This window comes from Clostridium sp. UBA6640 (genome assembly GCF_002455975.1).
Classification (GTDB): domain Bacteria; phylum Bacillota; class Clostridia; order Clostridiales; family Clostridiaceae; genus Clostridium_J.
This window is the reverse complement of sequence record NZ_DKLM01000028.1, coordinates 1-40,950: the sequence shown is the minus strand read 5'-3', so window position 1 is coordinate 40,950 and position 40,950 is coordinate 1. Positions and strand designations below refer to the sequence as shown.

The 40,950-nt window shown below is 27.8% G+C and carries 35 protein-coding genes, 1 tRNA gene and 2 pseudogenes; 29 read left to right on the top strand and 9 right to left on the bottom strand.

All coding sequences use genetic code 11. The features are described from left to right. Positions 1-436 (top strand): annotated as a pseudogene (locus B2W91_RS03250) (hypothetical protein); the annotation flags it as partial. A gap of 122 nt (positions 437-558) precedes the next feature. Here B2W91_RS03250 and B2W91_RS03245 read toward each other — a convergent pair. The 3 genes from B2W91_RS03245 to B2W91_RS03235 form a co-directional block, all read right to left on the bottom strand. Continuing rightward, positions 559-1,014 (bottom strand): hypothetical protein, encoded by a 456-nt coding sequence (locus tag B2W91_RS03245; protein ID WP_291578845.1) that lies wholly within the window; start codon positions 1,012-1,014, stop codon positions 559-561. Between the two features lie 222 nt (positions 1,015-1,236). Then, positions 1,237-1,893 (bottom strand): HAD family hydrolase, encoded by a 657-nt coding sequence (locus B2W91_RS03240; RefSeq protein WP_291578844.1) that lies wholly within the window; start codon positions 1,891-1,893, stop codon positions 1,237-1,239. A gap of 95 nt (positions 1,894-1,988) precedes the next feature. Further along, positions 1,989-3,335 (bottom strand): [Fe-Fe] hydrogenase large subunit C-terminal domain-containing protein, encoded by a 1,347-nt coding sequence (locus tag B2W91_RS03235; protein WP_291578843.1) that lies wholly within the window; start codon positions 3,333-3,335, stop codon positions 1,989-1,991. A gap of 290 nt (positions 3,336-3,625) precedes the next feature. On the opposite strand from B2W91_RS03235, the gene B2W91_RS03230 reads away from it, so the two are divergent. Together B2W91_RS03230 and B2W91_RS03225 are read left to right on the top strand one after the other, a co-directional pair. Then, positions 3,626-5,986: a YceG family protein gene (locus tag B2W91_RS03230; RefSeq protein WP_291578842.1), complete on the top strand. Its 2,361-nt coding sequence runs from the start codon at positions 3,626-3,628 to the stop codon at positions 5,984-5,986. A gap of 33 nt (positions 5,987-6,019) precedes the next feature. Then, positions 6,020-7,126 carry a toxic anion resistance protein gene (locus B2W91_RS03225; RefSeq protein ID WP_291578841.1) on the top strand — a complete coding sequence of 369 codons (1,107 nt, stop codon included), beginning with the start codon at positions 6,020-6,022 and terminating at the stop codon, positions 7,124-7,126. A 128-nt stretch (positions 7,127-7,254) separates the two neighbouring features. On the opposite strand, the gene B2W91_RS03220 is transcribed toward B2W91_RS03225, so the two are convergent. Next, a tRNA-Pro gene (locus B2W91_RS03220) sits at positions 7,255-7,330 on the bottom strand. A gap of 207 nt (positions 7,331-7,537) precedes the next feature. On the opposite strand from B2W91_RS03220, the gene B2W91_RS03215 reads away from it, so the two are divergent. Together B2W91_RS03215 and B2W91_RS03210 are read left to right on the top strand one after the other, a co-directional pair. Next, positions 7,538-8,908 carry an aldehyde dehydrogenase gene (locus B2W91_RS03215; RefSeq protein WP_291578840.1) on the top strand — a complete coding sequence of 457 codons (1,371 nt, stop codon included), beginning with the start codon at positions 7,538-7,540 and terminating at the stop codon, positions 8,906-8,908. A 294-nt stretch (positions 8,909-9,202) separates the two neighbouring features. Continuing rightward, the gene (locus B2W91_RS03210) at positions 9,203-9,550 is read left to right on the top strand and encodes a hypothetical protein (RefSeq protein WP_291578839.1); all 348 of its coding nucleotides are present in this window, start codon (positions 9,203-9,205) and stop codon (positions 9,548-9,550) included. 98 nt (positions 9,551-9,648) lie between these two features. Here the strand turns inward: B2W91_RS03210 and B2W91_RS03205 are convergent, their stop codons facing one another. Both B2W91_RS03205 and murC read right to left on the bottom strand, forming a co-directional pair. Further along, the gene (locus B2W91_RS03205) at positions 9,649-10,611 is read right to left on the bottom strand and encodes a PhzF family phenazine biosynthesis protein (protein ID WP_291578838.1); all 963 of its coding nucleotides are present in this window, start codon (positions 10,609-10,611) and stop codon (positions 9,649-9,651) included. Between the two features lie 49 nt (positions 10,612-10,660). Further along, positions 10,661-12,049 (bottom strand): UDP-N-acetylmuramate--L-alanine ligase, encoded by a 1,389-nt coding sequence (gene murC / locus B2W91_RS03200; RefSeq protein ID WP_291578837.1) that lies wholly within the window; start codon positions 12,047-12,049, stop codon positions 10,661-10,663. 558 nt (positions 12,050-12,607) lie between these two features. Here murC and B2W91_RS03195 point away from each other — a divergent pair. Both B2W91_RS03195 and B2W91_RS03190 read left to right on the top strand, forming a co-directional pair. Continuing rightward, entirely contained in the window at positions 12,608-13,192 is a 585-nt protein-coding gene (locus B2W91_RS03195) for a sigma-70 family RNA polymerase sigma factor (protein WP_291578836.1), read from the top strand. 749 nt (positions 13,193-13,941) lie between these two features. Continuing rightward, the gene (locus B2W91_RS03190; protein WP_291578835.1) at positions 13,942-14,085 is read left to right on the top strand and encodes a hypothetical protein; all 144 of its coding nucleotides are present in this window, start codon (positions 13,942-13,944) and stop codon (positions 14,083-14,085) included. A 193-nt stretch (positions 14,086-14,278) separates the two neighbouring features. On the opposite strand, the gene B2W91_RS03185 is transcribed toward B2W91_RS03190, so the two are convergent. After that, a complete protein-coding gene (locus B2W91_RS03185; RefSeq protein WP_291578834.1) occupies positions 14,279-15,244 on the bottom strand; it encodes a DMT family transporter in 966 nt (321 codons plus the stop codon). Positions 15,245-15,440: 196 nt separating this feature from the next. Next, positions 15,441-16,355, bottom strand: a complete 915-nt coding sequence (locus tag B2W91_RS03180) for a DMT family transporter (RefSeq protein ID WP_291578833.1) — start codon at positions 16,353-16,355, stop codon at positions 15,441-15,443. Between the two features lie 224 nt (positions 16,356-16,579). On the opposite strand from B2W91_RS03180, the gene B2W91_RS03175 reads away from it, so the two are divergent. Together B2W91_RS03175 and B2W91_RS03170 are read left to right on the top strand one after the other, a co-directional pair. Next, positions 16,580-17,002, top strand: a complete 423-nt coding sequence (locus B2W91_RS03175; RefSeq protein ID WP_291578832.1) for a hypothetical protein — start codon at positions 16,580-16,582, stop codon at positions 17,000-17,002. Positions 17,003-17,405: 403 nt separating this feature from the next. Further along, a complete protein-coding gene (locus tag B2W91_RS03170; protein ID WP_291578831.1) occupies positions 17,406-17,624 on the top strand; it encodes a hypothetical protein in 219 nt (72 codons plus the stop codon). 208 nt (positions 17,625-17,832) lie between these two features. Here B2W91_RS03170 and B2W91_RS03165 read toward each other — a convergent pair whose 3' ends face one another. Next, positions 17,833-18,324 carry a 4Fe-4S binding protein gene (locus B2W91_RS03165; protein WP_291578830.1) on the bottom strand — a complete coding sequence of 164 codons (492 nt, stop codon included), beginning with the start codon at positions 18,322-18,324 and terminating at the stop codon, positions 17,833-17,835. Positions 18,325-18,980: 656 nt separating this feature from the next. On the opposite strand from B2W91_RS03165, the gene B2W91_RS03160 reads away from it, so the two are divergent. The 20 genes and pseudogenes from B2W91_RS03160 (at position 18,981) to B2W91_RS03065 (ending at position 40,719) form a co-directional block, all read left to right on the top strand. Beyond that, positions 18,981-19,262, top strand: coding sequence for an ArsR/SmtB family transcription factor (locus B2W91_RS03160; RefSeq protein WP_291578829.1), 282 nt, complete (start codon positions 18,981-18,983; stop codon positions 19,260-19,262). A gap of 432 nt (positions 19,263-19,694) precedes the next feature. Further along, on the top strand, positions 19,695-20,534 hold the full coding sequence (gene purR, locus B2W91_RS03155) for a pur operon repressor (protein WP_291578828.1): 840 nt from the start codon (positions 19,695-19,697) through the stop codon (positions 20,532-20,534). Positions 20,535-20,673: 139 nt separating this feature from the next. Beyond that, a complete protein-coding gene (spoVG, locus tag B2W91_RS03150; protein ID WP_039634355.1) occupies positions 20,674-20,961 on the top strand; it encodes a septation regulator SpoVG in 288 nt (95 codons plus the stop codon). A 187-nt stretch (positions 20,962-21,148) separates the two neighbouring features. Continuing rightward, complete coding sequence (gene glmU, locus B2W91_RS03145) at positions 21,149-22,519, top strand: bifunctional UDP-N-acetylglucosamine diphosphorylase/glucosamine-1-phosphate N-acetyltransferase GlmU (protein ID WP_291578827.1); 1,371 nt, start codon at positions 21,149-21,151, stop codon at positions 22,517-22,519. A 23-nt stretch (positions 22,520-22,542) separates the two neighbouring features. Beyond that, a complete protein-coding gene (locus tag B2W91_RS03140; RefSeq protein ID WP_291578826.1) occupies positions 22,543-23,499 on the top strand; it encodes a ribose-phosphate diphosphokinase in 957 nt (318 codons plus the stop codon). Positions 23,500-23,843: 344 nt separating this feature from the next. Next, positions 23,844-24,530, top strand: a complete 687-nt coding sequence (locus B2W91_RS03135) for a response regulator transcription factor (protein ID WP_291578825.1) — start codon at positions 23,844-23,846, stop codon at positions 24,528-24,530. Beyond that, positions 24,530-25,951 (top strand): sensor histidine kinase, encoded by a 1,422-nt coding sequence (locus tag B2W91_RS03130; protein WP_291578824.1) that lies wholly within the window; start codon positions 24,530-24,532, stop codon positions 25,949-25,951. The genes B2W91_RS03135 and B2W91_RS03130 overlap by 1 nt, the downstream gene beginning before the upstream one ends. 470 nt (positions 25,952-26,421) lie before the next feature. After that, a complete protein-coding gene (locus tag B2W91_RS03125) occupies positions 26,422-27,336 on the top strand; it encodes a S1C family serine protease (RefSeq protein ID WP_422653266.1) in 915 nt (304 codons plus the stop codon). A 498-nt stretch (positions 27,337-27,834) separates the two neighbouring features. Further along, on the top strand, positions 27,835-28,398 hold the full coding sequence (gene pth, locus B2W91_RS03120; RefSeq protein WP_291578822.1) for an aminoacyl-tRNA hydrolase: 564 nt from the start codon (positions 27,835-27,837) through the stop codon (positions 28,396-28,398). A gap of 73 nt (positions 28,399-28,471) precedes the next feature. After that, positions 28,472-32,002 (top strand): transcription-repair coupling factor, encoded by a 3,531-nt coding sequence (mfd, locus tag B2W91_RS03115; RefSeq protein ID WP_291578821.1) that lies wholly within the window; start codon positions 28,472-28,474, stop codon positions 32,000-32,002. Positions 32,003-32,282: 280 nt separating this feature from the next. Next, positions 32,283-33,284 carry a peptidylprolyl isomerase gene (locus tag B2W91_RS03110; protein WP_291578820.1) on the top strand — a complete coding sequence of 334 codons (1,002 nt, stop codon included), beginning with the start codon at positions 32,283-32,285 and terminating at the stop codon, positions 33,282-33,284. 542 nt (positions 33,285-33,826) lie between these two features. Next, positions 33,827-34,378, top strand: a complete 552-nt coding sequence (gene spoVT / locus B2W91_RS03105) for a stage V sporulation protein T (RefSeq protein ID WP_291578819.1) — start codon at positions 33,827-33,829, stop codon at positions 34,376-34,378. A 584-nt stretch (positions 34,379-34,962) separates the two neighbouring features. After that, a complete protein-coding gene (locus B2W91_RS03100) occupies positions 34,963-36,498 on the top strand; it encodes a putative polysaccharide biosynthesis protein (protein WP_291578818.1) in 1,536 nt (511 codons plus the stop codon). Positions 36,499-36,536: 38 nt separating this feature from the next. Next, a pseudogene (gene mazG, locus B2W91_RS03095) lies at positions 36,537-38,005 on the top strand (nucleoside triphosphate pyrophosphohydrolase). Positions 38,006-38,143: 138 nt separating this feature from the next. Beyond that, positions 38,144-38,419 (top strand): HU family DNA-binding protein, encoded by a 276-nt coding sequence (locus B2W91_RS03090; RefSeq protein ID WP_039634379.1) that lies wholly within the window; start codon positions 38,144-38,146, stop codon positions 38,417-38,419. 344 nt (positions 38,420-38,763) lie between these two features. Continuing rightward, positions 38,764-39,024, top strand: coding sequence for an RNA-binding S4 domain-containing protein (locus B2W91_RS03085; protein WP_291578817.1), 261 nt, complete (start codon positions 38,764-38,766; stop codon positions 39,022-39,024). A gap of 93 nt (positions 39,025-39,117) precedes the next feature. Continuing rightward, the gene (gene yabP, locus B2W91_RS03080) at positions 39,118-39,411 is read left to right on the top strand and encodes a sporulation protein YabP (RefSeq protein ID WP_291578816.1); all 294 of its coding nucleotides are present in this window, start codon (positions 39,118-39,120) and stop codon (positions 39,409-39,411) included. 17 nt (positions 39,412-39,428) lie between these two features. Further along, positions 39,429-39,809, top strand: a complete 381-nt coding sequence (yabQ, locus tag B2W91_RS03075) for a spore cortex biosynthesis protein YabQ (protein ID WP_291578815.1) — start codon at positions 39,429-39,431, stop codon at positions 39,807-39,809. A gap of 143 nt (positions 39,810-39,952) precedes the next feature. Beyond that, entirely contained in the window at positions 39,953-40,231 is a 279-nt protein-coding gene (locus B2W91_RS03070) for an FtsB family cell division protein (RefSeq protein ID WP_291578814.1), read from the top strand. Positions 40,232-40,305: 74 nt separating this feature from the next. Next, on the top strand, positions 40,306-40,719 hold the full coding sequence (locus B2W91_RS03065) for a S1 domain-containing RNA-binding protein (RefSeq protein ID WP_291578813.1): 414 nt from the start codon (positions 40,306-40,308) through the stop codon (positions 40,717-40,719). The last annotated feature ends 231 nt before the right edge of the window (positions 40,720-40,950 follow it).

Below are 40,950 nucleotides of genomic sequence, written 5' to 3'. Positions count from 1 at the left end.
AGGAGCAACAGGAGCAACAGGAGCAACCGGAGTACCAGGTCCAACAGCAATAGCAATTTTATCAAGCAATATGGCTCAAACAGTTGCGAATAATGCACCAGTTAACTTTAATCTACGCAGTAGTACAGGAATAATTACTGACGCAACTTCTGTTACTATTGTAACTCCAGGTATTTATTATATAACTTGGCATGTAGCTTTAGGAAATGATAACACAGGAAGTGCTCAATTTGCTATTACACGTAATAATGCTAATGCGCAAGCTATGGCAACTAATCAGTTTAATGATCAATTGAGTGGTAGTGTAGTATTAAGCCTTAACCAATTTGATGTAATAAGATTAATAAACACATCTGGAGTTAGCAAATTCCTTTCAGTAATAGTTGGGGGCGCTAATGGAATAAGTGCTAGATTGACTATAGCAAGAATCTTATAAGAAAATTAAATATATTAAAATTTTAATATAAGACCATAATAAATCTCCCATCTGTAAAAGATGGGAGATATTTTTAACCTTATAAAGATAATTAGCTAAAATCTTATATAAATTAATAGTAATTATTCAATATTTTTATATGTGTATAAACTAGTTTCCACAATTTCCAATTCTTTAACATCACTTTTCCTAACAAAGCCTTTTATGTTTTTATTTTGTGATTGAATAATTACTTTAACTTCATACCAGATTATATTGTAAACTTCACAACAATCTATAATTTGAACTTTAACTCCTTGAGAAAGATCTCTCACTATAGCTGAATTAAGAAGTGGAGCAATATATAATAAAGTGCTATTTTTTATTTCTCCATGGTAAGAATATACTGGTAAATAGGATATAATTAAATTTTCTAACGGAGTATTAAGTGTTTTAAGTTTAGATAACAGTTCACTATTTCGTCTTGACAATACTCTAAGTTGAGTATATTGTTTATTATATTTTAAAGAAAGAAAAAAAGCATATCCACAAGCTATACAAGCTATTAAAAAAAAAGTGTACATAAAAAAAGTCTTCATATATCCCCCTAAGTAAAATAAATACTATTGTTATAAGTTTATTCAGAAGATATAAAAACTTGACTAATAATTTAATTTTATAAATTATACCTTATTAAAATTTATTTCAATAAGACTTAAAATTCATAGATAAATATAAAAATATTTAGAGGATAAACCTTTTTCACAGTTTGAAGAAACCTTATAGTAAATTAAAAAGCCGTAACTTTTTATTACGGCTTTTTAATTTATTTCTTTAAGTAATTCATCATATTCTTTTATAAATTTATCTGCAATTTTTATCATTTCTTCATGTTGATGAATTGCATGGTCATCATAGACACCAACTACTTTCATGTTGGCTAATTTAGCACCTTTTACTGCAGGAAGTATATCTTCAAAGACTATACAATTTTTAGGGTCGATTCCAAGTCTTTCTGCTGTTAATAGATAAACATCAGGACAATCTTTTCCTCGTGTTACTTCATCAGTAGTAGTAATAACATCAAAATAGTTATAAATGCCATTTGATTTTAAGCAAGCTTCTAATAATAATCTATTATTACTTGTTGCTAATGCTATTTTTATATTCATAGATTTTAGTAGTTCTAAAAATCTTTTAACACCGGGCTTTAATTTAACATTCGTGCAATATTCTTTATAAGCTAGCTCATTCCAATGATCTTTTATTTCTTCTATGGTATATGGAAGATTAAAGGCTTTTTTAAAGTAAGCAGCTACTTCATCATAGCTAAGATGGGCTATATCTGACTTTAAAGTTGGTGGTAAGGACAAATTATTACTATTTAAGTAGTCAATGTCAATATTTTCCCAAACCCACATAGAATCAACTATTGTTCCATCCATGTCAAATATTGCAGCTTTTATATCCTTAAGCATATCATCACCTCTTAGGGTAGTATATCAAAGTTTGATCATAACTAAAAGGTAATTTTATAAATATAAAATTTAATTTAAACTACTAAATATATAATTTAATAAAAATCCCTATGAAATATATTGGTTTTGTCATGGTTTAGGAAATCATTTAAATTATTTATATTAATTTTTTCTAAGATCATATTCATTGTTTCACTATCTACAGGTAATTTAATTTCTGAGCTATTTGCAAATTCATTAACTTTAATTTTACCGAGCTCTCTATCAAGTATGACTTTAGGCCCTCCAACACATCCACCTATACATCCCATACCTTCTATAAAATTTCCTGCAATTTCTCCATTCATAGCACTATTTAATAATTCTTTACATTCTTTAACTCCATTAGCTTGAACTGCTATTAAATTTTTAAATTTTTTAGGGAATAACCTTTCTATACATTCGGTTATAGCTATAGATACTCCACCAGTTCTAGCATATAATCTTCCGACGCGAGAAGTATATTCAATTGAAGGCGTTTCAGGTAGCTCTTCAGGTTTAATATTAAAGACATCAAATATTTCTTGCATTTCAGAGAAGGTTAATACGAAGTCTATGTCGCCTAATAAGTCTTTTTCCTTAGCTTCTGCCTTTTTGGCAACACAAGGGCCTATAAAAACTACTTTCGCATTAGGATTTAAAACTTTTATAATCCTGCCAGCAGCAATCATAGGTGATATAGAAGGAGAAACATGTTTTACTAGATCTTCATATACTCTTTTAAGCATAGCAACCCACATAGGACAACAGCAGGAAGTTATCATAAAATCATCTTTAGTCTTAACCTTTGCATCAAATTCTACCGCTTCTTTCAGTGTCAACATATCAGCAAAAAATGCTACTTCTACCATATCTGTAAAGCCCATTTTCATAAAAGAAGTTCTAAGTTGATTTATATTAGCATTGTTAAATTGGTTGGTAATGGCAGGTGCAACTGCCGCAATTACTATGCTATTATTGTTTAAAAGATTTGCTAAAGGTAAAAATTCAACTCTATCTAATATACTTCCTGTAGGACAACCTTCAACACAGAATCCACAATCAGTACATTTTTTATTATCTATATAAGTAGTCTTGGATTTTTTGTCTACTAAAATAGCATCAAAAGGGCATGATCTTTGGCAGTAAGTTTTTCCATCTTTATCTGCACAATCCATTCTGCATTTTTTTACTTTATCTACAACTTTATGATCAGGGGTGTATTTAAGTATTGCGTTTTTAATATTACCTATATAATTATCACTAAAAGGAATTTCTACGCCACAGAGACTAGAAATTATTGCTGCAATATGTTCTTTTTCAGTATCGCTATTATTTAATAACTCAGTAACTTTTTCTTCAAAGCTGCCTTCTGAATATGATTCTATAAGTTCTTTAAATAAATCACTATATTTCGCTTTCAAATAATTCACTTCCTAAAATAAATAATATTTAGTAAATATTTTCCCACATAAGGAAGATATTTATACGATTATATAAGGGAACATACAAATGAGAAAAACAGTAAAATGTAAAAATATTTAGGTTTAATTTCGAATTATATTTAAAATTGAACCTAAATATTTATAAACTTAATCATTAAAGTGTTTTATATATTACTTATTCTTTTCTTTAATTGAACTAAAGATTTTTTTAACCTATAATAAAGTTACATAAATTATCTAAGGATGTTAAACTAAGAGAGGTAATGTATATGGGAGATAAAGGCTTTTTACTAAAAAAATCAAACGATATTTTTAGAGATGTGCTATTAACAAGAAAAGAAAGAAAAATTTCTGATAATGATAATAATGAATATATATATGGATATAGATATATTGGTTTAAATAATGAGAGTGAATATTATAGTGAAATTATTAAGTTAAACAATAATCTTTCAAAATTAGGAAATATATATATACATTTTGTGGATAAAATCAATATCCCATATGATTTAGACAGAATAAATAAGATAAAAGATTGCATAAATAATGCTTACTTAAATGGCTTTTCTGTAGATAATATTGTAGAAGCTCTGTACCAAGAAGGTATGCTTAAAATCAATAATTTCATAAATAAAGATCTAAAAGAGGCTTTAATAAAGTTAATTAACTTATATGTGAAAAATGAAGGCAAGGCTAATTCAAGCTTGATAGTTAGTTTTATAAGCAAAATTATTTTTTGGCTTTATGAGTATATACCAAAGAGTTTCAGTTATGATATAAAAGGCCATAATCCTAAAGCTGTATATTATGGAAGCATAAAGAAACATGAAGCATATTTTTTAATATTACTCTCTTTAATTGGATATGATGTTTTATATATTAATAGTGATAATGATGATGTATTTTCTTCAATAGATTATCATAATGAATTTATATTAGCTATCAATAATAAAAACAGAGTTGAATTAAAGGAAATTATATTAGAATATGGAACTGATGTAAGTAGCGATTTATGTGATGAAGGGAAATCGCAAAAGATATTACTAGCGAAAAGTAAAGATATATTTAAAGATATTTTTACTACTTTAAAAGTAAGAGAGGGTTACGTGCAGAATCAAGTTTATCCAATATATTTTGAAAGATATATTGGTATAGAAAATGAAAATAGTAACATGTATTACAATAATCTATACAAATTAGATAAAAAATTAAACGAGGGAAAATACAATTATTTAAAATTTGAAAATAAAATTACAGTACCCTCTAATGAAGAAGCAGCTAAATATATTGGAAAGATTAAGGAAAAGATAAGTTTACTAGACATAAAAGATAAGAATAAAGTTATTACAGAAATAATATCTCTTAATATTTTACCTAGGAGCAATAAAGAAGAAGTTAATTTAATGATAAAAACTGGTTTTATAGAGATATTATATCTATATCTTAATGTGGAAGAAAGCTTAAATATATCTAAACTTCAAAACTTTGTAATGAAGCTTATATGTTGGATTAATAGATATTCTGTTATTTTACATAACAGTTTTAATGAAGAGCATAATGGAAAAATTATATATTATGGAGAAATAAAAGCTCATGAAATATATTTCTTAATATATGCATCTTTTGTAGGCTGTGATATTGTTTATATCAGTCCTAGAGAGGAAGATGATTTACTTTATGATGTTTTGGACAAGCAGGGAAAATATACTTTTTTAACTAAGCTAGGTAGCTTTGCTCCAATCGAAAGTTTTCCAGTAATAGAAAGAGCCATAGTAAAGGAAACAGTAGCATATAAGGCTTCTAAGGAACTTGAGGAGCTATTAGGAACGGATGTTGGTTACTATAAGCCAAGACAATTAAACGAAAGTTCGACAAAATCAGTTTTATTGAAGACTACTTATGATGAAATGAAAATATTGTGGAAAGAAACTGGTAAGATAAGACCTCATTTTAAAGTGGAAAATAATATAGTTTATATACCTAATATATTTGCTAAAATAAATGGGACGCATGAAGATTTAGATGAATATTGGAGAGATTTTAAAGAATTGTCTTCCAATAGTAATACTTTAACAATAAATACTGTGCCTTTTACAGAAATGAAATATTCAAGGCAAGATAAATACTCAATTGCTTATTTTTTAGATAGAGATGGATTATTAGATTTTAATAAAGTACAAAATAGTGATTTATATAGATTTAAATATTTAAGCGATAAACTACAAAATTTAATTTTGTCTAAAATAAATGAATTAATATTGTTGAATCCTTTTAATAAAGAGATGGAGAAGGAATTCAAATTAAATATAATAATGACTGTTCTCAATATTAGCGACGATATTCTAAAATTAATAGAAACCTTTGACTATACATCATATATTCCTAAGGTGGTAATATATGATAATACTAAGGATTTTTTAAGTGAAGAAGATATTATAACTTTAGCATATTTAAACATTGTAGGGATGGATATAGCAGTATTCACACCTACTAATTATAAAAATATAGAAATATTATTAAAAGAAAATATTTTTAAAAGTCATAACTTACCTTCTGTTAGACTTAATTTAACTATGCCTAATTTGGAGAAAAAGAGGGATTCCTTTATTAGTAAGTTATTTCGATTTTAAAGGATGAAAAGCATATAGGGAGGGAATATAAATATGAAACTAAATGGAAATGCAGCTTCAGAAAACACTGATATAATTGAAGTTAAAGAGTTTAATTTACAAAAGCAGAAAGAAGAAATAGCAAAAAAAGTTGAAAATTCACCAGAGATAAACAATATACTTGCTCAAATAGATACAGATAATATGCAAACAGTAGTGAGATTTGGAAATGAAACAGTGGAAAGTATATCTAAATTTTCAGATAGGATACTTAACAATATGGAAATGGCTAAGATAGAAGACACTGGAACATTATTAAATAATTTGAATAAAATAATGGAGAAGTTTGATATAAAAGATTTTGACGAAAAGAAAGTTGGATTTTTTGAAAAAGTATTTAATAAAACTAAGAACTCTATAGAGCAATTATTTAAAAAATATCATACTATGGGTGATGAAGTAGAGAAGGTATACATATCCTTAAAAGAATATGAAAATGAAATAAATGGCTTAAACATAAACCTTAATGAGATGTTTGAAGAAAATCTTAAGCATTATGAAAAATTAGAACAGTATATACATGCTGGAGAATTTGCAGTTGAAGAGCTTAGTACTAACATAATACCAGAGTTAGAGAGAAAAGCTGAACTAGGTGGAAATGTAGAGAAGATGGAACTAAGTAACATAATGCAAGTTAGAGAGATGATGGAACAAAGAGTTCATGATTTAAAACTTGCAGAGAATATTGCATTGCAAACAATGCCTTCTATAAAAATGTTACAGTACAACAACTATAACCTTATTAGAAAAATAAACTCAGCCTTCATCATAACATTACCAATATTTAAGCAATGTCTTATTCAATCAATAATGTTAAAAAGGCAAGATGTACAAGCTAAAGCATTAACAGCATTAGATGAAAAGACAAATGAACTACTTATGAGAAATGCAGAAAATTTAGCAAATCAATCTAAGGTGACTGCTAGATTAGCAAGTGGTAGCTTTGTTGATGTACAAACTCTTGAAAAAACATGGCATACTATTGTAAATGGAATAACTGAAACTAAACAAATACAAGATGAAATAAGAGAAAAAAGAGCTATAGATAACAAAAAATTAGATGAACTAAAAAAAGAATTTAACGCAAAACAATTAACTTAAAAAAATAAAAAGGTTGTGAAAAGTAGAAGGAATGTCTACTTTTCACAACCTTTTGTTTTAAATATGATCTAGTAAAATATACATACTAAATTTAGAATAAAAAAAGAGAGTTGCCTATGCAACTCTCTTGGTCGGGGTGACAGGGATTGAACCTGCGACCTCATGGTCCCAAACCACGCGCGCTCCCATCTGCGCCACACCCCGCCGACAAAAATTATTATATTACATACTTGAATGGTTGTCAACAACTTTTAAATAAAAATTTCATAAAGAGTATAAATCTTATATTTTTATAATTTTATATGATAAATATCAATTTAAACTTTTAATAGATACTATAGAAAACGTGTAATAAGTGGTATTATTTAGTTAACAATATGAATAGATATAAAAGATTTCGAGGTGAAACTTATGAGAGATATAAAAGACCTTGTAGATATTCAAAGGAAATATTTCTATACCGGAGAAACTTTAAGTATAGATTTTAGATTTAAACAATTGGCTCTCTTAAAAGATATAATAACTAAAAATGAAGAAAAGATATTAGAAGCACTAAATAAGGATTTAAATAAGGCAAATTTTGAAGGATACGCAACAGAACTAGGCATAGTATTAGAAGAAATCAATTATACAATAAAAAATTTAAAAAAATGGTCACAACCTACAAAAGTTAGATCACAAATAGCCCACTTTCCTGCAAGTTGTTTTTTGTGTCCTGAGCCATATGGAGTAACACTTGTTATTTCTCCATGGAATTATCCTTTTCAATTATCCATAGCACCTATGATAGGGGCTATAGCAGGAGGAAATACAGTAATATTAAAACCATCTAATAAAAGTGTTCATGTATCTAAAATATTAACAGAACTAATAGAGCAGAACTTTAAAGAAGAATATATAGCAGTAGTAAATGGTGGTAGAGATGAAAATACAGAACTTCTAAATCAAAAATTTGATTATATTTTTTTTACAGGAAGTGTACCTGTAGGACGTATAGTAATGGAGGCAGCAGCAAAGAACCTAACCCCTACAACTTTGGAGCTAGGTGGGAAAAGTCCTTGTATAGTAGATTATGATGTGGACATAAAAGTAACAGCTAGAAGAATAGTTTGGGGAAAATTTTTAAATGCAGGCCAAACCTGTGTAGCACCAGACTATATATATGTTCATAAAGATGTAAAGGATGCATTAATTGATTCTATGATCTACTATATTAAAAAATTTTATGGAGAAAATCCTAAAGAGTCAAATGATTATCCAAGAATTATAGATACTGGACAATTTGACAGGTTAATAGGATATTTAGATGAGGGAAACATTGAAATTGGCGGAATATTTGAGAGGGAAGAATTATATATATCTCCTACAATATTAAGTAATATTACTTTTGATAATAGCATTATGAAGGACGAAATTTTTGGACCTATAATGCCTATATTGGAATTTAATAGTTTAGATGAAGCAATAGATATGGTTAATAGACGTCCTAAGCCATTGGCACTATATTTCTTTTCAAAAAATGAAAAGAGTATCGAAAAGGTATTAACTTATACTTCATCTGGTGGAGTTTGTATAAATGAAACTATAATGCATGTAGCATCACTATATCTTCCTTTTGGAGGAGTAGGAGATAGTGGAATGGGAAAATATCATGGAAGAGCTAGCTTTGATACTTTTACTCATCATAAGTCAGTGGTTAAAAAAGGATTTTCAATTGATGTACCTTTAAGATACCCACCATATAATGATAAGATTAAATATATAAAGAAGATATTTAAATAATTAGGAATTTATAAATAATGGACGGATTAGCTTTATCAAAATAATTTATTTAATGAATATTGTAGGTGTGAACTTTATCAATTCAAAATTAATGATTCGCAATGCACGATTTTGGACATTTCTCAGTTAACGCTGAGAAATTTTAAATTAATTCTGTAGCGGCGAACAGTGTTCGCCATAATAACTAGCAATTATATTGCTAAAAATAATTTCAACTACAATTGTGCATTGTGAATTAAATTTTAATAAGCATTAATTCTAAAATCAATATATTTACAACATGAGGTGATATAAATGAGATGTTTTAATAATTACAACTTAAATATAGCTAGTGATTTTGAAATGAAAATTTTTAGAGAAGATGAAAATGATATAGATTTACTTATTTTATTGGATAATAGAACTTTAAATTTAAATATAGATAGTAGCTACATAAGGTCAAGAATACAGTTTACAGGGGTGCAGGGCGTACTTATAAGGGCATGTAAGGATAATAATAATATTGCCACTATACATTTGCTAAAAGATAGAGGAATACATTCAACAATTTGTAATTTTGAGGTTGATTATAGTGATTTAATTATAGAAATTAACTCCATGGAATTTTATGTTGAAATGAATTTAAATGATTTAAAGAAATAATTAGATCATGATAGAGAAAATTAAAGATTAAAAAATTAGTTTAAGCATCATAACTTAAACCAATTGAATTTTTTATATAAAAAAAGGGCAAGAGCCCTTTAAATTTCATTTAGTTCTATTTCTTTTTTAGCTATTATTGAGGCTTTTCCACCAACTTTAATAACTATTTTTTCAAAAGACTTTTCGCCTTTAACTATTATCTCACTAGGATTATCCATGTAGTATCCTTGTTCGCAATAAATAGTTGTGCTTTCGTCTTTATTAACTTTTATAATTTCATTCTTTATAAGATAAGCTCCTAACGCTCCATTAGAAGTGCCTGTTGCACTTTCTTCATCAATTCCTGCTGCAGGACCAAAGTTCCTTGTAGAAACATTAGAAGTATCATTTTCTGTTTCTAAAGTAAAAGCATGAACTCCAATCACACCTAAAGAATTACTATAGTCTGCTAATTTTTTAAAGTCAGGATTGATTGATTTTAATACTTTAAGGTTTTTAACAGGAAGCATTATATCTGCAAGTCCAGTAGATACTGCTTGAGGCTTTATCTTAAAAGATTCTATAAAAATATCTTCACTTGAAATACCTAGAATATTACAAAGTTCACTACTATCATCTATTTCAAATAAGAAATTAGGATCTGTTTGAGTCATTAGAACGTTAGATATGTTATCATCACTAAAATTAAGCTCTACATCTAATATTCCTGCTTTAGTTTTTTGTCTTATAATTTTTTGATTTTTTCCACCATCGCAGCTTATCATTCCTAGATTTGCTAAGGTATAGAAACTAGCGATGGTAGCGTGACCACAAAGCTCAACTTCCTGAGTTGGTGTAAAGAATCTAACTTCAAAATCATAATCTTCTACATTCTTAGAGTTATTATGTTTTTTCTTATTAGCATTAGGAATTATAAAAGCTGTTTCAGATAGCCCTACTTCCTTTGCAATAATTTGCATTTCTGATGCGGTAAGCATAGAAGCATCTACAACTACACCTGCACCATTACCCCCTTTGGTATCTTTAGTAAAAGCATTTACTATATAAACTGATAGTCCCATGTCTAAATTCCTCCTAAGTTCATTTAGACATCTTCAATAAAATAACTAGTTATTTTATTGAAGATCCCTTAAGAAACATTTCACCTATTTTATATACATCTCCTGCACCAATAGTTAAAATAAGATCTCCATCATGTGCATTATTTTCTAAATAACTAACTATTTCATCAAAGTTATGAAAGTTTTTAGCATTGACACCTTTATCTCTAATGGCATCTCCGAGCTTCAATGAGCTAACTACTCCAGTATCTTTTTCACGAGCAGCATATATATCTGCCAGTAGCAATTCATTAACACCATCAAAGCACTCTACAAAGTCATTAAATAGTGAAATTGTTCTAGTGTAGGTATGAGGCTGAAATATAGCGAATAATTTATTATGGGGATAATTTTTAGATGCCTCTAATGTTGCTTTTATTTCTGTTGGATGATGTGCATAATCATCAATAACAGTTATGTTATTTTTTTTACCCTTAAATTCAAATCTTCTATGAGTACCTTTAAAGTTAAATAATCCGTCTACTATAGATTTTTCAGAAATATTAAGCGCTAATCCAGTACATATAACAGATAATGCATTTAAGACATTATGCTTACCAGGTACATTTAAATTAATTTTAAACAGCATTTTATCATCTTTATAAAAATCAAAGCTGCCAAAGCCTAAATTATTATAACTAATATTTTTAGCTCTATACTGTCCATTGTGTATACCAAAGGTAAGTATATTACACTTAGCATTTAAAGTAACATCTAAACAATCAGTATCATCAGCATTAATTATTGCATAACCATCACTCGGAATGAGATTTACAAATTTTTTAAAAGTATCTTTTATGTGATTTAAGTCTTTATAGTAATCTAAATGATCTTCATCAATATTTAATATTATCCCTATATAAGGAAAGAATTTTAAAAATGAACCTTTATATTCGCAAGCTTCTGTTAAGAAATAGTCACTATTTCCTGCAAGCACATTTCCACCTATTACGTCAAGTTCTCCCCCTACTAATATAGTAGGATCCAAATTTTCCTCCAATATAATATGAGAAACCATTGATGTAGTCGTAGTTTTTCCATGGGTACCTGAGACCGCTATACCATACTTATGACCTTTCATAAGGTAACCTAAAAATTCTGCCCTATCCATTATTTGAATTTTATCTTGTTTTGCTTTCAGAAGCTCAGGGTTTTCAGGGGATATAGCAGCAGTATAAACTACTAAATCTACATCTTTTATATTATTTTCATTATGTTCTATATACACTTCTGCTCCATCTTTTTTCAACTTTTCAGTAATATTAGAGCATTTCATATCTGAGCCAGAGACCCTATATCCATTCTTTATAAGTATTTCTGCAAGACCACTCATGCTTATTCCACCTATACCTATAAAGTGTATTTTTTTATTTTTATCTCTTAAAAAATCAAAAGACATATTAACAACTCCTTAATATTAATGCATACATACTATAGATTATTATAAATATTTTAATAGGCAACCCTTTATATATAAATAAACTATATTAAAAATTAAGTATGAAGAATGAAGAATTATGGTGAAGATTAATTTTATAAAATTAATTTTTTTAACTGATTTGTTTACTAGCAATAAAATTGATAGCTTTTTATAAAAGTGGTTATGTAACTTCAAATAAAGAAATAAATTTATAACTTATCCCATAAAGGAAAAGTATCTACAATTTTTCATTCTTCATTGCTAATTCTTAACTAATAAGAATAATATACATGTTTTCCATTTAGATTCACTATATAAAATATTCTTATCTTTAATTATATACAAAAAAACACTAAAAAAATACAAGAAATAATATAGGCACTAATTATTGCTTATAAAAAGCATATTTTAAGCTTAATTAATGTTACAGCAAAATGCATACAAAAATAATTACAAAACTTACAATAATATTATAAATATCATCTTAAAATGCATATCTAATTAATTAGAAGAGAATATTTTAAGGTGGGATAAAGTATGTGTAATGAAATAAATGATGTGGTATTAAGAGCTAAAAGCGGAGAGGCAAAAGAAATTGAATATATAATAGATAAGCTAAATCCATTTCTACATAAATGTTGCAATGCAGTATATATTAATGGATATGATAAAGATGATTTGTTACAACTAGGAAGAATTAGCATATTGAAAGCTATAGATAAATATGAGGTAGGTAAAGGTGAGTTTATTCCATATGCTATGAGAAGCATAAAAAATAATTTTAATTATTTAATAAGGAGCAAAATTAAATCAAATTATGAAGTTAGTCTAAATACTCCTATAGGAGAAGATATAATTCTTCAAGATAAATTAACTTATGAAGATAGATTTATTGACAATTATATCAATGATGAAACTAGGAGATATCTTTATGAATTTGTTGATATGCTTACAACTGAACATAAGGAACTCATGTACTATGTTTATCTAGATAGAAAAGGAAATTTAAAGGAATATTCAGAGTATAAAAATATGAAATATATGACAATAGTTAAAAGAAGGGAAGCAGCTATAAAAAGATTAAAAGATATGTTTAGAAAAAAAGGGTATGTAATTAAATAAATATTATATTTGCGTAAATATAATAAATAAAAAGCAGCGAAGAAATTTGATATAACTTATCAGGGGTTGATGTTAAATTAACTATTTTGCTTCTCTGCTTTTCCAAACATTAAGTATGATTGCTATTTAATTTTAATTAGAATTTTTTTAGTTCTCTTTCAAAAATTAGCTCAAAGTGATGTGAAAGCCTATGCTTTCTTATAGAAAATGCAAATATTAGAATGAATCTACAATCTTTTTTATATGATTTTCAATTATTTTGTGATAATCTTCTGTTAAATTTCGAAATGAAAATTTGTTTTCAAGTCAATTTTCACAAACTTAGATCCATACATAGATATAACTATTCTTATAAAATAATAAGAGCTAACTATTTATATAGTATAATATACAACATAATGAGTTGAAAGTCAATGCTTTATTCACGAAATTTATAAACTATTTATAAAATTTGAAAATGTTTAAAATATAATAATAAAACAATAATAATAAATACTAAATTGTGACTTTCTATGACAAAAAAGCTCGATAGAAAATTTTAAATATTCTAAAAAATCACTTCCATTAATGCAAAAAGTATGTTAAACTTTAAACATGAAGTGTTAATTATTTAACTAGATGCATAGAATGTAATATACATGCATAATGTTAGAATTTTATTTAGATTTTTTACACATGACAGATTTTCATCAATTATATAAATATCTAAAAATATAACCATTTGGTTAAACATGGAGAGGTGTGTTAATATGTTAACGAAAATCAATTCTGAATATCTTATATGGCAATTAAAGAATAAGAAAAGAGATGATAGGAAGGCAATTGATGATTGTGATAGAATTGCAGAAGGCGTAGATTTAGAGTATGCATATTGGCAATTTGATACCCAATAATAATTAGCAAACTTTTTGTATAAACAAAGCAATAATTTTAAAATTAATTTACTATTTATAGCCAAATTTTGTTTTAAATAATATAAAAAATTTTCAAAATATTAGGGATGTTGAGAGTTAAATTTTTAGGGCGAATAGCCCTACTTTTTTTAGTTATTTTTATACGTCTACAAAAATTAAAAAACTGCGATTTTTAATCACAGTTTTTCTCTCTCATAGTACTATTTATAGCTTTTTCTTCAATTATCTTAGGGTTAGGTGCTGTAAAACGATTTGTACCCCATACACCTAAAATTATTAATATAGCACCAATTACATGATATACTTTGAAATTTTCTCCTAAGAAAACTACTCCAGCTATTATGGATACTATAGTACAAAGGTTTTCAAATACAGCAACCCTTGCAGCTTCCATCTTAGACAGTGTGTAGTTTATTAAAAAGTACCCCATTATTGATGCAAAAATGGATAGAAAAATTATCGAAAATATAAACTCTTTATGTACAAAGGGAGTTATAAATGCAGTTAAATCCCCTTTAATTAAACATTCTATAAAAGCAATTATAGTGAATACAAATCCACCTATCCCCATCATAAAATATGTAGTTTCTGTTGGAGTATATCTTACTGAGAATTTTCTTGAAAGTATAGTAAAAACTGTTTGTGATAATATAGCACCAATCAAAAGTAGTATTCCTACTAAACTACCACTTGCACTATTTGTTGCACCAAAAATTACTATTATAATAACTCCTAGTATAGAAGTTATTATGAATCCATACTGTGCTTTAGTAGGTTTTTCTTTTAAGAAATAGGCCGAACTTAAAGCAACAGATATAGGGAGTAAGGAAGAAATTGTTCCTGCTATAGAGCTAGGAATACTTTTTAATGCATAAGTTTCAAGAGTAAAATATAAAATTGGCTGCATAAATCCTACTAATATTAAAGGTAATAAATTTTTATTTTTAAAATTTACTTTTAATATTTTTAAAAGTACCAATATAGACATTGCAATAAATGCTATAAAGAATCTAATAGACAAAAGAATAAATGGTGAAGTATACCTTAAAGCTATAGATATAAACATAAAAGTTAGTCCAAATAATAGTGCGTAAGCCATACCAGCAAATATTGGCATTGCTTTTTTCTTATTAATCATAATATGATCCCCCTTTACTACCTAATTTTATCATTTAAAATCATAGTATTAAAGAGGGACAATGAAACATCACTATTAATTTTCTTAAAGCTTTAATTAATAATTGTATTGATGATCTCTGATAGTGAATAATTTTATGAAAATTACTCATGAATTTAGACTTATTTATTTTTTTACAAGAATTATAATCTTACCCTTAATTATTATTGTTTTGTCCAAATTTATTTGTTCCCCATACTCCTATAAGTATTAAAATAGCACCTATTATTTGAGATAATTTGAAGCTTTCACCTAGAAAAATAACTCCTGCAATTATTGATACTACAGTAGATAAATTAGAAAAGACCGATGCCTTAGTAGCTTCCATTTTAGATAGAGTGAAATTAACCAAAAAGAAGCCAATTATTGAAGCCATTATTCCTAAAAATAATAACGATAGTAGAAAGTCTAGATTATAAAAAGGTAAGAAAAATTTATTTAATGTACCTTGATATAATCCTTCTATTAAGGCGATTAGAGTAAAAGCAAAAAAAGCAATTCCCATCATAAAATACGTGGTTTCAGCAGGGGTAAAAGTGGTGGAGAGCTTTCGAGATAATAAGTTAAATATAGTTGCAGAAATAACAGCTCCGAATAAAAGAATTATACCTATAAAATTTCCACTAGTATTATTTTGACTGCCTAAAACTACTATAATAACAACTCCCACTATTGAGGATAATATAAAGCCATATTGAGCCTTAGTAGGTTTTTCTTTTAAAAAATAATTTGAACTTATAGCTACTGATATAGGAATTAGTGCGATTAGTGTACCAGCTACTGAAGTGGCTGTGTTTTTTATGGCATAAGTTTCAAAAATAAAATATAAAATGGGTTGCATAAGTCCTAATAAAAATAAGGTTTTTAAATCTTTATTCTTAAAATTTATTTTTATAATTTTTAAAAATACAAGTATAGACATTACAATAAAAGCAATTCCAAATCTCATAGATAAAAGTGCAAAAGGAGAAGTGAATCTAAGAGCAATGGAACTGAATATAAAGGTAAGTCCAAATAGGGTCGAATATATAATTCCAGAGATTACAGGAATTATTTTATTTTTATTGTTCATATTTTTCCTCCTAAAGTAAGTTATGCTATCAAAATAAAATATAACACAATTAATATAATTATTTAAGTAAAAATCTTTGTTTTGATTTGAAAAAATATATAAATATAAAAATTAAGTAATATTAAAATGTATTGGAAAACATATGGTAAAAGCAGTGGTTGTAAAAACTACATAAAATGGTACAATTAGGGTGTCTGGAAAATTTTGAAAAAGGGGGAGAATTTATGAATCCTGCAGTAATATATATTGCTGGGATAATATTAGCTGTAATTAATGGTTATTTAGCAATTAAGAAGATATTTATTGATAGCACCCTCAGTGAAAAAGGAATAAAGAACGTGGTACTTATATTATGTATAGCACTATCATTATACTGTTCAATAATGGTTGTAATTTACAGCAATGCATGTATTAGTAATTTGGATATATATAATGAAGGAGTTAAGACTGGGACTTTAGCAGTAGAAAAGCTTGAAGAAATTGATGATACAATAAAAATGTTAAATAAATATAATATAGAAGCTATTATGATAGGATATTTAGGATTAATATTTAGTTATTTATTATTAAGGAATATTAAAAAAGAAATAATTAAAAAACTAAACTCGCCTAAAAAAAAGTGGAATTGGGATGAAATAGACAATTAGGTGAGAATTCCATTTGAAGAACTCTTAAATCTTGGATTTAGGAGTTTTTCTTGATAAAAAATAAAAAAATAAAAAAATAGAAAAATATTGCACTGCGAACAAATGTTCGATATAATAGATACATAGGGTTTTGCAATGAAAATTTAATTTATGCAATATTTTTATTCTTAATTTTTTTAAATGAATTAGATATTAAGAATGAAAGATAAGAATTGTGGTTAGAACTCTAACCTCAAAGCCTTTGGCGTTTTTTAGAATAAATTTTACTTTAGAAATTCTCTAAAAGTGAATTTCTTTCTAAATTCTTCAGTTTTAAGGAGTTAGGCTATTTTCTACAGTGTATTTTAAGTTTTCATATTATATACCTATATAAAGGATCTATGTTAAATTTAGGGGGAGAAAAATGGGTAGTAATCAAATGTTTATAGAGTTAAATTATGAAAATGGTGAAGAATTACCTTTAGAAATTAGCTTTAAAAATGATGTATATAATAATAAATATATACTTTGTAGGGGGATATTAAATAAAAAAAACTCTAAAATAGTTTTTAAAATGAGAAACATAGATGAGGCAAATGAATTTTTACAGAAGAATAAAATGATTAATAAGTTTAAATGTTAATAAATATGGAAGATATGAGATAACATTTGTTCAAAAAATAATTATAGAGTAATCATCAATCCTTTCGTTCACATGCTCTTTAGCTTATCTTCCATATTTTATATATCAATAATTTACAATAAAATTATTGAATAAAACTTCTCAGAAATACTGAGAAGTTTTTTTGTTTATATGCAATAAGTAATAAAAGAATTAGATATTATAGGTATTACTTGCGGTTAGAAGATGTAGGTTTCTTTATTATTTTATCTATGAGGCCAGAACCATATCCCATAGGACAAACCTGACACCAACTTCTAGGCTTATATATTATTCCTAAAATAATACCTAAAATTAATGAAGACATCATAAGCCTAAACAATCCAAATCCTATTGCCTCTATATTTCCACCAGATTTAATCATGGTGATACCAAACATTATTAACATAAAGCTTAAAATAATATTTTTTACAGTTTTTGTTTTAAATTTATTAGGTAAATTGTTCTGCAAAGATATATGACTTAAAAAAGTTTGAAGTAGTGATCCCCTAGGACAATAATGGGAACAATGAATTTTCCCCTGCTTTCTAAGAACAAAAAAGAGTGGCATTCCCATACAAACAAAACCTAAAAGGCCAAATCTTATGTCATAGATTGATAGTGTTATGAATAGCACCATAAATATCCATGACCACTTTTGGTAGGACTTTCTTTTTTTCATTTAACAAACCTCCGATTATATTAATTGAATATTTTAGATTAGAAAATTTGAAAACTAATTACATGTTTTGGTTATTTTTATAATTTATAATATCTATATATTCAAATATTACAATATTGTGATTAATAAGTCAATAAAACTTGTGATTTAGTATAGTATATATTATACAGATAAATTACTCTAAAAATTAATGTATAAGCGGAATATAGCCATATCTTTAAGTATTTCAATTTACAATTGTGGTAGAAATTACTCTCTATAAATTAATTTCTTTAAATAGATCTATTGTAGCGGCGAACATTGTTCGCCACTTTTTTACACCTTGGAGCAATACTAATAAATTTAACTAATACTATGGAGAGTCTACATTTGCTAGTCTCTTTATAATAAACTACTGTATCACTTCAAAAATAAATAACTTTAAATTTCTCAGCTTTTGCTGAGGAATATCCACAATTATGAATTGTGAACTGTGCATTGTGAATTAAATAGTTATAATCAGAGGAGTAAAAATAATTACTTTTATAAATAAAGTAATTTTAAAATTAATATATCTATAGTTGTTTAAAATCTGTAATTATTGACAATTATATTACTATATCGTAATATCCTCATATAGGCTAAAATAAATGGATTTTGGAAAGGTCGTTGGTTTAATGAATAAGCAAGAGATAGAACTATTTACTGAAAATGCAGAGCTATTAAAAGCACTAGCACATCCTGTTAGACTTTGCATTGTTAAAGGATTATTAGAAAATGGCGAACGTAATGTAACTTGCATGCAAAATTGCTTAGAACTTCCTCAGTCTACGGTCTCTCAACATCTTCAAAAATTAAGATCAGCAGGAATAATTAAAGGGAATAGAGAAGGTCTTGAGGTTAGTTACTATATTTGTGATGAGAGAGTTAAAGGACTTATTGCTATTTTATTTAAATAAATTTAAAAAGGTATAGTAGTATAGATAAATTTAAATCAGAAATTAACATGATTTTGTAATATGGTATTTTAATTTGTAATACACATGAAAAATTCATGATTATATATTCATCCATGTAAATTAAGAGATTAATAGTTGATTTATTTTCTTAAAATTATGTTATTTTTATCTGTTATTAAAGAAAAAATTGTATTTTGAAGTTATTCCATAATCTTCATACAATAAAATTGCTGTTTACTTTCCCAAAATTTGATTAAATAAAATAGTAGAATATTAATAATTATAATAAAAGTAATGAATATTGACCAAAATAGAAATGGATATTTTAAATGTAAATCAATAATTGCAATATATATAAAAAACATTTAAAATTATAGTTATGAATATTTGCGAATAAATATATAAAATAATTCGTGGAAAGGTAAGTTTAATATGGGAAAGAGTACAGACAAGTTTAGTAGAAATCAAAGAGTTGTAGCTATAACTAAAACATTAACTGAGTCACCGAATAAGGTAATAAATTTAAATAGATTTACAGAAATTTTTAATGCTGCTAAATCAACAGTAAGTGAAGATATAGTTATTGTAAGGGAAACATTAGAACAATTATCTATGGGTAGAGTTGAAACTGTTTCAGGCGCAGCAGGAGGAATAAAATTTATAACAGATATATCTGATGAAGATAGACTGAAATTTGTTGAAGAACTTTGTGAGATTATAAGAGAAGAAGATAGAGTGATGATAGGAGATTTTCTATATATAACAGATCTTATGTATAATCCTACCATTATAAGTAAAGCAGGAAGAATTCTAGCTTCAACTTTTAGCAATTTAGATATTGATTATGTTGTTACTATAGAAACTAAAGGAATTCCTTTAGCTTATGAAGTTGCAAAAGCCTTAGGTGTCCAACTTGTTACTGTAAGACATAGAAATAAGGTTACGGAAGGCGCCACAGTTAATATTAATTATATTTCTGGCTCAAGCAATAGAATTCAAACTATGTCATTATCACGTAAATCTATGAGGAGAAATAGTAAATGTTTATTTATAGATGATTTTATGAGAGGTGGAGGATCAGCTAAAGGAATACGAGAACTTTTAACAGAATTTAATAGTGAGCTTTTAGGTTGTGGCATATTAGTAGATAATACTTTTGAAACAAAAGAAAAACTTATTGGTGATTATATAGCTATAGTGGATTTTGATGGCATTGGTGAAGACGGAAGGGCTATAGTTAAACCTTCTTTAAAAAGAGATTTTAAAAAATAGTAGTTATAATTACTACAGATTTTTTTGAATTAATTGTTAAATAAGTTGTAATATACAAAATTATTAGAATTTTAGAAGGAAAAATAAAAAATATNNAGGAGAATAATAAGACCTATAGCACATCTTGGAGGTGGAGTTCATGCAAATTACAGATGTTAGAATTAGAAAAATCGCTACAGAGGGTAAAATGAAAGCTATAGTTTCTATAACTCTAGATAATGAATTTGTTGTTCATGATATAAAAGTTATAGAGGGCCAAAATGGTCATTTTATTGCTATGCCTAGTAGAAGAACACCAGATGGTGAATTTAAGGATATAGCACACCCAATTAATACAGAAACTAGAGAAAAAATACAAAAGGCTATTCTTGATGAGTATGAAAAAGTTAAGAATGAAGAGCCTGTAGTTGATGAAATAGCAGAGTAGCGAAAAAGCTTAAGCTTTTTTATTAAATAAAAAGGAGTGTACACTCCTTTTTATTTTTGTGTGAAAATTTAAATAAGAGTTACTTTTATTGCAAATCATTACCATATGAAATATAATTAATAAGTGTATCAATAAAAGCGTATTTGTAGTAAAATAAATATGACTTTCATATAAAGAGGTGTTAGATTTGTATAAATGTGCTATCATATTAGCCGCTGGAGAAGGGAAAAGAATGAATTCTCATATTCCAAAGGTGCTTCATAAAGTTTGTGGAAAAGAAATGATAAATCATGTTATCGATACATTAAGAAGTTGTAATATAGAAAATGTGAACGTGGTAATTGGTAAAGGTGCAGAAAAAGTTAAAAAAGGCACAGAATCAAGAAATATTTCTTACTCAGTACAAGAGATGCAACTTGGGACAGGACACGCTGTAATGTGTGCTGAAGAATTTTTAAAAGATAAAACTGGAACAGTAGCTATATTTGTTGGAGATGGTCCGTTAATTACGGAAAATACGGTTAACAGTTTAATAGATTATCATGAACAAGGTGAATTTAGTGCTACTATATTAACATCTATCATGAATGATCCAGCTAAATATGGTAGAATAATAAGAGATGAAAAAGGACAAGTAGAAAAAATTGTTGAATTTAAAGATTGCAATGAAGAAGAAGTTAAAGTTAAAGAAATAAATTCAGGCATGTATTGTTTTGATATACAAGCATTACTTTGCACGCTTTCAAAACTAAATAATGATAATAATCAAGGTGAATATTATTTAACTGACGTTATTGAAATACTTAAGAAAGAAAATAAAAAAATTGGTGCTATAGATGTACCAGTAGAGGAGATTACAGCAGTAAATTCCAAATTTGAACTTTCAACAGTAGAAAATATAATGAAAAATAGAATTAATAAAAAACACATGGAAAACGGAGTTATATTAATTGATCCGAGTAATACATATATAAATTGTGATGTAGAAATAGGTATAGACACTATTATATATCCTAACAATGTAATAGAAGGAAAAACTGTTATTGAAGACAACTGTACAATATATCCAGGATGCAGAATTAAAGATAGTATAATAAAATCCAATGTTACTATACAAAGTTCTGTAATTTTAGAAAGTACAGTAGGAGAAGAAACTACAGTAGGACCTTTTGCATATATTCGCCCTCAAACTATAGTAGGAAATAAAGTTAAAGTAGGAGACTTTGTAGAACTTAAAAAGTCAACTATAGGAGATGGAACAAAAATATCTCACTTAACTTATATAGGGGATGCAGAAGTAGGAGAAAAATGTAATTTTGGCTGTGGAACAGTAGTTGTTAACTATGATGGTGTTAATAAACATAAGACTATAGTTGGAGATAATTCCTTTATAGGATGTAACACAAATTTAGTTGCGCCAGTTGAAGTTGAAGAAAATACATACATTGCTGCAGGTTCAACTATTACTAAAAAGGTACCAAAAAACTCATTAGCAATAGCTAGAGCAAAGCAAGAAAACAAAGAAAATTGGGTTATAAATAGAATACATAAGAAATAATAAAAATATAGGAGGACTACATAATGATACCACATGGAAAAAATATTAAAATTTTTACAGGTAATTCTTATCCTGAATTAGCAGAAGACATAGCTAATGTGCTAGGACTTAAAGTCGGAGACTCACAAGTTGGAAGCTTTAGTGATGGAGAAATTTCTGTAAACATAGGTGAAACTGTTAGAGGAATAGATGTGTTTGTAATTCAGCCAACAAGCGCACCAGTAAATGACAACTTAATGGAACTTTTAATAATGATAGATGCATTAAAGAGAGCTTCAGCTGGAAGAATAACTGCGGTTATGCCTTATTATGGTTATGCTAGGCAAGATAGAAAAGCAAAGGCTAGAGATCCAATCACAGCAAAATTAGTTGCAGACTTAATTACAGCTGCAGGTGCTGATAGAGTATTAACTATGGATTTACATGCAGCTCAAATTCAAGGATACTTCAACATTCCAGTTGATAACTTAATGGGAGCTCCAATGCTTGCAAAATACTTTATAGAAAATGGATTTAAAGATGTTGACGATGTAGTTGTAGTTTCTCCAGACTTAGGAAGTGTAAGTCGTGCTAGAAAATTTGCGGACAGATTAAATGCTCCAATAGCTATAATTGATAAAAGAAGACCTAAAGCTAATGTTTCAGAGGTTATGAACATAATAGGAGAAATTAAAGATAAGAAAGTTATATTAATAGATGATATGATAGATACAGCAGGAACGATCTGTAATGGTGCTAATGCTTTAGTTGAAAGAGGAGCTAAAGAAGTTTACGCTTGCTGTTCACATGCAGTTTTATCAGGCCCTGCTATAGAGAGAATACAAGCTTCTGCTATAAAGGAATTAGTAATGTTAGATACAATTCAATTAAAAGAAGAAAAACAAATAGAAAAAATAAAAATATTATCAGTAGCTCCAATATTTGCGGAAGCTATTAAGAGAATATACGAAGATATATCAGTTAGTAAGTTATTTGATTAATATAATAAAAAAGCGTTGTCATTTGTTTGGCAGCGCGTTTTTTTAAATTTAAGAATTTCAATATATATTTTATAGAATATTTGTGTAAAATTATGAAAGATATTGAGAAAATTACTGTAATAAACTGTAAAATATAAGAATTATCAAAATAATTTTTAAATAATTTGTAACAAATCTTAATTTTATACTAACTAAGCATTATAATGGAGGTATACTTATATTTAATTATAAGTAGTTTAGGTTTCTAAAATAAAATAGCTAGTCAAATGATCTAGAATAATAACTAACTATTTTTGAAGATGTCTTAAGCAAAGGTCAAAATTAACTTTTTAGGAGGGGTATTTATGGAAGGCTCTATTGCAAAAGTTTTGGTGGTAGATGATGACAAAAACATCTGTGAAGTAATAAAGATGTACTTAGAAAGTTCAGGATATTCTATAAAAATAGCTAATGATGGTAAAGAGGCTCAGGAAGTATTTTTAAATTTTAAACCTGATTTGGTTATTTTAGATGTTATGCTACCATATGTTGACGGTATTGATGTTTTAAAATGGATAAGGAAAGACAGTGAAACTCCTGTTATTATGGTTACTGCTAAAGGTGAAACCTTTGATAAAGTTTTAGGGTTAGAGCTTGGAGCAGATGACTACATTGTGAAGCCTTTTGAGCCTAAGGAGCTAATAGCTAGGGTTAAGGCAGTTTTAAGAAGATATACTATGGAAACAGAAAACAAAGAAACTATTAATTATGATAGTTTAACTATAGATGCCAATTCTTATAGTGTTGTTTATAAAAATGAAGACGTGAAAATGCCACCAAAGGAATTTGAATTATTATATTATCTTGCTAGCAATAAAAATAGGGTTTTTACAAGAGAACAATTATTGTGTGAGGTATGGGGATATGATTATCCTGGTGATTCAAGAACTGTGGATGTACACATTAAAAGATTAAGAGAAAAAATAGAAGGTGGCACAAACTGGCAAATAGAAACAGTTTGGGGTGTAGGATATAAGTTTGAGGTGAAATGATGGTAAAAAGTAACCTATTTTCCAAGATGGTGCTTATATATGCTATCATAATATTTCTAAGTTTAACCACAATTGCTACATTTTTATCATTTTGGTTTAATGATTATTTTGTTAACGGTAAGAAAAATCAAGTATTAACACAGACAGAGTTTATTCAAGGTTTGGCATCTAATTACATAGATGGAAAATTAACCTATGAAGAGCTAGATAATTCTTTAAAATTTGTTGGTGAATATTTCTATGAGAACATATATTTAATTAATGGACGAGGCTATGTCTTTGCAGCTACTTCAGATAATAAAGATGTCTTAGTAGGAAAACAAATATTTGTTGATGAACTAAATAGCATTCAAGATCTTTCAGAAGATGGATATTTAAAGAAAATAGATAAAAGAAGCGATTTATTTAGTAAAGATACCTATGTTTTGGGACAACAAATAAAAGATGTTAATGGAGATATAAAGGGCGGAATAATAGTAGAACTTTCTATGTCCTACGTGAAAGAATCTCTTGGGAAAATATATAGAATTATATGGCTGTCAACTGCACTTATAATGATATTATCTATGTCTATTATTTATCTTTTTACAAATAGAATAGTGATAAAACCACTTCAAAAAATGAGTTTAGTGGCAAGAAAAATAGCTAATGGTGATGTAGCAAAAAGAGTAGAAATAAATACTAATGATGAAATAGGACAGTTTGCAAAGGCTTTTAATTCTATGGCAGATTCCTTAGAAAAAGTGGAGAAAAATAGAAAAGAGTTTATTTCCAATGTTTCTCATGATATTAGGTCGCCAATTACTTCAATAAATGGATTTATAAGAGGAATTTTAGATGGAGTAGTACCGAAAGAAAAGGAAAAAGAATATTTAACTGTTGCTTATGAAGAAACTCAAAGGCTAACAAGATTAGTTAATGATCTTTTGGATATGTCTGCTATAGAGGAAGGCAGAATAAGATTAGCACTTAGAAAAATTGATATTAATGAAGTTATAAGATTAAGCATTTTAAAGAATGAAGCTAAAATAAAAGAAAAGAGAGTAAAAGTTGAAGTATATTTTGACTCAGATGAACTTTTAGTCTACGGAGATCCAGATAGAATTTTTCAAGTTGTGATGAATCTGTTAGACAACGCTATAAAATATTCAAATGAAGGTGCATTAATTACCTTATCTTCTAATGAGAGAGGAAAGAAAGCATATATTTCTGTTTCTAATACAGGTTCACATATCGATGAAGAAGGCTTGAAAACTATTTGGGAGAGATTTTATAAAGGTGATAAATCTAGAACTAATAGAGTAAGTTCTGGATTAGGACTTTCAATAGTTAAAAAGATATTAACTATGCTTGATGAAGAAATTTGGGCGGAAAATACAGAAGATGGAGTTAAATTTACTTTTACTTTAACATTAGCCTAATATTTATATAATTGAGAATTGACTATTGACAATGGACAATTGTGGATATTTCTCAGTTATCACTGAGAAATTTAGAATTTATTCTGTAGCGGTAAGCAGTGCTGACCATATAACTAGCAATTATATTGCTAGTTATAAAAATTATTCAAAGCAATTATTTTGTTTAAAAATAATTTTAACCTTAATTGTCAATTGTCAATTATCTAAAGAGGTGGAGTTATGTGGATAATCAACCTATTATAAAGGAAACTTCCCCAATAAATATTGGAGGAGACATAGTTTTTAAAAAGACTAAAAATAAGAAAAAGCCTAGATACAAAATTTTTCTTAATATAATTTTTTATATAATAATAGCTTCACTTTCAGGAGCTATTACTGCAAAATTTTTAGTTGACAAAGAGCTGGCTAAAATTACTATTGATGGCAACGGAAAATCTGTGCTTTTAAATACAAAAGAAAAAAGAGAGGCTATGTCTGAAATTGCTAATAAGGTCTCAGCTTCTGTGGTATCGATAAGTAAAACAGTTTATGGTAAGAATGAAGAAATAGAAAGTGGAGCGGGCACCATAATAAGCCAAGACGGATACATAGTAACAAATCACCGTATAGTGTATAGAGCTGATGAAATTAAGGTTAAGCTGTCCAATAATAAGGTGTATGTTGGACAAGTTGTAGACTCAGATCCAGCTTTAGATATTGCAGTAATCAAAATAGATGAAGTTGGACTACCAGCGGTTATTATAGGAGACAGTTCAAAAGTTAAAATGGATGATGAAGTAATTTCCATTGGCAATCCTAATGCTAATGCCTTTCAAGGAGCTATATCTTATGGAGTAGTGGAAAATGCGAATCAAAGAATTTCAGCTATAGATAAACAAGCAAGGCAGACTTTTTCATACAGTGCCATAAGGACTGACATTGAAATATTTGCAGGAAACACTGGAGGGCCACTTTGTAATTTAAATGGTGAAATGATAGGAATAAACAATAATATATTGAGTTATACAGAGAAAGCTACAAAATCAGGTTTTGCAATAGATATAAAAGACGCTAAGCCTATAATAGATATCTTTATGAAAAGAGGAAATACAGTGAATATTGGATTAGGCATATACGGTGAGAAGGCAATTCCTAAAAATGGTGTAGATGGGGCATCAGNNCTATATGTTAGAGATGTATTAAAGGATAGTGAGGCTTATAAAGCTGGAATAAGGCCTACAGACATAATTACTCGCATAAATGATATAAAGATTACAGAGGTTGAGGATATAAGTAGAATTCTTAGGTCTTCACAACAAGGTCATATTGCGGAATGTGAAATATGGAGAAATGGTGAGAAAGAATTCATAAATGTAGAATTAGGCTACTATAGAATGTTATCTTAAAAAATAATTTAATAATTTAAACTAAATACAAGAGCTTTTAAGCTCTTGTATTTTTAACATGTAAATAATTGCTTTAATAGAGCTCTTTAACTAGCAATTTAAAAGTTCTCAGTGGCAACGGAGAAACGTCTAGAATTGTAAACTGATAAAGGCAAGCTATGAGTTTTGCATATTATTTACATACAAGGCAAGAATATATACTGTAAAACTATATAAAAATATACTATAATATATTTTTATAGGATTTCCAGTTTTTTTGTAGTAATATATTTTTGTAGTATTATAATAAAGGGCAGTATGTTATCCTTAATATGATAAATGGATAGATATAAAGTAGTAACAAGAATTCTACGACTTTTAATCGTAGGAGGTTCAATTATATATATTTAGTTTAGTATAATATAGATGTATCCCATCTAGAACAAACTTAAACAATTGAGAATTGTCAATTGTCCATTCTCAATTGTAGAACTGACAGATGAATTTTGGAGGTATTAAATGTATTTAGTAGTAGGACTAGGGAATCCTGGAGACAAATATGATAAAACAAGACATAATGTAGGATTTGATGTAATAGATTTATTTGCAGAAAAGCATAATATTTCTATTAATAGGATAAAATTTAAAGGTATATATGGTGAGACAACAATAAATGGAGAAAAGGTAATAGTGTTAAAACCTCAAACTTTTATGAATTTAAGTGGGGAAAGTGTTAGAGAAGTATGCGATTTTTATAAAATTCCTAATGATAATGTCATAGTTGTTTATGATGATATAAGTCTTGATATTGGCACTATAAGAATTAGGACTAAAGGTAGTGCGGGAGGGCATAATGGAATTAAAAATATAATTTCACATCTTTCAACAGAAGTTTTTCCTAGAATCAAGATGGGGGTTGGACAACCAAAATATGATCTAGTAGATCATGTTTTAGGAAAGTTTTCAAAAGAAGAAAGAGAACTATTGGAGAAGACCTTTGAACCAAGTGTTCAAGCTATAGAAACTATAATAATTAATGGAATTGCTGAAGCTATGAATAAGTTTAATGGGATTAAAGCCTAGCTATTGCTAGGTTTATAACCATTTACAGAAAAATTCGGTATATTTCCATTTTATTTGTATAGAGGTGATAATTTTGAGACTAAATGGACTTATGATGCCATTAAGACGTAGCGAAGAATTTAGAGAAATCTCAAAAAGTATTGAAAGGAATAATTTTCCTATAGGTATTTACGGAGTTTCTGAATCTGCAAAAAGCTATTTAATAAATGGAATTTATGAGGAGGTAAACAAAAAAATCCTTATAGTTACTCACAATGATGTAGAAGCAAAAAATATTTGTGAGGATTTAAGTTTTTATTTAAATGATGTGTATTATTTTCCGACTAGGGAAGTGGTTTTTTATAATATTGATGCTATTTCTGGAGATCTAAGATGGGAACGTCTTAAAATATTTAAAAAGATGCTAGAAGATGGACCTAAGATAATAGTAGCCTCTATAGAGTCACTATTAGCTGTGTATACTCCAGTAGACTTATTTAAGGATTATATATTTTCTTTAAAGGTAGGAGATATAGTAGATATTAGGGAATTAAGTGAAAAGCTTATTCAATGTGGTTATGAGAGAAGTGAAGCAGTTGAAACAAAAGGCCAATTTTCAATAAGAGGGGGAATATTAGATATCTTTCCTCCTATAGATGCCCTTCCTTATAGAATAGAATTTTTTGACGATGAAATAGATTCTATTAGAACTTTTAATACAGATACTCAAAGAAGTATTGAAAAGGTGAATACTATAGAGATATTTCCAGCAAAAGAAATAATTATGACTAGCGAAAGTTTAAAGAAAGCTTATGATAACATTAATAAAGATTTTAATAACTCGCTTTTAAACTTTAATAAAAAGAAAGAAAAAGAAGCTATAGAGAGATTGACATCTATAGTTAATAGTAATGTTGAAGCTCTTAAAGAAACTTGGAGTTTTGAAACTATAGATAGTTATATACCATATTTTTATGAAAATATTTCTACATTTTTTGATTATCTAAATGATAGCTTTGTTATAGTAGATGATGTTCAAAGATGTAATGGTAAACTGGAAAGTGTTTATTTTGAGTTTAAAGAAAACTATGAAAATTTCTTGAGAAGAGGAAACGTACTTCCAAGACAAGGAGAACTTTTAATCTCAAAGGAAGAAACGCTGCAACTACTAGAGAACAAAAGAGTACTAACTATAGATACTATTGCTAAATCAACCAAAATATTAAAACCAAGAACTATTTCTTCTTTCTCACAAATAACTATACACGATTATCACGGCCAGCTAGATTATTTAATTGATGACATTAAAGATAAAAAAGATAATAATTATAGGACAGTAATATTAGCAGGAACAAGAACTAGAGGAGAAAGATTAATAGACACCCTAAGGGATAGAGGTATTGAAGCAAGTTATAAAGACTTTATTGATAACATAGAACTTGGTCAAGTTATTGTAACTTTTGGTAATGCGTTGAAAGGATTTGAATATCCAGAGCTTAAAGTATGTGTAATTTCTGATAAGGAAGTATTTGGACAATCTAAGAGAAAAACAGGAAGAAAAGGAAATAAAAAAGGTGCTGGAAAGATTAAAAGCTTTACTGAGCTTAAATTAGGAGATTATGTAGTACATGCAAACCATGGAGTAGGTGTATATAAAGGAATAAATCAGCTTGAAATACAAGGTCATAAAAAGGACTTTCTAGAACTTACTTATAATAATGGAGATACTTTATATGTTCCTGTAGAACAGTTAGATTTGGTGCAAAAATATATAGGTAGTGAGGGAAAATCACCTAAGGTAAATAAACTAGGTGGAAGTGAATGGATTAAAGCTAAAAATAAAGTTAAAAAATCTATAGAAGACATTGCAGAAGATTTAGTTAAGCTTTATGCTGCTAGATCTCAAATTAAAGGTCATAAGTATGGTGCTGATACAGTATGGCAAAAACAATTTGAAGATGAGTTCCCTTATGATGAAACACCAGATCAATTAACAGCTATAGAGGAAATTAAAAAGGACATGGAAAGTCATAAGCCTATGGATAGACTTCTATGTGGAGATGTTGGTTATGGAAAAACAGAAGTGGCCTTAAGGGCTGCTTTTAAATGCGTAATGGATGGAAAGCAGGTTGCATTTTTAGTTCCTACAACTATACTTGCAGAGCAGCATTACAAGAATATGCTAAAAAGATATTCAGATTTCCCTTTAAAAGTAGAGATGGTAAGCAGATTTAGAACAGCTTCACAAACTAAGACAATATTAAAATCTGTTAAAGAAGGAAATGTGGATGTACTTATAGGTACCCATAGGATATTACAAAAGGATGTTTCAATTAAGGATTTAGGATTATTAATAGTAGATGAGGAACAAAGATTTGGAGTTACTCATAAAGAAAAGGTTAAGTCTATAAAAAAGAATATAGATGTTTTAACTTTAACTGCAACTCCTATTCCAAGAACATTGCATATGTCTTTGACAGGGGTAAGAGATATAAGTGTAATTGAAACTCCTCCAGAGGAAAGATATCCAGTTCAGACCTATGTAGTTGAATTTAATGATCAGCTTATTAGAGACGGTATAATGAGAGAATTAAATAGGGATGGTCAAGTATTTTTTGTGTATAACAGGGTTGAAACTATAAAAGAAATGGCAAGCTATCTAGGAAAACTTATACCTGAAGCTAGAATAGCAGTAGCTCATGGTCAAATGACTGAAAGAGAGCTTGAAAAAATAATACTAGATTTTATAGATTATAAATATGATATTTTAGTATGTACAACTATTATAGAAACAGGTATAGATATTCAGAATACTAATACCATGATAATTTATGATGCAGATAAAATGGGATTATCTCAGTTGTATCAATTAAGAGGTAGAGTAGGTAGGACTAATAGGATAGCATATGCCTATTTTACTTATATGAAGGATAAAATTTTAACAGAGGTAGCAGAAAAACGTCTTAAAGCCATTAAAGATTTTACTGAATTAGGTTCAGGCTTTAAAATTGCTATGAGAGATTTAGAAATAAGAGGTGCAGGAAATATTATGGGTTCCGCACAACATGGACATATGGCTACTGTAGGATATGACTTATATTGTAGAATGCTTGAGGATATGATAAAGCTTATTAAAGGTGACATTGAAAAAGAGCCTATAGAAACTACTGCTGAAATCAAAATTGATGCATATATTCCAAGTAGCTATGTGAAGGATGAAACCCAAAAAATTGAAGTTTACAAAAAGATTGCATCTATCGACTCTTATGAATATATGATGGAGTTACAAGATGAGATAGAAGATAGATTCTCAGATATACCACCTACTGTTTATAATTTAATGAATATTGCTTATTTAAGAAGTATGGCAAAGGAAATAGGTATTATTGAGATTAAAGAAGTCAAAAATGAAATACTAATTACTTTTGAAAATAGACAAAATATTAGTCAAAATTTAATTACTGGACTATTAGACAATTATATACGCAAAATAACTTTTAAAATGGGAGAAGTACCGGTTGTTGCTTATAAGATAAAGGAAGCTAAGAAGGAAGAACTTCTTAGTAATCTAATCGATTTAATTAAGTATATGAAAGAACTTAATGGCAAAACTAATAATAAATAATTTGCTATAAACTTTTAATCATTAGAAGTTTATGATAAAATTATTTTTAAATGTCACAAAGATGAAATATTATCCTATTAAAATAGGAATGTATTATAAAGCTATATTTTAAGATACTATTACTTTTGTATTTATTTAGGTTTATAAATTCGTAAAATTAAATGATTAATGTTTAGAAGTAGGAATAACTATCTATAAGCTAGAATATAAGTTGTAGTTATTTAAACTTTTATATAGTTTAGAATATGGCTATTTAAAAAAATAGAACGGGGGATTTAAAGTGAAAAACATAAAAAAAATAATAGTAGCATCCCTAGTGGCTGTAATGGCAACTTCTTTAGTTGGATGTAGTTTAGTTGAAAAAACTCCAGAAGGTATCGCAAAATCAAAGGTTGCGAAATATAGCAATAAGAAAATAACAAGGGCTGAACTTGATGAAAAAATGGAACCACTTATAACTTATATTAAAAATATACAAGGTGAAAATTTTGATAAGACTGAAGAAGGCAAGAACATGTTAAAAGAACAGAGAATTAATATGTTAAATAGAATGATTGAAAAAGGAATTCTAGAAGAAAAAGCTGTAGAGCTTAAAGTGATGCCTAATGATGATGAGGTTAAAAAATATATAGATCAAGAATACAAGACAATAACAGATACTTTTGAAAGTGAAGAAAAATTAAAAGAAGCATTAGAGCAATCTGGTGAAACTGAAGAAAGTATAAAGTCAAATATAAAAACTCAACTTATATATAATAAAATTTCAGAAGAAGTAGTTAAAGATATTAAGGTAACTGATGAAGAGGCAAAAACTCATTATGACTCTAATATGACTTATTATACTGAAAAGCCAAATAAAATTAATGTAGCTCACATTTTAGTTGAAAAGGAAGAAGATGCTAAGGATATAATTAAAAGATTAGATGCCGGCGAGGATTTTGCAAAGCTTGCAAAGGAAAAAGGAACAGATGGAACTAAAGATAAAGGTGGAGAGCTAGGTTGGATAGATTATAATGATACAGGTTATGATAGAACTTTTATGCAGTTTGCAATTGCTCTACAAAAAGGAGCTTATACAAAAGCACCAGTTAGAACTGAATTTGGATATCATGTAATAGAATGTATAGATAAGGAAGAGTATCCAGTTAAGAAATTTGATACTGTAAAAGAAGATATTAAAAAGAGTCTACTAGATGGGAAGAAAGATAAACAATGGGGCGAAACGATGGAGAAATGGATAGAAGAAGCTAAAATTAAAATTTATGAAGATAATTTAAAATAATTTAAGATATGTGAAAGAAAATAACAAATCTTAAACATAAAAGGAGCTATGAATTAAATCATAGCTCCTTTTATGTTAGGTATTTTAAAAATAGGTAAAAGAACAAATTCAAAGAACAGGATAAAGTATGGTAAATCATTTATAATTTACAACCTAAAATTAATAAGATATTAATAAAATATTAATAAAAATTAAAATTTTTGAAAACAAAATATAAATTTTTAATAACAAATAGTCTATAATTATGCATCGATTATAAAAAGTTATAAGTTTTTAAATTTATGATTACTATCAAAATTATGGAATCTTCATTTTAATATAATTGGGGAATCTATGATTTATGTACAAAAGTAGTTAAAAGTTTGTTGATTATTTTAAGAGTCACTAAAAATTATATATTATAAACTGTAATTTTTAAAAAGGTATCTTTACTGAATTTTTGTTATAAATTAATCTTTATGCAAATGTGTATAAAATTTCAAATTTAGAAGGATAATAATAGCACAAGTACATAATTAAAGTTATTTGAGGAGGAATTAGTTATGAAGGCAACCGGTATAGTAAGACGTATAGATGATTTAGGTCGTGTAGTAATTCCAAAAGAAATTAGAAGAACTCTTAGAATTAGAGAAGGAGATCCGCTAGAGATATTTACTGATAGAGAAGGTGGAGTAATACTTAAAAAATACTCTCCAATTGAAGAGTTAAGTGAATTCTCTAAAGAATATGCAGAGGCACTTCAACAGACAATTGGACATATTGTAGTTGTGGCTGATAAAGATAGTATTATATCTGTTAGTGGTGGACCTAAAAAGGAATATATGGATAAAAAGGTTAGCATGCAACTTGAAAGAATAATGGAGGGCCGTAGAGCTGTTATATATGGAACAGGGGCAGACAAGGCTATACCATTATATGAAGATGAAGATGAGACTGTTTATAGCTCTCAAGTTATTAGCCCTATAGTAGCAGAAGGAGATGCTATTGGAGCTGTTATAATACTTTCTAAAGAGGAAAATGTAAATTTTGGGGATTTAGAACTAAAACTAGCTGAAACAGCATCTGCTTTCTTAGGAAAACAAATGGAGCAATAATGGCAGGATTCTGCCATTATTTTTTATTTTTTGATTTCCATTATTCTACTACCATCTATACTATTAACAAATATAATCTTTTTAATCACATTTACGGAATTTTAATAAATATTTTTGCTGTGTATAAACTTCAGAGATTACTAAATTAAAGACAGTTTAGTATAGATTTAAATATGGATAAACTACTTTAATTAATGGACAATTGACAATTATGGTTGAAATTAGTTTTGATTGAACTAATTTCTTTAACTAATTTTTTCTAGCAATACAATTGCTAGATTTTTTACTTTGAAATTACTTTAAATTTCTTAGTTACCACTGAGGAATATCCAAAATTGTGAATTTGGTAGTTTTAGTGACAATATCAATAAGCATTAATTATTCTCATATATTTGTTAATTTTAGAACTAGTATATATATTTCATGAAACCTCTATTAAAAAGTTATTAGTGTGATTATAATAAAAATTTTTAATAATCAAAAATATATAATCTAAAAATTAATAAAAAATAATTCTGTACAAGTAATAATGCTAGAAAAACCACAATAAGTATTAAAATAAAAAGGTTTTTTAGGGGGATTATATGAAAAAACATTCATTAATAAAAGGTACGGTGATTTTGGGTATTGCTGGCATTTTTACTAGATTTTTAGGTTTGTTTTTTAGAATACCAATTCAGACACTTATAGGTGATGAAGGTATGGGGTATTATCAAATGTCATATCCTTTATATATGACATTTGTTGCACTAGCATCAGGAGTACCTATTGCAATGTCTAAAATAATTTCAGAATTAAATGCAAAAAACGATTTTTATGGCATTAGAAAAGTGCTAAAGGATACTCTTTTAGTAATGCTACCTATAGGAATTTTAGCTTCTTTTCTTATGATTTTCTTTTCAAAATCCATAATTCAAGGATTAAAATGGCATGAAAACTCGCATCTGTCTTTTATAATAATTTCTGTTGCTCCTATATTTGTATGCATTATGTGTACTTTTAGAGGCTTTTTTCAAGGACTTCAAAATATGACATATACAGGAATATCTCAGATAGTTGAGCAAATAGGTAGAGTTGGTGCAGGTGTATTATTTGCATATTTATTACTACCTAAAGGTATAGAATTTGCAGCAGGGGGAGCGGCTCTAGGTACAGTTGTAGGCGGCATATTAGGTAGTATATATTTAATCATAATCTACTATAGAAAGAGCAAATTCATGTATAAAACTAAAGGCATAGAGAGGAAGAGTATGATTTCAGAAATAGGAAAAGCAGCATTACCTATATCATTAGGCGCAGCAGTAGGTACAATAATGTCATTAATAGATTCTATAATAGTTCCTGAAAGAATGCTAAAAGCAGGCTTTTCTGTATCAGAAAGTGCTGTATTATATGGTCAATTAACAGGAAAAGCAGTAACTCTTTCAAATGTACCGTTAGCACTTTCAGTGGCATTATGTGCATCTTTAGTACCTATCATTTCTGAAGCTTATAGTACAAATAGAACCTTTGAGCTAAATAGAAGAATAGAAATGGCCTTTAAATTATCCTTTGTCATTGCATTGCCTTGTACAGCGGGATTATATTCTTTAGCAGCTCCAATAATGCACTTAGTATTTATGAAGGATGTAGGTGGTTATAATATATTAAGACTAGTAGCTACCACAGTACCTTTTATAGTAATAACACAGACTACTACAGCGCTATTACAAAGCGTAGGAGATTATTTAAGGCCTGTTTATAACCTTGCTATAGGCTGTATAGTAAAAGTAATAATAAGTTACTTGTTGATTCCTATAGCTGTTATAAATATATATGGTGCAGTTATAGGGACATTATGTGGCTATATAGTTACGGTAATCTTGAATATGTTCCAAATTAAGAAAATATTTTCCGTTAATCTCAGTTTATATGAAATTTTATTAAAGCCAGCAATGGCATCATTAATTATGATAATTGCGGTTGTGTTTACGTATAATAATGTCTATAATTATACAATAAGTAATGGAATATCTTGCTTATTAGCTATATTTGTAGGAGCATTAATATATACAATATTGGTTATAGTACTTAAGATATTTACTGTAGAAGATATCAAAGGAAGGATTGCAAAAAACTAATTTATAGAAAAATGAGAAGAGCAGGGAGTGTGAAGCGAATGATTAAAATAGTAGGCTTAGGACCAGGGGCTAAGGAAGCGCTCACAATTGGGACACTAGAACTTTTAAAAAGTGATTGTAAGGTTTTATTTAGAACAGAAAAACATCCAAATGTTGAGTATCTAAAGTCTTTAGGAGTGACATTTGAAAGCTATGATTGCATGTATGAAAAATTCGATAGCTTTGATGATGTTTATAATTCTATAGCCATGGATATAATAAAAGAACATAGTAAGTGTAATAATATAGTTTATGCAGTGCCAGGACACCCGCTAGTAGCGGAAAAATCAGTTACGATACTTATAAAATATTGTGATGAGAAGAATATTCCGTATGAAATAGTTCCAGCAGTAAGTTTTATAGATGCTGTTATGGAAGCTTTAAAATTAGATCCAATTGATGGAATGAAAATAATAGATGCATTTGATATTAAAAATCAAATATTGGATAAAAGAGCAGGACTTATAATAACTCAAGTGTATAATCAACTTATAGCTTCAGAAACAAAATTATCGCTACTTGAATATTATAACGATGAAACAGAAATATATTTTATAAGAGCAGCAGGCGTTAAAAAAATAGAAAGCGTTAGAAAGATAAAACTTTTCGAACTTGATAGACAACAGGATATAGACTACCTAACCTCTAAATTTATAATAAAAAAAAAAAAAANNATATTCCAAAAAACTTAGAAGAAACCAAAGATTTTTTTGACTTACTTAAAGTGATGGAAACTTTAAGAGGGGAAGATGGATGTCCTTGGGACCTAGAGCAAACCCATAAATCATTAAAGAGAAATTTAGTTGAAGAATGTTATGAGGTTTTAGAGGCAATTGATGAAGAAGATGATTTTAAACTTACAGAAGAATTAGGAGATGTATTGCTTCAAATAGTTTTTCATGCGCAACTTGGCAAAGAAGAAGGATATTTCAATATAAATGACATAGTTAAAGTTATAACAGAAAAAATGATAAGACGTCATCCTCATATTTTTGGAGATATAAAAATAAATAATACTAGTGAAGTTTTAGATAGCTGGGATAAAATTAAGAAAAAAGAAAATGATTTTAAAACTTATACTGAGGAATTAAAGCATATACCTAAAAATTTACCTGCACTTTTAAGAGCAGATAAAGTTCAAGCTAAAGCTGCAAAGGTAGGTTTTGACTGGAAAGATCCTAAACCTGCTATGGAAAAAGTGCTAGAAGAGCTAAATGAAATTAAAGATGTATATAATGGTAAAAATGAGGCAAAAATACTAGAAGAAGTAGGAGATTTAATATTTGCTTCAGTAAATGTTGCAAGACTTCTTGACATAGACCCAGAAATTGCATTAAATTATACTATAGATAAATTTATTAAGCGTTTTAAGTTTATAGAGGACTCTGCTAAAATTAAGGGAGTGGATCTTATGACTATGACGCTTGATGAAATGGATCAGTTATGGAATGAAGCAAAGAAGCAATAATTTATTACTTTTATGTTAAAACTATAATTGGTTAGAAGGAATTTAAAAAACATTGAAGAATATGCTATCTTATATTCAATATATCTAATGGAATTTATGAATGTAGAAGCGTTTTTAAAAGATTAAGGAGGTACAATAGTGAATAAATCAGAATTAATTACAAGCATGGCTGAGAAATCAGGTTTAACTAAAAAGGAATCAGAGGTTGCTTTAAAAGCGTTCATAGAGAGCGTTGAAGAAGCTTTAGAAAAGGGAGAAAAAGTTCAATTAGTTGGATTTGGAACTTTCGAAACTAGAGAAAGAGCTGCTAGAATGGGAAGAAATCCAAGAACTAAAGAAGAAATAGAGATTCCTGCTTCAAAAGCACCTGTTTTCAAAGCAGGAAAAGAATTTAAAGACATAGTTAATAAATAGTCTTATTTTACTTATTAAAAAGCCTGGATTTATTCTAGGTTTTTTTTATTAATCATATCTTAGAAAATAGTTAAGTATATTTTATATCATACTGTAACATTACAAAGATAGGGTCACTATTTTAAGAATCAGTTATTTATGTGATATAAAATATCTTCAGAATATTTAAAGAGTTATTTTCTTTGAGGTGATAATAGTGTATTACAAATCATTTAAGGTTATAATTATATTTGAATAATAAAGTTTATATAATATTTTACAGAATTAATTCTAGTTATTTTGCAATTATTTATAATTATAAACTTTAAAATGCAAATTTGAATAGAATATATTGGGGGATGGCTATGAGACTTGATAAGTATTTAAAGGTGTCAAGAATAATTAAGAGAAGAACAGTTGCAAAGGAAGTTTGTGAAAGTGGTAGGGTTTCAATAAATGGTAAAGTTGCTAAGGCAGGAACGGTAGTAAAAGAAGGAGATATCATTGAAATTCAATTTGCAACTCAAGTATTAACAGCGAAGATAGTAAATATAGCAAATCATGTAACTAAAGAAAATGCCAAAACTATGTATGAAATAATATCAGGAGAAGAAGATAAGGAATAATTATATCTTCTTAAATTGCTTTTCTTTGCATATATTTTTTTTAGAGAAATATTATTTATTAGGAATACTTTTAATATATGCAAGGAGGGTTTTATGGATAACAAAGAAACCAAGATAGAAGATAGAAAAAGTTATTTAACTTTAGATTCAAGAAAAAGGATGACAATTGATGGAGTTGAGGAAATTGTAAGCTTTAATGATGAACAAATCCTTTTAAATACAGTTCTTGGTTCTATGGATATAAGAGGAGAAAACTTAAAAATGAATAAACTAGATGTACAAAATGGAGATGTAATGATAAGTGGGAAAATAAGTTATATTGTATATACAAGTGATGAAAAAAAATCTAGAAAGGGAAAAGGCATTCTTTCAAGGCTTTTTAGGTAAATATCATGCTGTTTACAATGGAACAACAAATAATATTATTTGTATTTAGTTTATTAAGTGGGGTTTTAATAGGTATTCTCTTTGATATTTATAGGATTATAAGAGGATTTGAAGATGTTGGTGCAATTATAACCATAATTCAAGATGTTTTATTTTGGATTGCTACAGGATTTATTGTGTTTGTATTTATGATGTACACAAGCTATGCATATATGAGCTTCAATGTTTTTGTATATGTAAGTGCAGGATTATTTGTATATATTAAGCTAATTAGTAAAATATTTATAAATGTACTTCATAACGTATTATTGGCTATTGGAAAGGTGTTAAGAGTAATATTTAATACATTGTCTTATCCTGTAAGATTTTGTTTATATAAAATAATAGGAAAAAGTTAAAAATTAATGCAAAATACCTTGAACAAATGAACAATTCAAATTAAAATATACTTATGAGTTTAACATAAGTAGTTATATTTTAATATAATAACTATTGAATAATAAGTTGTTATACTCATTCTATGTGGAGGGTGAGTTGTATAATGAAAAATAGAAAAATTAAAAACTTATTATTATCTCTATTAATTGTTTATGTTTCTTATATTTTCATAAATCAACAGAGAATAATGCATAGACAAAAGGTTGAATTTGAAACCTACACTGTGGAGTTAGAAAAGGTACAAGAAGAAAATAAAAAATTACAGGATGAAGTGCAGTTATCAAAGACTGATAAGTATATTGAGAAACTTGCAAGAGAAAAATTTGGACTTATTAAAGAGGGTGAGACTCCTGTAATCAACAGTGTAAAAGAAGATAAGTGATCTGTGTTATGTTTAACATAACTTGATATATAACATAATAATTAAAACATTATTTAAGGAGGAATCTTTTTAATATGACCTTAGAGGCTGGAAGTATTGTAGAAGGTAAAGTGGTTAATATCACTAATTTTGGTGCTTTTGTTGAAGTGGAGGGAAAAACAGGACTTGTTCACATTTCAGAAGTATCAGATGTCTTTGTAAAAGACGTAAGAGATCATCTAAAAGAAGAAGACGTTGTTAAGGTGAAGGTTATTTCAGTTGATGACAACGGAAAAATGAGCTTATCTATAAAGCAAGCAGGAGTGCCAAAGAAATCAGTAAAACCTGTGGAAATAGACTGGGAAAAAGAGAAAGGAAAAACTGGTAGTTCTTCCTTTGAAGATAGAATGTCTAAGTTCCTAAAAGACAGTGAAGAAAGATTTCAAGATTTAAAAAGGCACCAAGATAATAAAGGACGCGGATATAGTAGAAAAAGTTCAAATTATTAATATAAATTTAGAGAGTGCTAAATTTTTAGCACTCTTTTAATTATATTAATGGTCTAATACAGTTAAGTTTTAATAAAACTGCAAAAAATTTATAAAATGTAATAAAAATATTAAAATAAGTGTTGACAATATATAGACCTTAAACTATAATAAATATTGTCGCTGAAAGATGCGCACAATAATGTATAACCTGCTGAAGTGGCGGAACAGGCAGACGCACAGGACTTAAAA

Excerpts from the sequence above, each read along its gene's own strand:
- B2W91_RS03170 (WP_291578831.1), top strand. The coding sequence starts at position 17,406 with ATGGGTAGTAATCAAATGTTTATAGAGTTAAATTATGAAAATGGTGAA.
- B2W91_RS03100 (WP_291578818.1), top strand. The coding sequence starts at position 34,963 with ATGAAAAAACATTCATTAATAAAAGGTACGGTGATTTTGGGTATTGCT.
- B2W91_RS03185 (WP_291578834.1), bottom strand. The coding sequence starts at position 15,244 with ATGATTAATAAGAAAAAAGCAATGCCAATATTTGCTGGTATGGCTTAC.
- B2W91_RS03240 (WP_291578844.1), bottom strand. The coding sequence starts at position 1,893 with ATGCTTAAGGATATAAAAGCTGCAATATTTGACATGGATGGAACAATA.
- B2W91_RS03210 (WP_291578839.1), top strand. The coding sequence starts at position 9,203 with ATGAGATGTTTTAATAATTACAACTTAAATATAGCTAGTGATTTTGAA.
- B2W91_RS03070 (WP_291578814.1), top strand. The coding sequence starts at position 39,953 with ATGAAAAATAGAAAAATTAAAAACTTATTATTATCTCTATTAATTGTT.
- B2W91_RS03135 (WP_291578825.1), top strand. The coding sequence starts at position 23,844 with ATGGAAGGCTCTATTGCAAAAGTTTTGGTGGTAGATGATGACAAAAAC.
- yabP (WP_291578816.1), top strand. The coding sequence starts at position 39,118 with ATGGATAACAAAGAAACCAAGATAGAAGATAGAAAAAGTTATTTAACT.
- spoVG (WP_039634355.1), top strand. The coding sequence starts at position 20,674 with ATGCAAATTACAGATGTTAGAATTAGAAAAATCGCTACAGAGGGTAAA.
- B2W91_RS03180 (WP_291578833.1), bottom strand. The coding sequence starts at position 16,355 with ATGAACAATAAAAATAAAATAATTCCTGTAATCTCTGGAATTATATAT.
- B2W91_RS03085 (WP_291578817.1), top strand. The coding sequence starts at position 38,764 with ATGAGACTTGATAAGTATTTAAAGGTGTCAAGAATAATTAAGAGAAGA.
- B2W91_RS03205 (WP_291578838.1), bottom strand. The coding sequence starts at position 10,611 with ATGGGACTATCAGTTTATATAGTAAATGCTTTTACTAAAGATACCAAA.
- B2W91_RS03130 (WP_291578824.1), top strand. The coding sequence starts at position 24,530 with ATGGTAAAAAGTAACCTATTTTCCAAGATGGTGCTTATATATGCTATC.
- B2W91_RS03245 (WP_291578845.1), bottom strand. The coding sequence starts at position 1,014 with ATGAAGACTTTTTTTATGTACACTTTTTTTTTAATAGCTTGTATAGCT.
- B2W91_RS03215 (WP_291578840.1), top strand. The coding sequence starts at position 7,538 with ATGAGAGATATAAAAGACCTTGTAGATATTCAAAGGAAATATTTCTAT.
- B2W91_RS03065 (WP_291578813.1), top strand. The coding sequence starts at position 40,306 with ATGACCTTAGAGGCTGGAAGTATTGTAGAAGGTAAAGTGGTTAATATC.
- B2W91_RS03175 (WP_291578832.1), top strand. The coding sequence starts at position 16,580 with ATGAATCCTGCAGTAATATATATTGCTGGGATAATATTAGCTGTAATT.
- B2W91_RS03140 (WP_291578826.1), top strand. The coding sequence starts at position 22,543 with ATGATACCACATGGAAAAAATATTAAAATTTTTACAGGTAATTCTTAT.
- yabQ (WP_291578815.1), top strand. The coding sequence starts at position 39,429 with ATGGAACAACAAATAATATTATTTGTATTTAGTTTATTAAGTGGGGTT.
- B2W91_RS03195 (WP_291578836.1), top strand. The coding sequence starts at position 12,608 with ATGTGTAATGAAATAAATGATGTGGTATTAAGAGCTAAAAGCGGAGAG.
- B2W91_RS03225 (WP_291578841.1), top strand. The coding sequence starts at position 6,020 with ATGAAACTAAATGGAAATGCAGCTTCAGAAAACACTGATATAATTGAA.
- B2W91_RS03230 (WP_291578842.1), top strand. The coding sequence starts at position 3,626 with ATGGGAGATAAAGGCTTTTTACTAAAAAAATCAAACGATATTTTTAGA.
- murC (WP_291578837.1), bottom strand. The coding sequence starts at position 12,049 with ATGTCTTTTGATTTTTTAAGAGATAAAAATAAAAAAATACACTTTATA.
- pth (WP_291578822.1), top strand. The coding sequence starts at position 27,835 with ATGTATTTAGTAGTAGGACTAGGGAATCCTGGAGACAAATATGATAAA.
- B2W91_RS03190 (WP_291578835.1), top strand. The coding sequence starts at position 13,942 with ATGTTAACGAAAATCAATTCTGAATATCTTATATGGCAATTAAAGAAT.
- purR (WP_291578828.1), top strand. The coding sequence starts at position 19,695 with ATGGGAAAGAGTACAGACAAGTTTAGTAGAAATCAAAGAGTTGTAGCT.
- B2W91_RS03165 (WP_291578830.1), bottom strand. The coding sequence starts at position 18,324 with ATGAAAAAAAGAAAGTCCTACCAAAAGTGGTCATGGATATTTATGGTG.
- B2W91_RS03160 (WP_291578829.1), top strand. The coding sequence starts at position 18,981 with ATGAATAAGCAAGAGATAGAACTATTTACTGAAAATGCAGAGCTATTA.
- spoVT (WP_291578819.1), top strand. The coding sequence starts at position 33,827 with ATGAAGGCAACCGGTATAGTAAGACGTATAGATGATTTAGGTCGTGTA.